This window comes from Pedobacter segetis (genome assembly GCF_016623585.1).
Taxonomy (GTDB): Bacteria; Bacteroidota; Bacteroidia; order Sphingobacteriales; family Sphingobacteriaceae; genus Pseudopedobacter; species Pseudopedobacter segetis.
The window spans coordinates 57,672-114,493 of record NZ_JAEHFY010000014.1 but is presented as its reverse complement, the minus strand read 5'-3'; the positions used below and the strand labels follow the sequence as shown (position 1 = coordinate 114,493).

At 35.1% G+C, this 56,822-nt stretch carries 59 protein-coding genes, 3 tRNA genes and 2 pseudogenes (2 of these 64 cut by a window edge); 34 read left to right on the top strand and 30 right to left on the bottom strand.

Annotated elements, in window-relative coordinates:
• The 7 genes from I5M32_RS11235 to I5M32_RS11205 all read left to right on the top strand — a co-directional run.
• Positions 1–55, top strand: the final stretch of a protein-coding gene (locus I5M32_RS11235) for a hypothetical protein (RefSeq protein WP_200586329.1). 176 nt of this gene lie to the left of the window's left edge; the window shows 55 of its 231 coding nt (coding positions 177–231); its start codon lies beyond the left edge, outside the window; its stop codon occupies positions 53–55.
• Positions 56–58: 3 nt separating this feature from the next.
• Positions 59–1,633 carry a GDSL-type esterase/lipase family protein gene (locus tag I5M32_RS11230; RefSeq protein ID WP_200586328.1) on the top strand — a complete coding sequence of 525 codons (1,575 nt, stop codon included), beginning with the start codon at positions 59–61 and terminating at the stop codon, positions 1,631–1,633.
• Between the two features lie 81 nt (positions 1,634–1,714).
• Entirely contained in the window at positions 1,715–1,990 is a 276-nt protein-coding gene (locus I5M32_RS11225) for a hypothetical protein (RefSeq protein ID WP_200586327.1), read from the top strand.
• Positions 1,987–2,799, top strand: coding sequence for a hypothetical protein (locus tag I5M32_RS11220; RefSeq protein ID WP_200586326.1), 813 nt, complete (start codon positions 1,987–1,989; stop codon positions 2,797–2,799). Before I5M32_RS11225 ends, I5M32_RS11220 begins: the two co-directional genes overlap by 4 nt.
• A gap of 47 nt (positions 2,800–2,846) precedes the next feature.
• Positions 2,847–2,984, top strand: a complete 138-nt coding sequence (locus tag I5M32_RS11215; RefSeq protein WP_200586325.1) for a hypothetical protein — start codon at positions 2,847–2,849, stop codon at positions 2,982–2,984.
• Positions 2,985–3,135: 151 nt separating this feature from the next.
• A complete protein-coding gene (locus tag I5M32_RS11210; RefSeq protein ID WP_200586324.1) occupies positions 3,136–3,774 on the top strand; it encodes a hypothetical protein in 639 nt (212 codons plus the stop codon).
• A 103-nt stretch (positions 3,775–3,877) separates the two neighbouring features.
• On the top strand, positions 3,878–4,366 hold the full coding sequence (locus I5M32_RS11205) for a hypothetical protein (RefSeq protein ID WP_200586323.1): 489 nt from the start codon (positions 3,878–3,880) through the stop codon (positions 4,364–4,366).
• A 162-nt stretch (positions 4,367–4,528) separates the two neighbouring features.
• Here the strand turns inward: I5M32_RS11205 and I5M32_RS11200 are convergent, their stop codons facing one another.
• The 13 genes from I5M32_RS11200 to I5M32_RS11140 all read right to left on the bottom strand — a co-directional run bounded on the left by I5M32_RS11200 (position 4,529) and on the right by I5M32_RS11140 (position 18,104).
• Entirely contained in the window at positions 4,529–5,713 is a 1,185-nt protein-coding gene (locus tag I5M32_RS11200) for a tyrosine-type recombinase/integrase (protein WP_200586322.1), read from the bottom strand.
• 105 nt (positions 5,714–5,818) lie between these two features.
• Positions 5,819–5,898: transfer RNA gene (locus I5M32_RS11195), tRNA-Leu, on the bottom strand.
• Between the two features lie 21 nt (positions 5,899–5,919).
• Complete coding sequence (locus I5M32_RS11190; RefSeq protein WP_200586321.1) at positions 5,920–6,453, bottom strand: iron-sulfur cluster co-chaperone HscB C-terminal domain-containing protein; 534 nt, start codon at positions 6,451–6,453, stop codon at positions 5,920–5,922.
• A gap of 69 nt (positions 6,454–6,522) precedes the next feature.
• Positions 6,523–7,848, bottom strand: a complete 1,326-nt coding sequence (rseP, locus tag I5M32_RS11185; RefSeq protein WP_200586320.1) for an RIP metalloprotease RseP — start codon at positions 7,846–7,848, stop codon at positions 6,523–6,525.
• Between the two features lie 24 nt (positions 7,849–7,872).
• The gene (locus I5M32_RS11180; protein ID WP_234461939.1) at positions 7,873–9,036 is read right to left on the bottom strand and encodes a 1-deoxy-D-xylulose-5-phosphate reductoisomerase; all 1,164 of its coding nucleotides are present in this window, start codon (positions 9,034–9,036) and stop codon (positions 7,873–7,875) included.
• A gap of 43 nt (positions 9,037–9,079) precedes the next feature.
• A complete protein-coding gene (locus I5M32_RS11175; protein WP_200586319.1) occupies positions 9,080–10,585 on the bottom strand; it encodes a GH3 auxin-responsive promoter family protein in 1,506 nt (501 codons plus the stop codon).
• 4 nt (positions 10,586–10,589) lie between these two features.
• Entirely contained in the window at positions 10,590–11,339 is a 750-nt protein-coding gene (locus I5M32_RS11170) for a hypothetical protein (protein ID WP_200586318.1), read from the bottom strand.
• Positions 11,340–11,384: 45 nt separating this feature from the next.
• Entirely contained in the window at positions 11,385–12,356 is a 972-nt protein-coding gene (locus tag I5M32_RS11165; protein ID WP_200586317.1) for a glycosyltransferase, read from the bottom strand.
• Positions 12,357–12,460: 104 nt separating this feature from the next.
• Positions 12,461–13,414 (bottom strand): glycosyltransferase family 2 protein, encoded by a 954-nt coding sequence (locus tag I5M32_RS11160; protein ID WP_200586316.1) that lies wholly within the window; start codon positions 13,412–13,414, stop codon positions 12,461–12,463.
• A 113-nt stretch (positions 13,415–13,527) separates the two neighbouring features.
• Positions 13,528–14,085 carry a DUF4199 domain-containing protein gene (locus I5M32_RS11155; RefSeq protein ID WP_200586315.1) on the bottom strand — a complete coding sequence of 186 codons (558 nt, stop codon included), beginning with the start codon at positions 14,083–14,085 and terminating at the stop codon, positions 13,528–13,530.
• A gap of 23 nt (positions 14,086–14,108) precedes the next feature.
• Positions 14,109–14,777 carry a hypothetical protein gene (locus I5M32_RS11150; RefSeq protein WP_200586314.1) on the bottom strand — a complete coding sequence of 223 codons (669 nt, stop codon included), beginning with the start codon at positions 14,775–14,777 and terminating at the stop codon, positions 14,109–14,111.
• Between the two features lie 19 nt (positions 14,778–14,796).
• Complete coding sequence (locus I5M32_RS11145) at positions 14,797–16,056, bottom strand: dihydroorotase (protein WP_200586313.1); 1,260 nt, start codon at positions 16,054–16,056, stop codon at positions 14,797–14,799.
• Positions 16,053–18,104 carry a BatA domain-containing protein gene (locus I5M32_RS11140; protein ID WP_200586312.1) on the bottom strand — a complete coding sequence of 684 codons (2,052 nt, stop codon included), beginning with the start codon at positions 18,102–18,104 and terminating at the stop codon, positions 16,053–16,055. Before I5M32_RS11140 ends, I5M32_RS11145 begins: the two co-directional genes overlap by 4 nt.
• 222 nt (positions 18,105–18,326) lie before the next feature.
• Between I5M32_RS11140 and I5M32_RS11135 the strand changes: the two genes are divergently transcribed.
• Entirely contained in the window at positions 18,327–18,518 is a 192-nt protein-coding gene (locus I5M32_RS11135; RefSeq protein ID WP_017259446.1) for a cold-shock protein, read from the top strand.
• 104 nt (positions 18,519–18,622) lie between these two features.
• Here I5M32_RS11135 and I5M32_RS11130 read toward each other — a convergent pair whose 3' ends face one another.
• Positions 18,623–18,916 carry a hypothetical protein gene (locus I5M32_RS11130; protein WP_200586311.1) on the bottom strand — a complete coding sequence of 98 codons (294 nt, stop codon included), beginning with the start codon at positions 18,914–18,916 and terminating at the stop codon, positions 18,623–18,625.
• Positions 18,917–19,039: 123 nt separating this feature from the next.
• Here I5M32_RS11130 and I5M32_RS11125 point away from each other — a divergent pair, with 123 nt between their 5' ends.
• The 4 genes from I5M32_RS11125 to bioD all read left to right on the top strand — a co-directional run bounded on the left by I5M32_RS11125 (position 19,040) and on the right by bioD (position 22,969).
• Entirely contained in the window at positions 19,040–19,504 is a 465-nt protein-coding gene (locus tag I5M32_RS11125) for a hypothetical protein (protein WP_200586310.1), read from the top strand.
• Between the two features lie 268 nt (positions 19,505–19,772).
• A complete protein-coding gene (gene asnS, locus I5M32_RS11120) occupies positions 19,773–21,221 on the top strand; it encodes an asparagine--tRNA ligase (protein ID WP_200586309.1) in 1,449 nt (482 codons plus the stop codon).
• 15 nt (positions 21,222–21,236) lie between these two features.
• A complete protein-coding gene (locus I5M32_RS11115; protein WP_234461938.1) occupies positions 21,237–22,352 on the top strand; it encodes an aminotransferase class I/II-fold pyridoxal phosphate-dependent enzyme in 1,116 nt (371 codons plus the stop codon).
• The gene (gene bioD / locus I5M32_RS11110; RefSeq protein WP_200586308.1) at positions 22,352–22,969 is read left to right on the top strand and encodes a dethiobiotin synthase; all 618 of its coding nucleotides are present in this window, start codon (positions 22,352–22,354) and stop codon (positions 22,967–22,969) included. The genes I5M32_RS11115 and bioD overlap by 1 nt, the downstream gene beginning before the upstream one ends.
• On the opposite strand, the gene I5M32_RS11105 is transcribed toward bioD, so the two are convergent.
• Positions 22,959–23,735, bottom strand: coding sequence for a M90 family metallopeptidase (locus tag I5M32_RS11105; RefSeq protein WP_200586307.1), 777 nt, complete (start codon positions 23,733–23,735; stop codon positions 22,959–22,961). The genes bioD and I5M32_RS11105 overlap by 11 nt on opposite strands.
• A gap of 131 nt (positions 23,736–23,866) precedes the next feature.
• On the opposite strand from I5M32_RS11105, the gene I5M32_RS11100 reads away from it, so the two are divergent.
• The 3 genes from I5M32_RS11100 (at position 23,867) to lat (ending at position 26,555) form a co-directional block, all read left to right on the top strand.
• Positions 23,867–24,361 carry a rhodanese-like domain-containing protein gene (locus I5M32_RS11100; RefSeq protein ID WP_200586306.1) on the top strand — a complete coding sequence of 165 codons (495 nt, stop codon included), beginning with the start codon at positions 23,867–23,869 and terminating at the stop codon, positions 24,359–24,361.
• Between the two features lie 61 nt (positions 24,362–24,422).
• Positions 24,423–25,112 carry a tRNA (5-methylaminomethyl-2-thiouridine)(34)-methyltransferase MnmD gene (mnmD, locus tag I5M32_RS11095; RefSeq protein WP_200586305.1) on the top strand — a complete coding sequence of 230 codons (690 nt, stop codon included), beginning with the start codon at positions 24,423–24,425 and terminating at the stop codon, positions 25,110–25,112.
• A gap of 111 nt (positions 25,113–25,223) precedes the next feature.
• Entirely contained in the window at positions 25,224–26,555 is a 1,332-nt protein-coding gene (gene lat / locus I5M32_RS11090; protein WP_200586304.1) for an L-lysine 6-transaminase, read from the top strand.
• Between the two features lie 130 nt (positions 26,556–26,685).
• Here the strand turns inward: lat and I5M32_RS11085 are convergent, their stop codons facing one another.
• The 3 genes from I5M32_RS11085 to I5M32_RS11075 all read right to left on the bottom strand — a co-directional run bounded on the left by I5M32_RS11085 (position 26,686) and on the right by I5M32_RS11075 (position 31,636).
• Positions 26,686–27,654, bottom strand: a complete 969-nt coding sequence (locus I5M32_RS11085) for a PorP/SprF family type IX secretion system membrane protein (RefSeq protein WP_200586303.1) — start codon at positions 27,652–27,654, stop codon at positions 26,686–26,688.
• A 2-nt stretch (positions 27,655–27,656) separates the two neighbouring features.
• On the bottom strand, positions 27,657–31,157 hold the full coding sequence (locus I5M32_RS11080; protein ID WP_200586302.1) for a PKD domain-containing protein: 3,501 nt from the start codon (positions 31,155–31,157) through the stop codon (positions 27,657–27,659).
• A gap of 122 nt (positions 31,158–31,279) precedes the next feature.
• Entirely contained in the window at positions 31,280–31,636 is a 357-nt protein-coding gene (locus I5M32_RS11075) for a GIY-YIG nuclease family protein (protein ID WP_200586301.1), read from the bottom strand.
• A gap of 129 nt (positions 31,637–31,765) precedes the next feature.
• Between I5M32_RS11075 and I5M32_RS11070 the strand changes: the two genes are divergently transcribed.
• From I5M32_RS11070 to I5M32_RS11030, 9 genes are all read left to right on the top strand, one after another.
• Entirely contained in the window at positions 31,766–32,542 is a 777-nt protein-coding gene (locus I5M32_RS11070) for an XRE family transcriptional regulator (RefSeq protein ID WP_200586300.1), read from the top strand.
• 60 nt (positions 32,543–32,602) lie between these two features.
• Complete coding sequence (locus I5M32_RS11065; RefSeq protein ID WP_200586299.1) at positions 32,603–32,974, top strand: hypothetical protein; 372 nt, start codon at positions 32,603–32,605, stop codon at positions 32,972–32,974.
• A 294-nt stretch (positions 32,975–33,268) separates the two neighbouring features.
• A complete protein-coding gene (locus tag I5M32_RS11060; protein WP_200586298.1) occupies positions 33,269–34,129 on the top strand; it encodes a beta/alpha barrel domain-containing protein in 861 nt (286 codons plus the stop codon).
• A gap of 47 nt (positions 34,130–34,176) precedes the next feature.
• The gene (locus tag I5M32_RS11055) at positions 34,177–34,980 is read left to right on the top strand and encodes a class I SAM-dependent methyltransferase (protein WP_200586297.1); all 804 of its coding nucleotides are present in this window, start codon (positions 34,177–34,179) and stop codon (positions 34,978–34,980) included.
• A gap of 267 nt (positions 34,981–35,247) precedes the next feature.
• Complete coding sequence (locus tag I5M32_RS11050; protein ID WP_200586296.1) at positions 35,248–35,937, top strand: SH3 domain-containing protein; 690 nt, start codon at positions 35,248–35,250, stop codon at positions 35,935–35,937.
• 62 nt (positions 35,938–35,999) lie between these two features.
• The gene (locus I5M32_RS11045) at positions 36,000–36,761 is read left to right on the top strand and encodes a DUF6602 domain-containing protein (protein ID WP_200586295.1); all 762 of its coding nucleotides are present in this window, start codon (positions 36,000–36,002) and stop codon (positions 36,759–36,761) included.
• 239 nt (positions 36,762–37,000) lie between these two features.
• Positions 37,001–37,489: a hypothetical protein gene (locus tag I5M32_RS11040; RefSeq protein WP_200586294.1), complete on the top strand. Its 489-nt coding sequence runs from the start codon at positions 37,001–37,003 to the stop codon at positions 37,487–37,489.
• A 202-nt stretch (positions 37,490–37,691) separates the two neighbouring features.
• Complete coding sequence (locus I5M32_RS11035; protein WP_200586293.1) at positions 37,692–38,153, top strand: PIN domain-containing protein; 462 nt, start codon at positions 37,692–37,694, stop codon at positions 38,151–38,153.
• A complete protein-coding gene (locus tag I5M32_RS11030; protein ID WP_200586292.1) occupies positions 38,143–38,310 on the top strand; it encodes a hypothetical protein in 168 nt (55 codons plus the stop codon). The genes I5M32_RS11035 and I5M32_RS11030 overlap by 11 nt, the downstream gene beginning before the upstream one ends.
• 131 nt (positions 38,311–38,441) lie before the next feature.
• On the opposite strand, the gene I5M32_RS11025 is transcribed toward I5M32_RS11030, so the two are convergent.
• Both I5M32_RS11025 and I5M32_RS11020 read right to left on the bottom strand, forming a co-directional pair.
• A complete protein-coding gene (locus tag I5M32_RS11025; protein WP_200586291.1) occupies positions 38,442–39,332 on the bottom strand; it encodes a flavin reductase family protein in 891 nt (296 codons plus the stop codon).
• Between the two features lie 3 nt (positions 39,333–39,335).
• A complete protein-coding gene (locus I5M32_RS11020) occupies positions 39,336–40,331 on the bottom strand; it encodes a fumarylacetoacetate hydrolase family protein (protein WP_200586290.1) in 996 nt (331 codons plus the stop codon).
• Between the two features lie 131 nt (positions 40,332–40,462).
• Between I5M32_RS11020 and I5M32_RS11015 the strand changes: the two genes are divergently transcribed.
• The gene (locus I5M32_RS11015; protein WP_200586289.1) at positions 40,463–41,059 is read left to right on the top strand and encodes a hypothetical protein; all 597 of its coding nucleotides are present in this window, start codon (positions 40,463–40,465) and stop codon (positions 41,057–41,059) included.
• 137 nt (positions 41,060–41,196) lie between these two features.
• Here the strand turns inward: I5M32_RS11015 and I5M32_RS11010 are convergent, their stop codons facing one another.
• The 4 genes from I5M32_RS11010 to recR all read right to left on the bottom strand — a co-directional run bounded on the left by I5M32_RS11010 (position 41,197) and on the right by recR (position 44,502).
• The gene (locus tag I5M32_RS11010; protein ID WP_317193126.1) at positions 41,197–42,033 is read right to left on the bottom strand and encodes an alpha/beta hydrolase; all 837 of its coding nucleotides are present in this window, start codon (positions 42,031–42,033) and stop codon (positions 41,197–41,199) included.
• A gap of 254 nt (positions 42,034–42,287) precedes the next feature.
• Positions 42,288–43,103, bottom strand: coding sequence for an SDR family oxidoreductase (locus I5M32_RS11005; RefSeq protein ID WP_200586288.1), 816 nt, complete (start codon positions 43,101–43,103; stop codon positions 42,288–42,290).
• A gap of 1 nt (position 43,104) precedes the next feature.
• On the bottom strand, positions 43,105–43,881 hold the full coding sequence (locus I5M32_RS11000; protein ID WP_200586287.1) for a glycosyltransferase family 2 protein: 777 nt from the start codon (positions 43,879–43,881) through the stop codon (positions 43,105–43,107).
• Between the two features lie 3 nt (positions 43,882–43,884).
• Positions 43,885–44,502, bottom strand: coding sequence for a recombination mediator RecR (recR, locus tag I5M32_RS10995; RefSeq protein ID WP_200586286.1), 618 nt, complete (start codon positions 44,500–44,502; stop codon positions 43,885–43,887).
• Positions 44,503–44,576: 74 nt separating this feature from the next.
• Here recR and I5M32_RS10990 point away from each other — a divergent pair, with 74 nt between their 5' ends.
• On the top strand, positions 44,577–46,079 hold the full coding sequence (locus tag I5M32_RS10990) for a sodium:solute symporter (protein ID WP_200586285.1): 1,503 nt from the start codon (positions 44,577–44,579) through the stop codon (positions 46,077–46,079).
• An 18-nt stretch (positions 46,080–46,097) separates the two neighbouring features.
• Positions 46,098–46,805 carry an LOG family protein gene (locus tag I5M32_RS10985; RefSeq protein WP_200586284.1) on the top strand — a complete coding sequence of 236 codons (708 nt, stop codon included), beginning with the start codon at positions 46,098–46,100 and terminating at the stop codon, positions 46,803–46,805.
• A gap of 151 nt (positions 46,806–46,956) precedes the next feature.
• Here I5M32_RS10985 and I5M32_RS10980 read toward each other — a convergent pair whose 3' ends face one another.
• A complete protein-coding gene (locus tag I5M32_RS10980) occupies positions 46,957–47,550 on the bottom strand; it encodes a DUF502 domain-containing protein (protein ID WP_200586283.1) in 594 nt (197 codons plus the stop codon).
• Between the two features lie 5 nt (positions 47,551–47,555).
• A complete protein-coding gene (locus I5M32_RS10975) occupies positions 47,556–50,009 on the bottom strand; it encodes a bifunctional UDP-N-acetylmuramoyl-tripeptide:D-alanyl-D-alanine ligase/alanine racemase (protein ID WP_200586282.1) in 2,454 nt (817 codons plus the stop codon).
• A 51-nt stretch (positions 50,010–50,060) separates the two neighbouring features.
• On the opposite strand from I5M32_RS10975, the gene I5M32_RS10970 reads away from it, so the two are divergent.
• The 3 genes from I5M32_RS10970 (at position 50,061) to I5M32_RS10960 (ending at position 50,848) form a co-directional block, all read left to right on the top strand.
• The gene (locus tag I5M32_RS10970) at positions 50,061–50,540 is read left to right on the top strand and encodes a regulatory protein RecX (RefSeq protein ID WP_200586281.1); all 480 of its coding nucleotides are present in this window, start codon (positions 50,061–50,063) and stop codon (positions 50,538–50,540) included.
• Positions 50,541–50,635: 95 nt separating this feature from the next.
• Positions 50,636–50,711: transfer RNA gene (locus I5M32_RS10965), tRNA-Gly, on the top strand.
• 52 nt (positions 50,712–50,763) lie between these two features.
• Positions 50,764–50,848 (top strand) — tRNA-Leu (locus I5M32_RS10960).
• Positions 50,849–51,114: 266 nt separating this feature from the next.
• On the opposite strand, the gene I5M32_RS10955 is transcribed toward I5M32_RS10960, so the two are convergent.
• Complete coding sequence (locus tag I5M32_RS10955) at positions 51,115–52,008, bottom strand: LysR family transcriptional regulator (RefSeq protein ID WP_200586280.1); 894 nt, start codon at positions 52,006–52,008, stop codon at positions 51,115–51,117.
• A 137-nt stretch (positions 52,009–52,145) separates the two neighbouring features.
• Here I5M32_RS10955 and I5M32_RS10950 point away from each other — a divergent pair, with 137 nt between their 5' ends.
• Positions 52,146–52,589: an EthD family reductase gene (locus tag I5M32_RS10950; RefSeq protein ID WP_200586279.1), complete on the top strand. Its 444-nt coding sequence runs from the start codon at positions 52,146–52,148 to the stop codon at positions 52,587–52,589.
• Here the strand turns inward: I5M32_RS10950 and I5M32_RS16725 are convergent.
• A pseudogene (locus tag I5M32_RS16725) lies at positions 52,565–52,764 on the bottom strand (hypothetical protein); the annotation flags it as partial. The gene I5M32_RS10950 and the pseudogene I5M32_RS16725 sit on opposite strands and share 25 nt — an antisense overlap.
• Before the next feature lie 319 nt (positions 52,765–53,083).
• Here I5M32_RS16725 and I5M32_RS10945 point away from each other — a divergent pair.
• Both I5M32_RS10945 and I5M32_RS17020 read left to right on the top strand, forming a co-directional pair.
• Complete coding sequence (locus I5M32_RS10945; RefSeq protein ID WP_200586278.1) at positions 53,084–53,428, top strand: YciI family protein; 345 nt, start codon at positions 53,084–53,086, stop codon at positions 53,426–53,428.
• Between the two features lie 205 nt (positions 53,429–53,633).
• Positions 53,634–53,747: pseudogene (locus I5M32_RS17020) on the top strand (DUF2281 domain-containing protein); the annotation flags it as partial.
• Positions 53,748–53,829: 82 nt separating this feature from the next.
• Here I5M32_RS17020 and I5M32_RS10935 read toward each other — a convergent pair.
• Both I5M32_RS10935 and I5M32_RS10930 read right to left on the bottom strand, forming a co-directional pair.
• Entirely contained in the window at positions 53,830–54,444 is a 615-nt protein-coding gene (locus tag I5M32_RS10935) for a response regulator (protein WP_200586277.1), read from the bottom strand.
• Entirely contained in the window at positions 54,444–56,408 is a 1,965-nt protein-coding gene (locus tag I5M32_RS10930; RefSeq protein WP_200586276.1) for a tetratricopeptide repeat-containing sensor histidine kinase, read from the bottom strand. Before I5M32_RS10930 ends, I5M32_RS10935 begins: the two co-directional genes overlap by 1 nt.
• A gap of 165 nt (positions 56,409–56,573) precedes the next feature.
• Between I5M32_RS10930 and I5M32_RS10925 the strand changes: the two genes are divergently transcribed.
• Positions 56,574–56,822: the 5' end (the start) of a hypothetical protein gene (locus I5M32_RS10925; protein ID WP_200586275.1), read on the top strand. Its footprint extends 285 nt past the window's final position; the window shows 249 of its 534 coding nt (coding positions 1–249); its start codon is at positions 56,574–56,576; its stop codon lies off the right edge, out of view.

Sequence of the window (56,822 nt, the reverse complement as noted above, 5' to 3'; positions counted from 1 at the left end):
TATAGAAGCCGTTTTGCCTGATCCTACATTTTCTGATAACACTTTTGATATTTAAGCCATGAAAAGAGTAAATGACACCCTTTACGATATAATAGACAGCCACACAGGCGAAAACTTTAATTACTCCAAAGTAACCACTTACGCAGACGGTAGCCCAATGAATGACGCTAAATGTGATGGTGTGATTTACCGAAAATTAGGTAATGAGTATTTTAAAAAAAATATAGGTAGTTTAAATGCAGTCAAATCGAATGCAGGTGGTCTTATAAAATCCGACGATAAACCTTCGGTTTTTAAAGATGCTTGTTCTATAAAACGCACAGAATCAGGATTCCCTTACAATGGTTTGGTTTTAACTTTCAGACAGCCTGACGGAGTTTTGTTGCAATTTAACTCACCATTTAACAAGCAAACGACAGGTTTAGCTTATAGGATTGCTAACGGAAATTCTGATGATCCGGATACTGTTTTTTCTGAATGGATATATCTGCACGATGATTTTTTAAATACGGAGTCATATAAAAGAATAAATACAATTATCGCTTTTGGGGATTCCATTACGTACGGTTACGGTTTAGCTACCCCCGAAAAAGATTCATGGCCGGCGCAATTAGCGCAGCAGCTTCAATTAGGTTTATTTAATAAAGCCGTTTCCGGCAGCGGATGCATGGTTGCTTTTAAGCAATTTAAAAATACTTTTATTTACCCACCTTATGATAACCTTACGTTTTTACAAATAGGATTTAATGACGTTAGATATTCTGGAAGTGCTCCGTTAACGTTATATAACTCTGAATTAATTGTCAATAAACTAATGGGCTGTATTAGCTCTATGCTTGCTTGGTCGTTTTTAAAATACGGAATGGATGCAGCTAATTCAAGTGGGAATGATTATTCAGGGTTAATATCAAGGTCGATAACAGGAACTTGGCAGCCGTTTAATCCGACCGATTACACAGAACTATCATTTTCTGCAAAGATGCCAGACGCGGTTAGAAACGGTTTTCCAAATGGACAGCCTATCTATTCAAACTCTCCGACTTCTGAAATTTATTTTAATATTACACCTTATGAAGAAGTAGCGGTGCTCAACTATTTCTTAACTAATAGCCCGGAAAAGGAAGGGAATTTTAGTGTTTTTGTCAATAATGTTTTGTACAAAACTATAGATACATATGTAACTGATGCTATTAAAGCGGATAATGATCCTGACTTGAATTATAGTATCGTTCCGTGTTCTTTGTTAATAAAACTTCCTAAACAAACAGGTAATGAAATAAAAATAGTTCTGAATTCCGGTTCTATTAGATTAGATTATTTTGGAGTTTTAAAATCTTCTTTAGAAACAAATATGCCTTTTTTTGTAGGTTCAATTCCATATATGCCCGATTTTTTTTATATAAGCGACCAAACGAATAAGCTAATACAAAATTACGCATCATTAAGAATTTTAAATCTATGTCAAGAATTTAAAGATTTAAACCTACCTGTATTTTTCGTCAATGTAAATAATTCGTACGACGCAAATGATTCTTCTCAAGTTTTAGGAGACAATATCCACCCAACCGCAAAAGGAGCTAGAAACATAAAGAAACTCTACGAGGAATATGTTAAGAAGTATTTCAAAACATAAAGTAGTATATATGCTAAAACTCTTAATCTCAATATCCGCCGGAACATTTGGCTTTGTGGCCAAAACAGAAATTTATAATTAATGCCCCAATCCACACGCCCAACATACGCCCAAATCCTTAAAGAACCACGTACTTATTTAATGTACGTGGCTATCACGTTGTGTGTAACGGTTACGGTTTATACTTTAAAATACGCACAAAAAGTTGCGGATAAAGCCCAGCAGTCAGAAAAGGACTGCCAAACAGAAAAAACCGCTTTAATAAATACTTTACTTATCAAAAACCACATTATAGATGCCATTAAACAAACCGCTCCGTTAGCAGATAGCGCCGGGGTTAAATCAGCAAAAAAATGAAAACTTTAAAATTTATCCCCTACATCGCAATTCCGCTACTCCTTTTTTTTACAGGCAAAAACTTGTTAAAAATTAGGGAGCAAAACCAAATTATTACGGGTTTACAATCAGAAAAATACGCCAACCAAAAAGCGGTTTTAAAAGAAGCAACCATCATTAATAAAAAAATTAATAAAGAGGGCATCCAAACCGTAACCATTAAAGCACTTTCAAATATTTTACCCGTTGCTGAAGTTTTAAAAAACGCCACCTTTGACAGCATCGCAAAAGCAAACAACATCAAACCAAAACAGGTAATTGGTTATAGCTCGGTAAACTTTGTATCTAAAGCAGATTTTCTGCAAGTAAAAAAAGAACGTGATAGCCTTAAAAGACAGGTTTTAACCTATAAAAACAAGTGGATTTCTATTGTTTATACCCCAAAAAAAGATACCGCAGATACTAGCGGAGGTTTTTTTAATTATAAATACACCGGAGAGCTTAACGGTTTGCAGTATTGGGAGCGTTACAAAATTTTAGGTTTAAAATTGGGGCGTAAATCCGCCTATATAAACACTGCTTTAATTGACAGTAACGCAACTATTAACAGCATAAGAACTTTTGATATACCTTACCAAAAACGCAAATTTTCGGTATCGGTACAGTTAAGGTCTATTTACAATTACAACCAACAAAAATTTCTTTTTGGGCCTGGGCTTAGTTTCGATTTTAAAGAGAATTTAAACCTTTTGGCTTACTCCTATTATAACCCGGCGTTTTCCCGTTGGGAATATGTTTTCGGGATCAATAAAAATTTAATCACTTTTTAATTATGCCTACAACAGAAAAAAAATCACTTAACTAAATATATAAATCAATGGCAACAACAAAATCAAATTTAAAAGCAGACTTAAAAAGTTTGGGACTTCGCTTACCGCATGGATACGATGTGGTAAAAAGAACGAAAAAAAAGAGAGTAGTTAAAAAAAGAAAACCTATTAAGCGCAAGAAATAGGCTTTAAAACAGATTTAAAAGCTTTTTTATAATATGTATCTTAAATGTTACATATTTTTTTTAAACATATCTTTGTGAATTGTTTTTTATTGCGATATTTGGATTAGCAAAACAAAACACAACATTATTAATTAACTTAAAAAAGCAAATCATGAAAACTCATTTTAACAAATTTCAATCAATTAAAGAAAAATTCTGCATCGTTAATTATAACCAAGACAACTACTCAATAGGTGGTGGTTTAGATGATTCTAAATTCGCTTCTCGAAGACATGAAGATGCTAAAGATGATTGCGGCAAATTAACATTAGGAGAGGCAACACAATTGTTTAAAAAAGCATCTGGCCTAGAGGTTGATCGTGTTAAAGAGATTATAGAATTTCAATTCTCTAACTTAGAATGGCATCATGCTGGTAAGTTGCCAAAACAATATGGCGGTGGCATGAAGAAAACATATTTTATCAATGCCTCTCAAATGTGCGAATTGGCTGAAAATTGGGCTAAAATAGTTGAGGCTTTTGAAGCTTCAAAAATTGCCGAGCAAAAGGTAAACGATGAAAAAAAATCATTAGCAGAAAGAAAGAAACAATTTTTAAAAGAGAATGCTACTTGGGTAAGTAGAGTTTCAGTATCAGGTAAGCCTCTATTTTTTCACGAAGAATTTTCAGAAATGAACGGTAAATTTGGTTGGTTTGAATCAAATCCTTACAGATATAAATTACCGATTTATTATAGTGGATGGGCTTTTGAAAGTGAAGAAAAAAGACAGGAATATTTTAAAATAGGTTAAAATCAAAAAGCCCGAAATTAATCGGGCTTTTTTTAGCAAAACAGCAATATTATTACTGTAAAATTGTAAACAAATCACAATTATAAAGCAAATATAAAAAATTATGGCAAACAGAAAATTTTGGACACCGCAAAAAATAGCAATCCTAAAAAAAAAATATCCTTTAGGAAATTTAAAAGATTTAGCTTTAGAGCTAGATTGCACAATTACCGCTTTAAAAAAACAAGCATCAAATCACAAAATATCTAAATCTATTGTAAAAAAAACAGATTGGACTGATTTAGAAATTGAATATTTAAAAAACAATTTCGGTAAAACCTCAAATAAAGAATTATCCGATTATTATAAAAAAAACAATCAAGCCATTAGAACAATGGCGCAAAAATTAGGTTTAAAAAAACAAAAGTGGGCGTGGAAAATTGGAGAAGAAAAATATGTTGCTTTAAATTATGGAAAACTACCTATTGAAGAAATGATTACTCATTTATCTAAAACAAAATGGGCAATTATTAATAAATATAGAGAGTTGAATGGGCTTAGAAAATCGGGAGATAAAACTATAATTTCAGATTTTACAACAACCCTAAAATAGTTTTTCACTTTGTGGCAACCCCTTGTTTTGTGGCAACATTGTGGCAACACAAAACAGGGTTTAAATATATTTAGAAGCTGATTTTTTACGATTTGCCACAAAACAACAATGCCACAAAGTTTTTTTAATTATTTTTTTACTATAAAAGTGCTTACGATTTTGCTAAATAGAGTTGAAATTTTGCATTAGTTTCTCTTTTCTTTTTTCGCTCATTTTAACGTAAATCATGGTAGTTTCTAATTTGGTGTGCGCTAACAAATCTTTAAGGCTGGCAACATCCCCACCAAGCTCAATAAACAAAGTTGCAAAAGTATCACGGGAAACATGGAATGTTAAATTCTTTTTAATCCCTGCTATTTCGGCAATCTCTTTTAAAGTCCGGTTTACTTCCTGATCTGATATTTTTTTAAATACAAAACCCCAGCTTTCGTTTCCAAGTAACTCCAAAGCAAAGTCGGGTAAAGCAATTTTTACAGCTTTACCAAATTTTTTCCCTTTGATGGTTTCTACTGTTAAAATTCCATCGCTGATATTTTCGTATTTTAAATTTGCGTTGTCCGAAATTCGTAAACCGGTAAAACAGCTAAATAAAAATTTACGTAAAACCTCCTGTTGCATTTCTCCGAGATTTTGCGCTAAATATATTTTTTTAAGTTCTTTAAGCTCCGTAATTTCTAACGATAGCCTATTTGCTGGCTGATATGCTTTTATTTTAAACTTTTCGTACGGATTATCGAAATTTAACCCCTCGCTTTGTGCCGCTTTTAAAAAGGTGTTAATTCCAACGTGTACCGATTGTATAGAATTATGTTTATTTAAGCCGGATTTCTTTTTAAGCCATAAATCAAACTGATCTATCAAGCGTGGCGAAAGTTCTGCAAATAAAACATCCGTTTTAACGAATGCTTCAAAATGGCTCAATCTATTTTTTTTGTTTTTATAGGTTTGATCCTTAATTACTCCTGATATTCTTAAATCTTCCAAATAAGCTTTCGCCCAGCCTATAAAGCAATCCCGACTAGCATAATTTAAAAAATCCCGTTTAAACTGATGGTGTGTTACTTTTTGGTTCGATAACCTGTATTGCCTTAGTAGTTCGTTTGCCTTTCCTTTTTCGGTGTTTATGATAAGGTTTAAATCTCTTATCTCGGCATCGTTTACACCGTTGTAGCGGTATTGCTCCGCCTTTGCATCAAATAAATTTTCTTGAAAATAAATCTCCAGCGGAATTTTCGAGGTTTTGCGCTCGATGGTAACCCCGAGGTAAAGCCCTGCCAATTTATCTTTTTTTTGATAGCTATAAGGCCGTACGTGATAAGTGATTTTTTGTATTCCGGTTGATTTCATTGGGAAACATTAGGTTAAAAAAACAATATCAAAAGCATTTAAGAAACATTTAGAAAACAGAAAACCGCCCTTAGAAGCACTAAGGACGGTTTTTTAAAAAAAATGTACCCAGCGCCGGAATCGAACCGGCACAGTTTCCTATCGGTGTTTGAGACCGACGCGTCTACCAGTTCCGCCAGCTGGGCATTTTGCTGCAAACATTTGTTTTACAAGCGGGCTGCAAATTTATTGATTGATTCCCGTATTCGCAACAAATATTTCTTCCTGTACCAAATATCTTTGATCTCTTTTAATATTTGGTTCCGTTTTTCTCCTTTATGCTGCTCAAAATCAGTAGTTAAAACCGATAATTCTTGGTTTAAATTATTTTCAAAATCATCAACAGTTTCTTTTACTTTGATCAAATTCTCTGTGTTTGAGTCGAATTCCAACTCCATTATGGCTTCGTTAACATCCATCATCTCCATTAAAAAACTTTGCGGAAGCTGATACTTCTCCCCTTCCTCTAAAACCCCCTCTTGCTCTAAAATATAGGCAAGTAGTTGATCATGATTAGAAAGTGTCTGAAATGCTTCGTTATTGAGCGTAGAGAGGTTTAAAATTTCCTCCTGCTTCTCCTTAGTTTCATTAATGTAAAAATCTGGGTGATAGGTTTTACTCAGCTCATAAAACTTCTTCTTTACCAAAGCCTTATCAGGGTTAAAAGTTAAAGGTATATCGTAAAATTTGAAATAATCCATTTGAGAGGTTTTTGGTTTGAGGTAAAAGGAATTGCGAGTCCTTAAACCTTTTACCTAACAGCTTTTACCTTATTTAGTGAACACTTTAAAAATATCGTTCCCTAATACAAATACCATTAAAGTAGCAAGGATCACAAAACCCACCATTTGGGCTCTTTCCATAAATTTATCGCTCAATGGTTTTCCTTTTATCATCTCGATAATTAGGAAAACGGCATGCCCACCATCCAATGCGGGGATAGGCAGTAAATTCATTAAAGCAAGTGCCATTGAAAGCAAACCTGTAATGCTCCAAAATTTAATCCAATCCCATGTACCTCCGTATAGTTTTCGGGCTATCTCTACCGGGCCAGAAAAAGCTTTGGTTGCCTTAACCTCTCCCCTAACAACCTTGCCCAAACCCTTAGCGTTATCGGTTAAAGAGCTCCAAGCTTTTGAAGCACCTTCTGGTAAGGCGGTTAAAAAAGTAAAATCCTTAGTTTTGGTTTTTAAATATTCTGTATCGAAATAAAAGCCCAAAGTGCCTTCAGAAGATGTCTTTATAGGTGTTGTTAAGCTATCATTTCCGCGTACATAGGTAATTTGTAAAGTTTTATTTTTGTTTTTATTTAAGATATCCCTCAATTCGTCACTAAAGATGGCACTTTCGCCGTTTGCGGTAATAATGATATCACCCTTTTTTAAACCCGCCTTTTCTGCTGCGCTCCCAGGGCTAATTTCCCCGATTTTGGACTTTAACCTTGGGGCAACAAATTCATCGATACCATAATCTGAAACTGCATTTAAAATATTTGCAGGGATGGCAATATCTTGTGTTTTACCGTCTCTTAAAACGGTTAATCTAGAGTTACCCAACAACACATCAGAACTGCGTATCTCATCAAAACGCAATACTTTTTTACCGTTTATCTCTGTGATCTTATCTCCTGGCTTTAAGCCAATCTGCTGCCCTACTATCCCGGGGGCAATCCCGTACTGCAATTCTTGGTTGGGCAAATAGGTTTCGCCGTATTTAAAGGTTAGCATCCAAAAAATAAAAATCCCTAATATCACGTTTACGGTAACACCACCCAACATCACTATTAAACGTTGCCAGGCGGGCTTGGCCCTAAATTCCCAAGGTTGTACGGGGGCCTCTAATGCTTCGGTATCCATAGATTCATCTATCATCCCCGCAATTTTAACATAACCGCCTAACGGCAACCAGCCTATGCCATATTCGCAATCTTTATATTTTATGCTAAAAAGCTTAAAGCCCCAGGCATCAAAAAACAGATAAAACTTTTCTACTTTAATTCCAAATGCCCTTGCCGTTAAGAAATGACCTAGTTCATGCAGCACAATTAAAATTGAAAGCCCTAGAATAAGCTGGGCAACCATCACTAATACATCCATTTATATGTTTTTTTATTTTTTTTGTTAAATATTTGTTACTAATTCTTTCGCAAAAATGCGGGTTTGTTTATCAGATTCAAAATAATCTTCTAAAGATGGGTTCTTAATAAAATCTAGCTTTGCCATACAGGTTTCTATTACTTCGCTCATTTGCAAAAAACCGATTTGCTCTTTCAAAAATTCTGCCACCACCACTTCATTTGCCGCATTGACAATACATGGCATATTTCCGGCTTTTTTTAGGGCTTCAAAAGCCAAAGCAAGATTTCTGAATGTCTTAGTGTCAGCCTGTTCAAAAGTTAATGATGGATAATCTAAAAAATCGAATCTTTTAAAATCATTTTTTAATCTGTTTGGATAGGCTAAAGCGTACTGTATGGGCAATTTCATATCTGGCAAACCCATTTGTGCCTTCATAGAACCATCTTGAAACTGAACGATGGAATGTACGATAGATTGTGGGTGTACGATGACATCTATTTGTTCGACATCTAGATTGAAAAGCCATTTCGCCTCTATCACTTCTAAACCCTTGTTCATCAAAGATGCAGAATCTATGGTGATCTTTGCGCCCATTACCCAATTAGGATGTTTAAGCGCTTGATGTTTTGTGACCTCGGAAAGGAACTCGATATTTTTGCCTCTAAACGGCCCGCCAGAAGCGGTAAGATATATTTTTTCTATTGCGTCTAACTCGCCGATAAGGCATTGGAAAATAGCCGAATGCTCTGAATCTACCGGTAAAATACTGATATTGTGTTGTTTTGCTAAATTGGTAATTAACTCACCGGCAACAACCAATGTTTCTTTGTTTGCCAAAGCGATATGTTTGCCTGCCTTAATGGCAGCGATTGTAGGTTTTAAACCTGCAAAACCAACCAAAGCAGTTAATACAATTTCTAGTTCTGGTAATAAAACCACTTCGCAAAGTGCCTCTGCGCCAGCTTTAACCTCTATAGTAGTGTTTTCTAACGCTTTTTTTAATTCTTGATATTTACGCTCATCTCCAATTACAACTACGCTTGGATTAAATATCAAAGCTTGTTGTACAAGTAATTCTACGTTTGATTGTGCCGTTAAAACCTTGGCGCAAAATAACGTGGGATTGGCGGCTATAACTTCTAAGGCTTGTGTTCCGATGCTTCCTGTTGATCCCAGGATGGCAATGTTTTTTATATGTTGAGGCAAATCTTTAATTTAAGTTAAATTATAAAGTCTAAAGTTGAAAGACTTATATTATTGTAATATATGGTTCTAGTTTATCTGCTAGGTTTCTATCATTAGCTAAGCGAGGGACTTTATTTTGCCCACCCAATTTACCTTCTTTTCTCATTATGCTGATAAATGACGCAGGCCTTAATGGCTTAATGATTAAAGGCTGCAATACTTTGCCGTTTATCAAATCTTTGTAATATATATTTTTTTGCTGTAAAACCGCATCTACTTTTAAAGCAAATTGTTGTAGATCTTTCGGCGTTTCTACAAACTCTACAAACCATTCATGAAATGGCAATTCCCCTTTCGGGGGATTTACTTGTGGGGCAACGGTAAATTCGGTAATCTCTAATTTTTCTTGTTTCGCTACCGACAACAAAGCTAATTCAACCTCTTCTCCAATTACATGCTCACCAAATGCTGATATATAATGCTTTATGCGGCCAGTTACCAATAATTTATAAGGATTTTTTGAAACAAACTTAATGGTGTCTCCTAAAGAATATGCCCACAACCCAGCGGAAGTACTTAAAATAATTGCATAATTTTTATTGAGTTCAATTTCTCCTAAACTTAACCTAGTTGGCTTTTCATTAAAGAATTCATCTGTGGGTATAAACTCATAAAAAATACCGGCATCGGCCAAAAGCAATAATGATTTATCTTTTTGGCTATCTTGGAACGCTATAAAACCCTCCGAAGCAGGATAGGTTTCTATGCTATCAACCTTAAAACCTAAACTTTCTTCTAACCTTGACCGGTAAGGTTCATAATTAACGCCACCATAAACAAAAAGCTTAAAATTTGGGAAAACATCTTTAATTTTTGATTTACCGGTTTTAATTAAAAGCTTATCAAAATACATTTGGCACCAAGGTGGGATCCCCGAAATCAGGCGCATATCTTCGTTTACCGTTTCTTCTACAATGGCATCCACTTTGTTTTCCCAATCTTCTATGCAATTAACCCCATAACTTGGCAACCTGTTTTTTTGAAGATACTTAGGTACATGGTTGGCCACTATGCCCGATAACCTACCGAATTGAATACCAGCTTTTTTATCCATTCTAGGGCTTCCTTGCAAAAATATGATTTTGCCATTTACAAAATCTGTCTTGCCAGTTTCATAAATGTAAGATAAAAGCGCATTTCTAGCTGCCTTTATATGCTGAGGCATTGATTCTTTTGAGATAGGGATGTATTTTACGCCAGAGGTAGTACCAGATGTTTTAGCGAAATATTGAGGTTTACCTGGCCATAAAACATTTTTTTCTCCCTCAATAACCCGCTCTATGTAAGGCTTTAAATCTTCATAGTCGTAAATTGGTACATTTTTCTTAAAATCTTGATAAGATAGAATGGAAGAAAACCGATGATCTTTACCAAATGAAGTGTTTTTTGCTTGTTTGATAAGTTGGGTAAGTGTTTTTTGTTGATAGGCTACCGCATTAAACTTCCACCTATCCATTTTTTTGACGGTATAAGCTGCAAATAATTTACTTAAAAACGCCTTTAATCCCATGTTACTATCCTACTTTTTGCTCTTCGGGATGTTCATTGATGTAATCATTTACTAAACGCCTATAGGTTACCACCAATATCACATTTGTAAAAGGATAGGTAACTATGATCCCTATCCCTAATGCCAAAAAGCCTAATGCTATAAAAGCAACAACCAAAGCCAAAACCACCATTATTTTTATCAAATTATCTTGTGATAATGCCCTACTTTGTCTTAAAGACTCAAAACCAGTAGAGTCATCATCTACGATAAAACAAGGAAAAAACATAAAGCGCATGGCCGCTAGTAACAATAGTATAAAAGCAAAAACAGCTAAAGATTCTAAGTATATAGGTTTGCCCTTTAATGTCTCTACAAAATCTGCAAAAGATCCAACTTTTAAAAGTTGGGTATAAACCAAGGTAAAAGTGGCCACAATTACTCCAATTAATAAGGTAATACTTACAAAGCTGAAAATATTTTTCCACGATGGAATAACCGCTTTTACAGAAAAATCCTCTTCCTCCTCATCTATCAATCTAAAAATAAGTTTATAGAAACCTAGGTTGGCCATGCTGTTTACGATCAAAAAAGAAAAAAACCCTATGGTACTTAAAATTACATTTTCTGATGCAACCATGCCCATATAAATAAGCTGTACCAAGGCAATGGTAATAAACGCTACCAAAGAATAGCCAATTATGATTAAAAAATTCTTTTTGGTTAGGTCCCAAGAGGTTTCTAAAATATCCAATACAGAAAAAGATTGTTCCATGTTTATCATCCGAAAGCTAAGAGCAAAATGCCCAAGAGCTAAATTTTATTTGTTTTTTAAAATTAATTTCATCCAAAAATCTTGCATAAAGCCAAAACCATAAGCCGTTAATTGTATGATGGCTGCAAAGATGCTTAAAAATGCAACTTTAAAAGATTTATTTTTAAACCAAGCATCAATAAATATAGATAATAAATAAATCAACAAAAATATGTTACAAAACGCAGCGATTTCCAAATTTAATAGATTTGCCGCCAAAGTAAATATTATGCCCAGGGTAAATATTGCTGGGAAAAAATGAACCGCCTTTAATGTATTAGGGAAAAAAGTGGTGATATTTATCCTTGCTCTTCCAAAGAAATGTAGCTGTTTCCAAAATTGTTTAAAGCTTGTACGCCTTTTGTGAAATACTTTTGCACTTGGTATCAAACCAATTTTAAACCCTGCTTGCTGGATACGAATAGAATACTCAATATCTTCGCCTAATCTGGTAATAATAAATCCTCCAACTTTTTCCCAAACGTTTCGGGAAACCCCCATATTAAAACTGCGGGGATGAAACTGGCCACCTGCATTCTTAGACCTCCCTCTTATACCGCCTGTTGTAAAAACCGAAGTCATGGCGTAACTGATTGCTTTTTGTATAGGTGTAAAAGAAGGGTGTGCTTCATCAGGGCCTCCAAAAGCGTCTAAATAATTATTGTAAAGATAATTTTTGACGTTTTCTAGATAATCTGAAGGAATTAAACAATCAGAATCAAAAATGATGAAATAATCGCCTTTGGCTTTTTCAAAACCATAGTTACGGGCAAAGCCTTGTCCTTCGTTTTTCTTTAAATGATAATGGATGTCTAAATTGTTTTGAAATGATCTTACGATTTCTTCAGCATCTTCTGTAGAACCGTCCTCAATAACCAAAACCTCAAAAGCTGTATAATTTTGCTTTATTAAAGTTTGCAAAAGTTCTTTTATCTCTTGCGGGCGATTGTATAAAGGAATGATAATGGAGAAGAACATTTTTTATTGAAGATTTGCTAATCTGAAAATCAGAATAAAGAAAATTACCTAGTTATTTTAATTAGATTTATTCAAAATTTGAACAGTTAATTAAAAAAGGTTCTCTATATCTCTTTTTCTATTTGATAACTATTTCTGCTAGAAGAACTTCTTGCAACTAATTCTGCCACAAAACCCGTTAAAAATAGTTGGCTGCCTAAAATTACCGCAACTAAAGCAATATAAAACAAGGGTTGATCGGTTACTTCTCTTTCTAATTTAATGTGGGCTGCAATATGGTATAACTTTTCACCTATGATCCAAAGGGCCATTATGGTGCCGATCAAAAAACTTAAGACCCCCATTGTACCAAAAAAGTGCATCGGTCTTTTACCAAACTTCCCGACAAAAAATATAGATAATAGATCAAGAAAACCGTTTATAAAGCGGCTAAAACCAAATTTTGTTGTACCATATTTTCTGGCCCTATGCTCTACTATCTGTTCTTCAATTTTATTAAAACCTGCCCATTTAGCCAAAACAGGTATATAGCGGTGCATTTCGCCATAAACTTCTATGTTTTTAATAACATCGCTCCTGTATGCTTTTAGGCCACAATTAAAATCATGAAGGTTATTAATTCCCGACATTCTCCTGGTGGCGGCATTGAAGAATTTTGTGGGGATGGTTTTGCTTAACGGATCATAACGCTTCTTTTTCCAACCAGAAATCAGGTCTAAATTTTCTTCTTTTACCCTCCTGTACAATTCTGGGATTTCATCTGGCGAGTCCTGCAAGTCGGCATCCATGGTAATGATAACCTCACCGGATGTTGCCGCAAAACCCACATTTAATGCTGCGGATTTACCATAATTGCGTCTAAATTTTATCCCTTTAACCGCTGGGTGTGTTTGGTGCAGCTCTTCGATTTTAGCCCAAGTACCGTCGTTGCTCCCATCATCAACTAAAATGATTTCATAAGAAAAATTGTGCTGCTGCATTACTTTCCTAATCCATTCGGTTAGTTCTGGTAAAGATTCTGCTTCATTATATGCAGGTACAACTATAGAGATATTCATTTTTATATGCTCAAAGCTGAAGGCAAAAAGCCAAAAGCTATCTTAAAATAAAAAACGCTCGATGATAGACATCAAACGTTTTTTTAATTTTTCAAATATAATTTATTTTTTTTCTATTCCACTTCATCTACAGGGGCAAACATTGGGGGATTCTTTTTAAAAATGGCCGCAAAAATCAACGACATCACAAAACCTATGATGATCGCAATTGCGATATTTTTAAGAAAATCTAATGCAGTTGGCTGGTATTGTGCCTTTAAGCTTTCAGTTGCTTTTTCAATGGCTTTATCCATCTCATCACCGCTCATCCCCATTTTTTCAAATGTAGAAGTTAGTCCATCAGCTACGTAGCCTTTAACTTTGTCATAAGCACCTGTTTCTATAAATTTATAAAAAATGAAATTAAAAACACTGGTGATCACGTTTGCGATCAAAGACATAATAAATATGCCTCTTAAAGCTTGGTTAAAATTCCAGTAGCCTCCCGTTTTTTTTCTTAGGTCTATGGTTAATGCTATGTAAATGCCTAAAGTAATTAAGCCAATTAGAATGCCATACCAAGTTGCGCCGAGCATTGCAGGTGCCGCATAATAGGTTAAAAGTTGGATCGCAAGCCCAATAATAGCTATTATTATCCCATTGTTAACCGCGTTTTTGTTTAAAGTTTCCATATTGAATAAGGTTTGATTGATATTTATTGATTAAAACTTAAAATTAACGATAATATAGCTGCATCAAAAGCAGGGTCTTCACTTAAATCTTTGAATTTTTTCTGGTCGGTATCTGATGGTTCGGTTTCATAAAAGAAAGCCATCATTGGATAAAAAATCTCTCTTATCTCTGATTCTTCATCTAAGCTTTTAGAAACCCTAGCAATTTCTTCCATACTGCTTTCCATTAGCATTTGATTGGCTATTACATCTTCATATATGCGATGTTCGTCCTGAAACTCGTCTTCATCTACCAAAAGGAACTCTTTTAAATAATCATCTAATGAGGGGTCTATTTCTTCGTCTTTACATTCATTCAAATAAAGCAATAAATTCAATAATTCTGTTCCTCTATCTAAGGTTTCTTCTTCTATTTTTTCCCATTCTGGTGAGTCTAAATAGTCTTCGTCTAGTTTTTTGGTATCTTCTGCAAAGAAATTGATCAATAATAAGTCGAAGGTTATTTCCCTAACCGCATCCAGTTTTGGCGAATGGTCAAAAACTTTATCCATCAGCATTAGCTTGGTCATAAAATCTTCATCACCATTAAAAATCTGGTTCAGTTTACTCAATTCTTGTTGTGCAGGCACATTTTCTAAAGCAGAGAAAGTATTCAGCAAACTTTCTAAAGCATTTTTTACTTTGTTATCCATAATTTATTGTGATAGATGTTTAATTAGATACTATAATTTGATCATTATTACAAGTTAACCAAATTTTTCCTTTTAAATGTTTATTTAAAAACGGCGTATTTGCCGATTTAGAAAAATTTGTGTCTTGGTTATAAAGCCACTCTTCTTCGTTAAATAAAACAAGATTGGCCTTTTGTTCTTCTTCAATTTTTGGGATTTGCAATCCTAAAATTTCACGAGGTTTGATACTCAATTTTTCAACAACCTCTTCAACGGTAAACCCTGCTTTTAACATTATAGGCAATACCGTTTGCAAACCCAATATACCGTATTTTGCAATCTCGAACTCTACTTCTTTAAATTCAATTTCTTGGGGTGTATGTTGGGAAACCACCGCATCAATTACCCCTTCTTTTAATCCCTTTATCAAAGCTTTTACATCCTTTAAGGTTCTTAAAGGGGGTTTAACCTTGTAATTACTGTCAAAATCTTTTACAGCTTCATCTGTTAAAACCAAATGATGTACGGCAACATCACAGGTTACTTTAATGCCCTTTTTCTTGGCCGCTTTAATCAGTTCTACAGAATGAGCAGTAGAAATGGTAGAAAAATGCACTTTAGATTCTGTATATTCTGTTAAATATAGATCGCGAACAACCATTAACTCTTCTGCTAAACTGGGGATGCCCTTCATGCCCAAAAGTGTACTCATAGCCCCTTCGTTCATTTTGGCTTTTCCTGCAATAGAACCATCTTCAGGGTAAGATAAAACCAAGGCATCAAAACCTTTGGCATAAAGCAATGCCCTTTCCATCAAACCAGCATCTTGTATAGGTTTATCGCCATCGGTAAAAGCGATGGCCCCAGAATTTTTCATGTCAAAAAGCTCGGCCAAGTCTTTTCCTTCACGCTTTTGAGATAGGCATCCATATGGATAAATATCAACCAAATTACCATTGGCCTTATTGATCAAGAATTCTACCTGAGACTTAGAATCTGTTGTAGGTAAATTGTGTGGCATAATCGCCAAACCTGTAAAACCTCCTGCAATGGCGGTTTTGCTGCCGGTTTCAAAATCTTCTTTGGTCTCTAAGCCTGGCTCACCAAAACTAACATTCATATCAAAGAAGCCTGGTGAGAGGTACTTTCCGCTCCCGTTTATTGTTTCGCCGCTAAAAACTAAATTTCCCCCAATTTTTTTTATCGTACCATTTTCAATCAAAACATCAACAACTTTCTGGTTGTGGCGAGAGTTTGGATCAATAACTTTGCAAGATTTAATTAAAATCGATTCAATCATTTTAAATTACGGTGTTTAATGTTGTTGTTTTTGAAAAACCTGATCAGTAAAACTTCCATCAATAAAAACAAGATGGTTAAAATTATGCAAAGTTTCCATAAACTGGTACCAAAATTAGCTACTTCTATTTGTTTACTCAATGCTTGATCATTGCTTTTAAGTATATTTTCATCCTTCAAACTAAAAATATCGCTCAAATCTGCCCTGTTATAAAATTTAAGATCAGATTCTTTTCTATCCTCATTCAATGCAAATTGGGCTAATAAGCTATCTTTCAGATAAACATCGTAAATGCCTTGTTTATTAAGTTGATCAGCAAAATAAAGCAACGTTTCCGAGGGTTTCTTTATCATTTCTGGGATAACCTCTAGATCCTTGTTTTTTATTAAGATATTTTCATTTTCGGGTATATTTAAACTGGGGATCTCTACTTCTTGATTTTTCCCGATGGTGTAAAACAACTTTTGCCCTTTTGCCGATAGCAATGCCATTTTAAAAAGTATCGGTAAAAAAAGGGCGTGTTGAGAAAGGTTAGATGCTTCTTTTTCTATGGGGATAAAAGAAATATAAACTTTGCCTTTTCCGGTTTTAAAAACATCCAATAACGGAACATTCCCTTCCCCTTCCATTAAAACCTCTTTGGTGGTTTTAACCAGAGAAGAACTGCTAAAATATTTAGAAGCAAAGGGCAAATCGATATTTTTTGGTGTTTTTTCAAAAATATCGGTAAATACAGGGCTGCTTAAATCTAACTTTTTTGACTGTATCTTTCGATCGATGAGCGCAGTTGGATAATCTGTTGCTAACGAACGAAAAAATGTTTGGTAGCTTGGTAAATCGGCATCTAAAGGAATAAAAACGCTCAGACTTGCTCCGTTATCTACAAATTGCTTTAGTTGCTGGGTTAAACCCGATGATATTGTTTTAAGGTTTTCTAAAATCACAAATTGCTGGTTAGCAAGGCCGCTATAATTTATTTGCGATAGGTCAACTTCGTTAAAATCAAAAAAAGCATCTGTTTGATAAGCGATTTTGATGTTTTGCAAAGGCTGTTTATCAAAAATGGCCAAAACGGGCAGCTTGCTTTTTACCTCGAAAGTGAAGTTTAAATTATCATCAAAAACGATTGGGTAGTCTTTTACAGAAAGTTTAGCATTTTGCCAACCAGCACTAGGATTAGAGAACTCTAAAGTATCTGTTTTTGAAGCATTTGGTTTGATGCTCAAACTTGCGATCGCCTTTTGCAAACCGTTGATGGTAAGTTTTATGGGAATATTTTCTACTTCTTTATCAGAATGGTTGGTAACCTTATAAACTAAATTTTCTTTTTGCTTAGGCTGATGGAACGGAGAAAGAAAATAAACAGTATCAACCGATAGGTTAGGCAGGTCATTAGCCAGCAATGGTATAAGATAAAAATTGATAGCAGTATCTTTTCTTAAAATTTCTTGGTTTTGTTTTTGAAAATCAGAAATGAGATAGGCTACTTTTTTTACCTGTTGTTGCGAGGCTAAAAAATTTTGCTGCCTATCTATAACCGCTTGGTAATTTCTGAAAACCGGGGAAGTCTTAATATCGTTCAGTTCATCCAACAACTCTTCTTTATTGATCAATCTTTGCTGTTTGCCGCTAAAATCATTGGTAAGTAACTGAAATTTATCATTCAAAGAATAAGCATTTACCAGTTCTATGGCATTTCTTTTGGCTTCGTCTAATAAAGTCCCGTTTTTGTTCACGGCTTCCATAGAGTAAGAGTTATCTATATAGATGCTTACAACAGAATTTTTATAGATGCTCTTAGTGTTACTGTTTTTTAAAAAAGGTTGTGCAAACGCTAATACCAAGAAAATGATAGCCAACACACGGCTCAGTAAAATTAACCTTTCTTTTAATTTTTGTGTAGATGATGTTTGTAGTTGGGCATCTTTTAAAAACCTAACATTTGTAAAATATACTTTCTTAAACTTTCTAAAATTGAAGAGATGTATGATAACCGGAATGGCAATCAAAAGCAAGGCAAAAAGAAACTCAGGAAAGAGAAACCCCATTAAGGCTCAAATATAAAAATTTGAAATCATTTATCGAGGAGCATATCAGGATAAATGCCAAAGCTTGGCCAAAATTTTATTTTTAGGATATAATTTGAAAATAAAATAAGTTTGCCAACTTTCAATAAAGCCGCATAATAGTACTGATTATCAAAAAATTAAAAAATTAGTTAATATTAAAATATTAATACATACATTTGTATAAATTAATAACAATACATAATGAACAATGGAACAGTAAAGTTCTTTAATTCTACCAAAGGTTTTGGTTTTATTAAAGAAGACGGAACAAACAAAGAATACTTTGTACACGTTTCGGGTCTGGTTGACGAAATCAGAGAAAATGATGAAGTTACTTTTGACCTACAAGACGGAAAAAAAGGATTAAATGCAGTGAATGTTAAACTTGCTTAATTGCGGGTCTCTTAATATAGATCACATTTAAAATCATCAAAGCCATTACCCAAAAAGTAATGGCTTTTTTGTTAAAAGCAGAAACATAAAGCCTTTACAACAAATTACTTTGAATTATTTAAACTTTCTTGCTCCCTTAAACCAGCAATATTGTTCTTGCCCTCAAATTTATTTTTAACCTCTTCAAAGTTTTCTAAAACGGCAGCAATAGAATCTAATATATCAGAAGCATTTTGATGCATTTCTCCTAGTTTGTTCTCCAATTTAACATTGTTAAGTTCCATGTTGTCAACTTCAATCTTACCTATTTTCTGAATCACTGCAGTTTGGCTATGCTTAAGGTCGTCTAATTCACGACTTATTTTTCCCATCAGATCAAATTTCTTTAAATTGTCCATCTTATTATATTATTGGTTTAACATAAATAATTCAAAACTGTGCCAGTTTGCTAAACAGTACAATAAACATGTTATTTTATTAAAAAGGCACAAAAATTGTCATCAGAAATCATAAAAGCAATCATGAAAAGAAAATTATTTACCGGAATAGTTTTATTGTTAGCTGTGGCAGCCTGCAATCAAAACCAAAAAAAACCAACTGCAGAATATCCAACCGTAGAACCCATGCAAGGCAGTGTGGATAGCGATGTAAAAGAATTGAAACTTACCGCAGCAGGGCAATGTTATACCGCAACATTAAAAAAAGATTCTGCTTTTCTATCGTTAAAGAAGGTAAACGATAAAGTAACGGGCAAGTTATGGTATAAGTTTGCAGAAAAAGACAACACAAAAGGCGATTTACAAGGAACCATGGATAAGGATACATTAAAATTAAACTATACCTACTCATCAGAAGGTAAAGACGGTTCTAAAATGCCAGTTAATTTACTGTATAAAAATGGGAGCCTTTATGAGGTGTACAATGGTAAGCCTGTTGAGGAAAATAATGGTTTTATTTATATAGTATCAGATTGTAAAGAATTTTAACTTCTCTAAATAGGCGGGTAATGATCATTACCTGCCTTCATAATCATATTTTTTTCCCTTTTTAAAGGTAATCTTACCGCAATAGCGATAAAGAACTATCAGAATTATAATTTGGATTACAGATTTCATAAATCTTTAATTTAATATAAATCCGCTTTTTTATTTACATACCCTCCCTTTTAAAAAAATAAATCTGTTAGTCTTTCTTAATTTTAGAGAATGACAGAAAGGTTTGTATTTTTACACCTCGCAATACAAAATAAATTACATGATCAAGAGAGAAAAGATTTCGGCCATATTAAAATCTACCGAGTTTAACAGGGAAACCACCGTAATGGGTTGGGTTAAAACTTTCAGAAACAACCAATTTGTTGCTTTAAACGATGGTTCATCAATGTCTAATCTCCAAATTGTAGTAGATTTCGCAAATACGCCAGAAAACATTTTGAAAAAAATTACCACAGGTGCGGCAATAAAGGTTAAAGGGATTTTGGTAGAATCTTTAGGGAAAGGACAAAAATGCGAAGTTAAGGCATCAAATATAGAGATTTTGGGAGAGAGCGATGCCGAGAAATTCCCTTTGCAGCCCAAGAAACATAGCTTAGAATTTTTAAGGGAAATTGCTCATTTACGTTTTCGCACTAATACGTTTAATGCCATTTTCAAAGTTAGAAACGCACTTTCTTTTGCCATACATCAGTTTTTTAACGATAAAGGCTTTGTTTATTTACATACACCGATCATCACCGCTTCTGATGCGGAAGGTGCGGGCGAGATGTTTAGGGTAACCACTTTACCTTTTGAAAACACACCCAAAACCGAGGATGGGAACATAGATTTTAAGGAAGATTTTTTTGGTCGTTCTGCCAACTTAACTGTTTCTGGTCAGTTAGAAGGCGAGCTTGGTGCCATGGCTTTAGGAGAAATATATACTTTTGGCCCAACTTTTAGGGCAGAAAATTCTAACACCACCCGTCACCTCGCAGAGTTTTGGATGATAGAGCCAGAAGTGGCTTTCGCCGATTTGGAGGATAACATGAACTTGGCCGAAGAACTTTTAAAATACACCATCAAATATGCCATTGATCACTGTGCCGATGAGCTGGAATTTTTAAGTTCTCGTTTAGCAGAAGAAGAAAAAAACAAACCTCAAAACCAAAGAAGCGAGTTTACATTGATGGAAAAACTGAATTTCTGTTTAGAAAACAGTTTTGAGCGTTTAACCTATACCGAAGCGATAGAGATTTTAAAACGATCTAAACCCAACCAAAAAAAACAGTTTAAATATTTGATAGATGATTGGGGCGCAGACCTACAATCTGAACATGAGCGCTATTTGGTAGAAAAACACTTTAAAAAACCGGTTATTTTAACCGATTACCCGGCAAACATCAAATCATTTTATATGAGGATGAACGAACCCGATGAACAGGGAAGAAAAACCGTTAGGGCTATGGATATCCTTTTCCCTGGCATTGGCGAAATGGTTGGTGGATCGCAAAGGGAAGAACGTTTGGATAAATTACAAACCAGAATGGAAGAAATGCACATCCCTAAAGAAGAACTTTATTGGTATTTAGATACACGTAGGTTTGGAACAGCGCCACACGCCGGTTTTGGTTTAGGTTTTGAAAGATTGGTGCTTTTTGTAACCGGTATGACAAACATCCGCGATGTAATCCCTTTCCCAAGATTTCCAAAAAACGCCGAATTTTAAATCAAATTTTAAAAATTGCATAGCTTTTTAACAGATAAATTAGATAAAAGGACCAAGGATAATTCATTGCGGATTTTGAAAAGCAGCGATAGAAAACTGATGGATTTTTCTTCTAACGATTATTTGGGGTATGCAAGAAGTGAAGATTTAAAAATGAAAATTGCGGCCGAGCTGAAAAACCAACCTCATTATTTGTTGGGCGCCACAGGTTCTAGGCTACTTTCTGGCAATTTGGCTTACGCCGAGGATTTAGAGAAAGAAATAGCAAAAATCCATCGGGCTGATGCGGGTTTGATCTTTAACTCTGGTTATGATGCCAATTTGGGTTTGCTTTCTTCGGTTGCCCAAAAGGGCGATACCTTAATTTGCGATGAGCTTTTACACGCCAGTTTAATAGATGGCGCAAGACTGAGCAATGCCAACCGTTTTATATTTAAGCATAACGATTTAAACTCTTTAACCCAGAAGTTGAAAAACGCCAAAGGGAATATTTTTATCGTAACAGAGAGCGTATATTCTATGGACGGCGATATTGCCCCATTAAAAGAAATATCGGCTTTAGCCAAAAAATATAATGCCCATTTAATTGTTGATGAAGCCCACGCTTTAGGTGTTATTGGTGATGATGGTTTGGGATTGGTGCAAAAACTAGGATTAGAAAAAGATGTTCTCGCCCGTGTTTTTACTTTCGGAAAAGCTTTAGGTTGCCATGGTGCAATTGTTTTGGGAAGTAAAAATTTGCGCTCTTACTTAATCAATTTTGCAAGGTCTTTTATTTATACCACTGCCCTACCGTTCCATAGTTTGGTTGCCATAAAAATGGCATATCAAAACATAAAAGGTAAAGTCGATATCCAAAAATTAAAAGTGAATATATTTCTTTTCAATTCTATTAAAACTGATATTTCTCATCAATTTATAGAAAGTGAAACGGCTATCCAATCTTTAATAATTAGTGGAAATGATGCTTGTAAATTATTATCAAACAAATTGTTACGAAATAATTTTGATGTGAAGGCAATTTTAAGTCCAACTGTACCTGAAGGAAAAGAACGCTTGCGGATTTGCCTACATGCTTACAACACAATACAAGAAATTGAAGCTTTGGTTCAAAAAATAAAAGAAAATTAATGAGTAAAATCTATTTTATAACCGGTATTGGGACAGAAATTGGTAAAACCATGGTATCTGCCTGCTTAGTAGAAAAATTAAAAGCAGATTATTGGAAACCCATTCAATCTGGAGATTTAGATAATTCAGATACCGATAAAGTCAGAAATCTAATCAGTAACGATAGATCTTTTTTTCATCAAGAAACCTATCGTCTAACTCAGCCTTTTTCTCCGCATCATAGCGCAAATTTAGATCATGTTAAAATCGATCTAAACAATTTTAAAATCCCAGAAACCGATAATAATCTGATTATTGAAGGTGCTGGCGGCTTAATGGTTCCTTTAAATGATAAAGATTTGATCATCGATTTGATCAAAAAATTAGATGTAGAGGTAATTTTAGTTTCTAAAAACTACTTGGGAAGCATTAACCATACTTTACTTTCTATAGAAGCTTTAAAAAGTAGGAACATCAAAATCAAAGGCGTCGTTTTTAACGGAGATAAAAACCCATCAACAGAAAACATTATCATTAAAACAACCGGAATTGAAGTGGTTGCGAATATACCGCAATTAGAAAAAATAAATAAGCTTGGCATTAAGGAATTAGTGAACAACGTAAAATTTAATCTTTAGCGGGATCTTGTAAAAACATTTTGCTCAAAATATTATACAGTTCTGGATGGTTTTTCTCAAAAGCACCTGATTTTTCAAAAAAATACTCAGAAACTACGGCTAAAAATTCGGCCTCATTTGTTAAAGCATAACTATCAATATCAGATTTCCCTTTTTCAATTTTCCTCATTTCTTGGTGCATCATCTTTAACCAAGGGATACTATAATCATGTGCCATCAAAATCTCGGGGATGCCATCTGTAGAACCATCGCTTTTATCCAACAAATGAACAAATTCATGTATTGCGGTATTGTGCTTCCCGTTATTTTTAGAAAAGCCTTGCACCAAAGCTGCCCTAGAAAGTAGCATTTGTCCGTTCATATAGCCTGTGCCAACCATCCCTAAAATACCTCTATCCTCGCCTTCATATTGGTATTGCCCATTAAAAGTATCAGGATATAAAATTACGTTTCTTAAATTCTTATACCTCCATCCGGCAAAGCTAAAAACCGGTATTACGGCACTTGAAGCAATTAGCACACGGTCTAAATCTGTAATTTCTGTACCTACTCCTTCTATATCGGTATGCTCTAAAAACTCATTTAGAGCATTTTTAAATTTTGTTTTTTCTTCAATGCCTAAATTCTGATAAAATATTACGTGTTCTTGAAGCAGCTTATCAAAATCAAAAGAATTTAACTTGGGATGCTTACCAGAATTTAATTTATTTTTAATGAAAAAATAAAGGATGAGCAAAACAAATATAGCGCAGATAATCAGAAGCATAACCAAATTTTTAAGTCTAAATTAGCACAAAAAACAAGATTTAAACCATCCATAACAAATAATAAATCAATTTTAGATTTGCCTTTTATAATTATTTACAACATTTTTAAAGCTTAATGCGTTTAAAAAATATGTTTAAAAAACTTTGGACTCTAATTGTTTTAATTTCTCCTTTCGCTTCCTTTGCACAAATAAAAGACCCAGAATTTAAAGATATGCTGGATAATCTTTATGATCATAGCGCCCCGCTTATCTCTGTAGATTCTTTAAAACACCTTAAAAATGTGTATTTATTAGACGCTAGGGAAAAAGAAGAATTTGAAGTGAGCCATATCAAAAATGCCAGAAACGTAGGCTATATTTGGTTTGATATGCGTAAAGTTTATGATATACCAAAGGATGCTAATATTGTGGTTTACTGTTCGGTTGGTTACAGAAGCGAGAAAATTGCCAGTAAACTGATAAAAGATGGTTATAAAAATGTCCATAACCTTTACGGGAGCATTTTTGAATGGGTAAACGAAGGAAACCCGGTATATAAATCTAACGGAGTGCAAACATCAGAAATACATACCTATAACAAAAAGTGGTCTAAATGGGTAACCCAGGGCACAAAAGTTTATTAAACATTCAAGAAAACAAGAAATCTGTTTTTGTGTTCTGTAACTTAATCATCCTCTATTCTTAATGTCAGAAATTACAGGTTTATCAATTGTTTTAACCGCCGATGGTTCTAAAACCATTTATCATCCTATGATAAAAGAAAATTATCATAGCAGAAATGGGGCATTACAAGAAAGTAACCATGTTTTTCTAAACTCTGGCCTTCGCTATTACTTAGCAGATAAAATAGTAGATCAAGTTTCTGTTTTAGAAGTTGGTTTTGGTACGGGCCTAAATTACTTGCTCACTCATGATTTTTGTACAGGAAAGCAGATAAACTTGAACTATGTTGGTTTAGAGGCTTTCCCCTTGAGTTTTGATCTGATAGATCAAACAGATTACAAAGAATTGGTATCCACAAATACATGGGCAGGGTTTAAAAACAATTACGAAGTTTCAAAACAGAAAAGCATTCCCTTAAACGAGTTTTGTTGTTTACAGATAGTTTGTGAGGATGCCAAGGGTTTTAAAACCAATCAACTTTTTGATGTTATCTATTTTGATGCTTTTGCATCTAATAACCAGCCAGAACTGTGGACAAAAGACTTTATTACGCAAATTGTATCTTTCTTAAAACCTAATGGTGTTTTTGTAACTTATGCCATTACTGGCGATTTAAAACGGATTATGAAAGGGCTAGGAATGAAGGTAGAAAAAGCACCTGGCGCAGCCGGAAAAAGGGAGATGTTAAGAGCAATAAAGTTTTTATTTTAGCAAAATCTAAAATAATAAGGCTTTAAACAGTTTAAACCCATATTCGCTAAAAACCACCCCTGTTGCATATCCAAGGGCTATTTGGTACATTTGAGTAAACCCAATTACACTATGTACAAACTATCTGTATCTCCACAAGAAGTAAAAAAAACATTATCAAAACATATTTTAGCCGATGGTTACGACCTTACTTTTGATCTAGAAAAAAGCCAAGGCGTAAGGATTTACGATTCTAAATATAACCGTACACTTCTAGATTTTTTTACCTGCTTTGCTTCTGTTCCTATTGGTTATAACCATCCCAAAATGATAGAGGATGAAGGTTTTAAAAAAAACCTTTTTTTGGCCGCTATGGCAAATCCTTCCAATTCTGATATTTATACCACCCAATATGCCCAATTTGTAGCCACTTTCTCAAAAATCGGTATCCCAGATTATCTTCCCCATGCTTTTTTTATCGCTGGTGGCGGCTTGGCCATAGAAAATGCACTAAAGGCTGCTATGGATTGGAAAGTACAGAAGAATTTTGCAAAAGGCCATCGTAAAGAAATAGGCAAAAAGGTGTTACATTTTGAGCAAGCTTTTCATGGAAGAACGGGTTATACCATGAGTTTAACTAATACAATGCCCAATAAAACAAAATGGTTTGCCCAATTTGATTGGCCAAGGGTTTCTTTTCCTAAAATTCAATTCCCGCTTAACAAAGAAAGTTTAGCCGATGTCATCAAAAGAGAAGAATTATCCATCGCACAAATTAAAATGGCTTTCGCCGAGCATAAAGACGAGATATGCGCTATCATATTAGAACCCATACAATCTGAAGGGGGCGATAACCACGTGAGGCAAGAATTTTTAGAGCAACTAAGGGTTTTATGTGATGAAAATGATGCTTTGTTAATTTATGATGAAGTACAAACAGGAGTTGGATTAACGGGAAAATTCTGGTGCCATCAAAATTTTGGCAAAAAAGCCCGACCAGATATTATCGCCTTTGGCAAAAAAATGCAGGTTTGCGGAATTTTGGCAGGGCAAAGATTAGATGAAGTAGAAGATAATGTATTCAAAATATCATCAAGATTAAACTCTACTTGGGGAGGTAATTTGGTAGATATGGTGCGTTCTAGCAAGATAATGGAAATTATTGAAGAGGATGATCTGTGCAAAAATGCGGCAAAGGTAGGCCTATACCTGCAAGATAGATTGATCAAGATTTCAGAAAAAGACGATAGAATTAGTAATGTTAGAGGTCAGGGATTATTAACCGCTTTTGATTTCCAATCTAAAGAAATGAGGGATAAATTTATCAGCAAAGGGATTGAACATCATGTGATGTTCTTAGGTTGCGGCAATCAAACTATTCGTTTCCGCCCAGCACTCATTATGGAAAAGCAACACATTGATGAAGGTTTAGAAGTGATGGAAAGAATTTTAGGTAATTTTTAATGATAAATTTTAATAGTTCATTAGTAAATGCTGAATGTTTTATTTTAGTTCATTTAGAATGCTATCATTTTGTCTAAATCCATTAGACTAATGAGCTAATGATACGCAGTGAACCAATGAACTTTTAATATTAAAACTTAAATCCCAGCACAAACTCGTGTGTCCCAGAATTGATGTTTTGCAAAGTAGAAATGGTTTTATCAAATGAGTAACCAGCGTTCATTGTTTTGCTGATGGTAAAACCTGCTAAAACAGCGTAAGCATCTTTGGTTCTGTAAGACCCTCCTAACCAAAAATTATTCCTGAATGCCACTTTAAGATTAAAATCGAAAGCTTTTGGGGTGGGGTTTACATATTTCAACATTACCGATGATGTAATTGCAATATCCTCACTTGCCCAAATGGTATAACCAGCGGTTAAAAAATAATGAGGGATCTGTGCTCCTTTATCAAAGTTGTCTGCAAAAGATAGCTTCTCTTTTACAACCTGTTGTATTGATCCCCCAAAATAAAACTGACTTCCATAAAAATAAAACCCAACGTTCAAATCTGGCGACCAATTAATAATCTGCCCTTGAGTTACCACAGGATCGTTAGGGTCTTCAAATTGTAAAACATCTGTGTTTAATCCAATCCTGCTTACACCTCCCCCAACTCCGAAAGAAAGATTGGCAATATCGCCCAGCATAATATGATAGGCGTAAGTTAAATTTAAGGTAGTTCTGTTAATTGGGCCCGTTTTATCGTTAAGGGCAGTAAAACCGATACCATGATGGTTTTCTGAAGATTCATAAGCGTCTTTTTCAGAACGTGTAAAGGGTTCATCCACACCATAATCCGCCGATCCTGCAGTAAGAATACTACCATCAATATTTAATGGGGTATGAATAGTTATATAACTGGTTTTTGGTGCATCTGCAATACCAACCCATTGATTTCTAAATCCCGCCTTTACAGTAACAGCTTTAAACATACCCGTAACCGCAGGATTGATGATATCCATATTTTGTAAATATTGGGTATAATGCGGCCTTTGCTGAGCATAGCAAATAGAACTTAAAAATGATAAAACAATAAATATGCGGTAGCTTATCTTCATCGTTATCTTAATAAAGTTATCGATCCCGTATATCTATTTCTTCCATTGTTTGGCTCAATAATATAATAATAGACCCCAACCGGCATATCCGTGTTATTGAATTTGCCATCCCAAGGCGTGTTATATTGTTTGGCACTAAAAACTATTTGCCCATATCTATTAAAAATCTTTATAGAAGCGTTAACAAAAGTCTCTAAATACTTAATTACCCAAGTATCATTAATGCCATCTCCGTTTGGAGAGAAAACATTAGGTATATAGGGATCTATATGAACAGTTACCGTAACTTGATCTGCGACTACACAACCTTCTTTAGAGGTAACCGTTAATGTATATTTTGTGGTTTCTTTAGGTGATGCAATGGGATTAACAATGCTATCATTACTTAAACCAACTGATGGTATCCACTTATATTTTAACCCGTTACCTGTTGCCTTAGCATCTATCTGTTTTTCTCCGGATAATAAAATATCCAGATCTTGGCCAGCATCAACCACCGGAATATCACTAACAGTAATAATTTTAGAAACCTGATCTTGGCAGCCTTTATTTGATGTGAAAGTATAAGTGATCAGATGGTTGCCCACGCCCGCAACAGCAGGGTCAAAAAAGCCGCCCACAACCCCTTCTCCTTCTAATTTAGCCGTCCCGGCAATGCCCGTTGTTTCTTTTGCCGCTGATAATAAAAACTTTGGGGCATTTAAACACACAGGCGGAATATCATCAAAAACCACTAAAGGACTACCGTGTACAGTGATGGTTAAAGGAGCGCTCTCTTGGTAACAAGAATTTCCAGAATAAGCCTTAAAAACTACTTGATAATTTTTATCAACCGAGGAAGCTGGGTACTGATGGTTATAGATCTTACCAGAAACAGGATGATTATCGGTAAAAACAATCTGGTTGCCCGTTGTACTGTATTGATAAATAATTTCTAGTTTAACAATGTTCCCAAATACTATTGAAGAATTATTTTTAAAGCTCACGGGTGTATTGCTACATAAATTATCCTTATTTAAAACATCAAAAGCCACCTTCGGATTGGAGCCACTTACGGTAATGCTCTTAGTTAAAGTAGTTGTACAGCCTTCGGCAGAAACTGCCTGTAATTTAACATTATATATACCGGTACTTAAATATCTATGTTGAGTTTTCTGCTTTACTTTTTCTACCACATCGTTAGATCCATCGCCATAATCCCAAAGCCAAGAAACCACATTTCCTTTAGTGATTATCCCTTCAAAACTAACTAAATCATTAATACAAGAGCCTGGGTCCAAAAAATCTATCTCTGCTAAATCACTTATTTTAATTATTTTATTGATAAATGATTTACAGCCGGTTATAGAAACTACCGTGAGCTTAACATTATAGTTGCCGCTTTTTGTAAAGGTATGGTTTGGGCTTTGTAAATTACTTCCCGTACCATCTCCAAAATCCCAGGTCCAACTGCTAAAGCCATCGGTACTTTGAGTTAAATCGGCAAATTTAATACTACTGTTTACACACAAGGGGTTTTGGGTTTCAAATGCCGGTGTTAACGGATCAATTACCGAAATACTTTTTTCAAAAACGTTAGAAGCGCAATCAATTTTACTTTGTAAGCTTAATTTAACCTTATAATTGCCTATTTTATTAAAGCTATGGCTAGGGTCTTTTAAAGTAGAGGTTGTTCCATCGCCAAAATCCCATAACCATTTTGTTACTGGTTCCCCAACGTTTTTTTCTACGTAATTAAACTGAAGCGGAAAGGTGACACAAACTTTATCTTTAGAACTAAATTCTGCTACCGGTAAATCGCTGACCTCTAAATTGAAATTGACGATCTCTTCATCGGTTGTAGAGCAAACATTTGTATTTGTTGGCAAACTGGCGGTTATTTTAATCAGTTTATTGCCGCTGGTAGTAAAAGTTTTTTTAGCGGGCAACTTAAACTCGTAAAGAATTTTATTGTTTTGCGTAACCTTGTTATAGGTTGGGTTGTTCTGTATAAAAGGAGCCGAAGTATCATCCAAATTCCAAACAAGCTTTGTAGGGATATAAGGCAGCAAAAGCCTGAAATCAAACGCTTCGTTAACGCAAGCAATCTTTACTATTTGGTTGGTACTGCTCTTTAAGGCATTAACGGTTGTGGTAGATGCTAAACTTGTCCCTGCAGAATAGGCATAAGATTCTACGGGGCCAAAGCCATAAGCGGTTGCGTTAAAACCTGTATCGGCCGAAAGGCTAAAATTATTTCCGCCTAAAGCGTTAAGGTAAATTTGAGCATAAGAATAGTCTGCAAATTTTGGGACTGGACTAAAACTCCCACTAAAATCTAAATTGTTGATTTTAAAACTCGAAACTTTTGCGGTTGGGATGATCACATTGATATATTGCTCTGAGATAGCCAGTTTTGTTGAAGAATATAAAGTTATTTTATCAATGCTGTATTCTAACGGATTAAGGATTACCATATCCGGGTCGCCAACCTCATCGGTATTATTAACCGAGTTTCTACTATCAGAGCATTGTTGCGATAGGGCAAACTGTGCAACGGAAATACGCTTGTTGGCCTTGATCAAAGAAACAGAATCAATAGCGGGCGAAGAATAAAAGTCGCCAGCATTAAGGTTTATGGTCAACCCATCAATATTTACAACCGTACCGTCTTCTGTAGCTATGACCCTGTAAATACTCCCTGTATTTCTATTGTAGAAAGGGATTAACGGATAAGTATATCCCCAACTATCTATCGGATAAAGCTGTTGAAATAAGGGATCTAAGCTAACATTACCCTGCAAAGGATTACAAGTGCTGGTTCCTATCGCAACCGCAGAACTTCCAGAAAATGCAGCAATTCTTTTACATCCCGAAGTAACAGAATCTACCTCTATAACCGTACCCGTAACGTCTTTAACATTTTGGTATTGATAAACATCGCCTATGTTTTGTAGCGTGATGGAAAACTTGCTTTGTTTTACCCCATCTATTACTGGGGTAACGTTAAAAGTTGTATTGGCATCAACCGCAACCACGTTTAATTGAGAATACGCAGAAGCGTTTGCCGGTATTTTTTGATCATAAGACATGGCAAAATGCTTCTGGCCTAAAGCTTGGTAAGGTAAAACCAATGTGGCCGCAGATCTGGCACCAGCAAAAACATGGGCATACACAACAATATCTGGTTGTCCTTGATCGGTTTCTATTTTTATCCCTTTATTGGGCGATATTCCGGTGCCGGTGCCAATAAAAGAAACGGATCTGGGCACCAAAACCTCGGTTACTTTATTGGCCGCCACGGTAAACCTTTGGGTAAAAGATCCACAGCTTACCACACCACTACTATTGTTTTTAGAGGTTACAAAAACAGACATGGTAGCCAATGAATTATTAGCCGGTACGTGATCAGCAAAACAAACCCAAAACAGATTACCTTCATTGGATATGTTTTGAGCTTTAACTATGCTTTTAAGAGAAATGAAACCAACAGTAATTAAAATTACTTTTAATAAAAGCTTCATTAAAGAGATGCGTTAAGTTCGTTTTAGTTTAGCCTTGCAAATTAAAACAAAAATAAACTTAACAAAAATTAATAAACATTTATTTTAAGAAAACATGGGCATTTATCGGTTCTTAAAATAAACTAAGAGGCAAAACTCAATAAAGGTTGCGCAAAAGCCACCCTTTTGTTAATTCCATCATATTTCAAAGCGTTGGTCAAATCTATCCAGTCAGAATTTACAGACCTTACTATTTTCTCTTTTTGTGCCCTTGTAAACCTATTGATGATTTTAAACCTTATTTCGGCGGCTGTTTCTGTGCTTAACTCTTCAAAATATACCAAATTGGTTAGCTGTTTGCCTGCATCAAAAAATAAATTAGGCATCAGCCTATAAAAATCCATGGTTTTGATAATGTTACTGCTTAAACCTACGTGTAAATTATTCCTATTCCTATCGGTTACAATAAATACAAATCTTTTGGTTTCTACTTTTTTCATCTTTATATGTGCTTAAACGGCTTAAATCAAACGTTTTAAAAATTGATTTTATTAATCAAATAATTATTACTAATTTTATTGGCATAAAAATACTAATAATTTTAGTAAAAGCAAATTTATTTTTTTGAAATGGGAAAAATATCGGATAACATTAAATACCTGAGAAAGAAAAATGGTTTAACGCAGCAACAATTTGCCGATGCCATGGAGATAAAAAGATCATTGGTTGGTGCCTATGAAGAAGACCGGGCAGAACCTAAATACGATCTTCTTAAAAAGTTCTCTACTTATTTTGAATTGAGCATAGATGAACTGATTAATGAGGTAATTAACGATAAATGGATAGCCAAACCCAAAAACAGCAATAATAATGTGCGTGTTTTAAGCATCACGGTTGATAAAGATGATAATGAAAACATTGAATTGGTACCGGTTAAAGCTAGTGCAGGCTATATGAACGGCTACGGCGACCCGGAATTTGTGGGTGCATTGCCCAAGTTTTCTTTACCGATTTTCAAAAATGGCACATTTAGGGCTTTTGAGATCAAAGGCGATTCTATGTTGCCCCTCCCCTCTGGCTCTATCATCATTTCTGAATACGTAGAAAACTGGAATGATCTTAAAGTTGGCGAAACTGCAGTTGTGGTAAGCAAAAATGATGGGGTTGTATATAAAAGAATGGGTTCTAAATTAAAAGCAGATAAAGGCTTAAAACTAGTTTCTGACAATGCCATCTATGAACCTTATTTTGTTGCCGCAGATGATATTGTAGAGATTTGGAAAGCTAAAGCATACATATCTACAGAATTGCCACAACCAACACCAGAGCCAACTATGGAAAGTTTGACTACCATGATGGCACAAATGCAAAAATCGATCAGTCAGTTGCAACCCGATAAAAAATAATTTTACCGATTAAACCTTTTTAAGATCTTTAAATCTCAACGATTATAAATCTTATAAAAAATGAAAAAACTAATTTTAAGTATCGCGTTTTTTGTGGCAATTGCCGGTACAACTTTCGCTCAAAAGAAAACAGCAGAAGAAAGAGCTACAAGATCAACAGAGATGATGGAAAAAAACCTTTCTCTTTCTGCCGATCAAAAAACTAAAATCTACGATGCCGCCTTGGAGAAAAACAAAGCTATGGACGCATTGAGGGAAGCTGCCGGCGAAGGAAACAAACCAGATGCCGATAAAATGAAAGAGATCAACAAAAAATTTGCTGATGTAGTAAAAGCAACTTTAACCGATGATCAAAAAGCTAAAATGGCCGAAATGAAAGCAAATGGCGGTGGAAATGGCCCTAAAAAGCCAAAAGAAGGCGATGGTAATTAAAAAATGATTAACCTTTTTTTAAGCCTCACATCATCTGTGGGGCTTTTTTATTTATATTCCTTCCAATCAATCAATGTTGTAACGATTTTCAGAGTATAACACGCTCTTAATGCGTCATGTAGAGGGTGCGATATAAGTTGCCACTGAGCCCTTTAAGCCCATTGTGTATCAGAAAACCTATTTGTGAGATGTCTCCCTTAATTGATATGATAGGAACAAGAAAAAAACTTTAAAAAATAAAATCAATTTTATAATCCAAATACCTTTTGTAATTTACAGAAAAAGAAAAAACCAATGCCTAACAAGATCAAATTGATAGAATGCCCAAGGGATGCAATGCAGGGCATCATCGGTTTTGTGCCAACAAACCTTAAAGCTAAATACATTAATCTATTGTTAAAAGTTGGGTTCGATACTATTGATTTTGGGAGTTTTGTATCGGCGAAAGCCATACCCCAGATGAAAGATACTGCCGAATTGGTAAAAAAACTCGATTTAAGCGGTACCAAAACAAAACTATTGGCAATTGTGGCCAACCAAAAAGGAGCTATGGATGCCTGCGCATTTGAAGAAATCAGCTATCTAGGCTTTCCATTTTCTGTTTCAGAGATTTTCCAAAAACGAAATACCAATGCCACCAGAGAAGAAGCTTTGATAAAAGTAAGGGAAATAAAAAATCTGTGCGATCAATACCATAAAAAATTAATGGTGTACGTTTCCATGGGTTTCGGCAACCCTTATGGGGAAGCCTATGATCTTTCAGTTTTAGATTATTGGTCGGCGAAATTGGTAGAAAGCGGCATCAAGATCTTAGCATTATCAGATACCATTGGCGTTTCTAATAAAGAAAACATTGCCCAAATTTACCCCCGTTTAACTCAAAATCATACCCAAGTAGAATGGGGTTTACACCTCCATAGCACTCCTGCAGAAAGTGAAGAAAAAATAATAGCTGCATTTGAAAGCGGTTGCACCCGATTTGATACGGCAATTAAAGGGTATGGCGGTTGCCCTATGGCAAAAGACGAGCTAACCGGAAACATCGCCACAGAAAAAGTGCTTGCTTACCTTAATGCAAATCATATCGATAATGGTATTGATGAAAACTTATTTTCTGATGCCATTGAATTTTCTGACCAAATTTTTACTTCATAGTTATTTTTATCTCTATATTTCTGCCATAAACGAAATTTTTTAAAAAAATGGAAACATTGGCATCTTATATAGAAAATTATAAAAACACCGAGGCGCATAACGATCATATATGGGAACACTTTAAGGATAAGGTTAATGCTACCGGATTTTTAAAAAAGCATAGGGATTATGTGGAGGAAAAGCAAGCTGGTTTTGGCGACCGTTCTTTCCATTATATGTGGTTCCTGATTTTGCAACAGCTTGAGGAAAAGAAAAGGAAAATAGATTGTTTAGAGATCGGGGTTTTTAAAGGCCAAACCATTTCCCTGTGGGCTTTGATAGCTAAAAAATTAGGTTTCGAGATTGATATAACCGCCATCTCGCCGCTTGAGGGCAATTATCCCAATAATTCGCTCTTCCGCAATTATTACATCAGAAAACTGCTTTCTTATGTGGTTCCATCTATCAGAAGAGATTTTAAGGATGGGAATATCCACATACAAGAAGATTTTGTGGGCCATATTGATAAAATGTTCAAGCATTCTGGTTTAGATTTGAAGGAAGTGAACCTGATAAAAGGCTACTCAAACGATCTAGATGTGGTTGCCCAGGTTAAAGATAAAACGTTTGACCTTGTTTACATAGATGGCGACCATAGCTATAAGGTTTGCAAAGAAGACATGGACAATTTTATGCCCCTGATCAAACCAGGAGGTTTCTTGATCATGGATGATGCCGCCAACTTGATCCCCGGAACTAAATTCTTTAAAGGCATAATGGAAGTTTCTAGGGCTACCGAAGAAATTGACCCACTACAATACAAAAACGTGTTGAATGTTGGGCATAACAGGGTTTTTAAGAAGGTTGGGTAAGAGGATGGTTGCAGATATATATTAGTTGGGCGCAAGTGTAAAAGACCGAACTATTTGACAAAAGAAATTTTAAATATAAAATTTGAACAATCTACTAATGAATCGTAAAAAACCGAATTGCTATGAAGCTTTTGAATTTATTAAAACTGAAATAGGAAACACAACTGAACCAAAAAAAATAATTACAACTAAACATTCATCTACTATTTATATGATGCATAATTTCTTTTTTTATTATTTACCATTCTAATAAGTTTCAACACAAAAGTGTTAGCACAATGTAGTATCGAGGAAATCAAAGACGACCCAGAAAAGATTATAATTATAACTAAGTCGGAAGGAATTTATCGGAATGAAGATTTAGAAAATGGTCTGCAAGCCGTATTTGCGAATGGAATGCTTGTCGTTAACGCATCTGATAGACAACAAGCTAAATTCAGTTTAATAATTTCATATGCGAAAACTTCTTATAAACCGAATATTATTCCAAGACGTGTTAATTTACAATTTTCCAATGGTGGCTCCTTAACTTATAGTGCGGAAACTTATGACAGTCCTGTAATTAGTGGCATGAGAACTGAAAGATGCTTTTTTAATGTTAGTTTAAGTGATATGAACATTATTAAAAATAGTGCTGTTTCTTCTTTAACAATTACAGATAATAGAACAAATCTGACGCTAACTATTGAACCATATTCGAAAATATTTCAAGAGCAAATTGGCTGTATTATAAAACGATATGAGATTATTTCTACACCTAATTACGCAATAGGTAGTCGCCAATTGGTATATACTAATTCAGCTTTATACGCTAAACCTGATATGGTCTCTTCTGAGCAAATTGGTTCTGCAAAAGATGGATTTGTAATTATACTTGAAAAGGTAAATAATAACTATTATAAAGTAAAAGCTGGGAATTTGGTAGGTTATATGTTCCGTGGAATGTTTAAAAACTAATTTAATTGTTGGTTATTTTTATCCTAAAAAACGGTTTCAAAATGATAAATGAATTTTTTAGATTGAAAACAGAAGAATTACTAAATGAAATTTTACAGGTAAAAATATTCATCAAAAAACATAATCCAACTATTGGAATATTGACTGAAGAAATTTTGAGAAAATTCTTATCTACATATTTGCCAAAAGGGGTTGCTGTTAAACAAGGTTTTATTATCGATGAAACTGGAAATATGTCAAAACAAATTGATATTATTATTTACGACAACCAATTCTTTGCTCCTCTTTATAGAGTTAATGATATAGTTATTGTTCCTAATATAGCAGTACTGGATATTGTGGAAGTAAAAACAACTGTAAATAGTAAATCTGCTTTTCACGACATCATAAGATACTTCTACTCAGTATCTAAGGTGTTAGATTATCGGACGAAAAAACGATTGTTTATTTACAATTCTGCCACTACGTTCAAACTTAACGAATATTTTCATAATTTTAATCACACTGGCGAATATCAAATGTTCGACAATGACACTTTTTATCACTTGCCAGATACGATAACAGGGATACGTTCTTCTTACCATTTGGGGAAAAATTACATAAATTTTGAAAGTGACATGATGGGTTATACTTCATATAATTATCTCGACGATACAAATAAAGACATCAGTTCATTAGAAATATTTTTCAAAAGCATTTACGAAAGAGTTTTTGAGTATAATCTATCCAAAACCAATAAGGAGTTTAGAAACAACACAAGTTTTGAAATCAAAAATGAAAAGAATCTAAAAAATATTTCTGTAATTGAACTCTTCAATATGTGACCTAATGTACTTAGTTAGAAAACTAGCTCTTTTTAAATACCAACCAAAATGAAAATCAAATAGAACTAAGAAAACACCAGCGCCCAACAGCAAATTTGTACAAAAATGGCCGACGGTGGTTTACGTTAATTAATCAGTTATTTACTAAATTTAGTGCGGGCTGAAAATGGCTCTGCAAGCAATGCCATTTCTGCACAAATTTTCAAAACGTTAGGTAAAACCAAAACAAATCGAACTAAATGAAAAATTCTTTAATATTAATTCTTTCTTTCCTTTCAATAGGACTCTTTGCTCAAGACAAAACTGTTTCACTTACTGACTTTAAGATAAATGGGATGAACTTTGTGGCAAAGAAGAATGACATAATTAAGGTTTTCGGAAATCCAAAAAGGATATTTGAACCTAAATATGAATGTGGTTTTTTATCAGAAGATGAACAAGGAAAAAAGTTTTATTCTTTGGTTTATAGCTTTTTCGTATTTACAGGTAACCCGATAGAAAACTATCAACTTGAAAAGGTCAATTTCTCCAGTAAAGCGAATTTTAAGATTACTTATAAAGGAAAATCCATATCATCAAGAACCACGAAAAAAGACATTCAGTCTATTTTTGAAATTAAAGTTATCCGCGACAAAATATCATTTTCTGAACCAAAAGGAGAATCTAAACTAATTTTTAAATTTAAAAATGGGTTGCTTTCTAATCTAGAATATTGGACACCATGTTAAACTTGGCTTCACATAACCACAGGTTTAAAAATTGCGGGCGAAGTGCTCTCATTTCCTTCAATTCTTTTTATTTATTTTTGTGCGGTGCGACATCGGTTCTGCAAGTAATTTCGCAATTTCTCAAACCTGCCAACCGTTAGCGGTAAGTTTCTCCGAACAGAATTACGAAATTGAACGAAGAAAAAATTCATAAATTTGCCTTATGGAACAACGCTTTTATTTTGATACTTCTGTATTTGGTGGCGTATTCGACACAGAGTTTGAGGAAGAAACACTTTTGCTTTTTGAACGCGTGAAATTGGGATTAGTAAAATGTGTCTACTCCAATCTGACAGAAGCCGAGCTCGAAACTGCTCCTGGAAGAGTAAGGAGTTTTTTCAACGAATTAAAGCCAGAAAATACCGAAAAAGTTTTTGTTAGCCCAGAAGCTTTTCAACTTGCTCAAACCTATGTTGAGGAGAAAGTTGTCGGAGAAACCAGTTTCGACGATTGTTTGCATATTGCAACAGCAACACTCAACAAAGTTGACATTCTGGTAAGCTGGAATTTTAAGCACATTGTAAACGTTTATAGGATAAGAGGGTATAATTCCATAAATTTACGTTTAGGGCATGTGAATTTGAATATACATTCACCAAAAGAAATAGTAGGAAATGAAATCTAAAATTAAGATAGAAAAGGAATTTGACACAGTCAAAACCTTCAGAGAAATAAAGGACAAAATATCCAATGAAATCAAAGGAATGAACTTTGAGCAATTCAGTGCTTATTTGGAAGCAAAAGCCTCTAAAAATAAAACCTACCGCCAACAGCAAGTTTAAGCTATGCCCGGGCGAAGTGCTTTATGCGCCTTTTCTGCAAATCAATTATGTTTGTGCTCGGGCGGAAATCAGTGCTGTAATTCGGGCACAGCTTAAACTTGCAAAACGTCGTTACTTTTAAGTCCAATAACTTAATCTACTAACAAAACTTTCCAAGCTTCCTCTACCCTATTTAGATCCAAAAGTTCTGCGGCTTTTAAATGGATTTGTAGCATACGGGTGTGGGCATCGCCAATGGTACTGTCTAAAATATCCTTGATTTCTGGGTTTAAACTGTATTTATGGATTTCATCTTCAGTAGGTAATTGCTCTACGTTGCCCAACTGGCCTAAGTGGTTTCCGGTTAACACCTTAGAATTCTTGATGTTTTCTGGCAAAGCATCAATACCGATCCCTAACTTAGAAAGTGGCTTGGCAACTTCAAACAAACTGTCTTTGGTAAGCCTACTATACCAATTGCCACCCAAACGAGCAACTTGATCGATCTTAAAAATATCTATTTTGTTGTTTTCATCCAAAATGTTTTTGTGGATGTGAATGGTTAGCACTTCTGCAATGATCAAATTACCGGCCCCGCCTTCTTGTCCCAAGGCAATTACCTCATTTACCTTGCATTCTAACTGAACGGGAGCTTCTTTAACCCTTGGTGGTTTTATTTTGTTAGAAGCTATTGGTGTAAAACCTGCTTTAATAAATTCGTTAATGCCCTTTGGGTATTCTGTACTGGCCAAAGATGTTTGCTGCACCATATCATAATTTACGATATTGATTGCTACCTCTGGCACTTCCAAAACATTTTCCAAGGTGTTTTTAGCGCTACCGTCCCTCCCCCTGTTTACGGTAGAAAAAACACAGATTGGCGGGTTGCTGCTCATCAGGTTAAAAAAACTAAAAGGACTTAAATTCACGTTTCCTTTTATATCAATGGTAGAGGCAAAACAAATGGGCCGCGGTGCTATGGCGGTACTTAATAATTGATAGGCCTCTTGATTGCTTAAATCTGATATATCTAATGATAGCATTGTTTATTTTTTTAAAGCTAAAATGGAAAAATCCGTTGTTTGGGCAGTAATGATATTACTCAAAACGCCCAGGCCTTGTATGCGTAGTTCTACTTTATCGTTAGGTTGCAACCATTGTTCTTTGGCGGTTGGGTTTTCTAATTTTGCGGTCCCGTTTAATTCTAAGAAGCATCCGGTACCAACCGTACCAGAACCTATCACATCGCCCGGCAAAATATCGCAACCATAAGAAATACGTTCTATTATTTCTGCAAAAGTCCAATCCATAGTCTCAAAATTCCCTCGAGATACCATTTCATCGTTAACCCAACATTGCATATCTAATTGATAACAATTTCCGGTATGCCCTGTTTTGGTTTTTATTTTAAAGGCCTCCAACTCATCTTTAGTTACCAGCCAAGGGCCAATTGAGGTAGCAAAATCTTTTCCTTTTGCCGGGCCAAGGTTAAGTTTCATTTCCTCTAGCTGCAAAGTCCTTGCGCTAAAATCGTTCATGATCATATAACCCGCTATATAATCATCGGCTTCGGCTGCTTTGATATTTCTTCCTTTTTTATTGATAACGATGGCGATCTCTAATTCAAAATCAAGCTTTTGGAAATGATCGGGCATACACAAAATCTCTCCGGGGCCATTGATGGCATGATGGTTACCAAAATAGAACACGGGAAATTGATCAAACTCTGGCAACATTTCTGCGCCTCTATTCCTGCGGGCGGTTGCAACGTGTTGCCTAAAAGCATAAGCATCCCTTAAAGAAGTTGGGTGCGGGACCGGCGCAATCAATTCGTAAAATATCTCTTCTTTAATTTGGCTGCTATTGTTCTTTAAACCTTCAAAAGCCCTATGGACAGCTTCCACCAATGGCTCACCACCAGAAAGGAAAGCGGCCATATTGTTTGGGATAATAGGATTTAAGGAATTGAGGTTATAAATATGCCCTTCAAAAAATACCCCTAGGTGTTCTAGGCCTTCTGTTTTATAAGATACTATTTTCATGCGATGGTTTATTGAAATTTAAGTTTTATTAAGGTATGGTTTTAAAAATAAAACTTTGGTATCAAAAAAAAATAAAAATTATGTAACTAAAGTTTAACAGTTGAGTATAAGTGAAAATAAAGATTGAAAATATGAAAACTAAACTTTTACAAGGCTTACTTATTGGGTTGGTTTTATTTGTTGCTTCTTGTCAAAAAGATGGTGTAGCACCAGATATTAAGGTTATTAACAAAATAGAGATTAACGGCGAAAAGTTGCCATTAAACGCAGCGGGATTTGTTGATTATAGTTTAAAATCTTTTTATGGTACAGCGCCAACACATAAAAACGTTGATTTATATACTATAAACGGTTCATTTACAACAAACAAAACGGGTAATCTATTAGATATAAATGGTAAAACCGCAGTTTATGTAGAGTTAAACTCTCCAAACTTAGATTATTTAGAACCTGGCACATATACTTATATTAACAGTAGTGAAGATAATGGTTTAAGCAATGCCGATTTAAACGTTAAATATGCCGGAAAGTATTTTATCTCTAACGGATATGTGATCAATAGTACAGAAAGCCCTTCTTTGTTAACTTATAGTGAAAACATAGGCGTTTCTTCTGGTACGGTTAAAGTAAGCGGTACGAAACCCAATTTTTTAATCTCTTATGATTTGGTTTTACAAAACGGACAAACCTTAAAGGGAAATTACGCAGGGATTTTTCAAAATTTATAATTTAGTTGTTAGTTTAATTGGTTTTAGTAAATCCGCTTCTTTTTAGGAGCGGATTTTTTTTTAATGAAAAATCTCATCTGTTTTATGCCTTTTAAATCAACTTAATACCTAAACTTCAACCTTTCGCTTCCAACTTTTTATTTCTCTCCTCTGGTAAACTTGTTTATCCTATCGTAGAGTTTGTTACACCCAAAGATCATTTGGGTAATCATACCGATATGTTTTTTGCCCTTGATAACCTCTAAAGAAACTTGCTTGTTGGCAGCTTTCATTTTTTCTTCAAAAATTGGCGTTTGTTGTTTAATTGCAGGAAAGGTTTTTTCGCCAACAAACATCATATAAGGGTTATGTATGCCATCGATCTTGTACATGGGCGAAGCATCTTTCCAAGCCTTTTCATCTGTACTAAATACTTTTAGAAATCCAGGGACGTATTTATCGCCCGTATTGATTTGGGTCTTTAGATATTGATCAATATCCAAACCAAAGGGATCATCCAAAACAACTCCTTTAATAGGATTCTTTATTCCTGCTTTAGCAAAATACTTAGGATCTTGATTGATTAAAGCCGCCAAATGCCCACCAGCAGAATGCCCCATCAAAAAAATCTTATCGGGGTTGCCGCCATATTGTTTGATATTCTCTTTTACCCATTTTACAGCATTTGCACAATCATAACCCATTTCTTGGTACTGTGCATCTGGTGCTAAAGGATAATTGATAGCCACAAAAACTTTTCCTTTTCTGGCAAAGTTTCTGCCTAAAAACCAATAAGTATCTTTTTTACCGGTATCCCAGGAACCGCCATGTATAAACACGATCACATCGTGTAATTTATCTTTATTGTTTGGGCGATAAATGTCTAACAAGTTTTTTCCCCCACCATCGGCGTAAGCCAGATCTTTAATTTTTTTAGAACAGATGCAAGAAGAAAGCATAAATGGAAAAAGCAATAAAGGAAGTATTTTTTTCACGAAATTTTTTTGAAGATTTTAAAGAATCGAGATATAAGAGCCGATAATTAAGAAGCCCCTAATGCACCAAAAATTGAAATATGTTAATTAAAATTTAATGTTTCTGAACAATCAATTAACGTACCATCTAATTTTTTGGTTTTTAGAAGATCGTTTTAAGTGGATGATCCATTATCCGAAGCGTATGGCTAACAGTGTTTATTTACGTTAAATAAGCCTAATGAACCATTTTAACTAATGAGCTAACAACCAAATCAACTAATCAAAGGGTCTTTCTCTTTTTTAAAATGATCATAAACCAATTTATCCAAAAGCTTAGGGAAAAGTTTCTGCATAAAAACGGTCAATTTACCTTGCCCCGTCATGATCAAATTCCTTTTTCTATGCACCACACCATCAACAATGTTTTTTGCAACTTCATTGGCGGTCATCATTTTACCTTCTTCCATAGAAGATTCTCCTTGTGGCTTTGCCTCACTATTTAACGCAACGTTTCTAATGTTAGAGGCTGTAAAACCCGGACAAGCCACCATAATATGAATATCGTTTTTCAGGTTTTCATTACGCAATGATTCTAAAAAACCGTTCATAGCAAATTTTGAGGCAGAATAACCGGTACGGCCCGGCAAACCTTTATAGCCAGCAATGGATGAAACACCAACAATGGATCCAGAATTGTTTAAAATATGGTCAAAAGCATATTTGGTGCAATAAACCGTTCCCCAAAAATTGATGTCCATTATTTTTCTGAGCACCTCAATATCCAAATCTTTAAACAAAGCCCGCATAGAAATACCCGCATTGTTTACCAAAACATCAATTTTACCCATTGAGGTAATGGTTTGGTTGATCAGATCTTTACAATCTTGCTCATTGCTCACATCCGTTTGGATAGCTAAGGTCTTTACTTCATATTTTTTATGGATATCATCTGCGATTTCGCAAAGTTTAACGTATTGCCTGGCGGCCAAAATCAAATTTGCCCCTCTTTTGGCAAATTCATAAGCGCAAGCCTCTCCTATTCCGCTAGATGCGCCAGTAATGATCACTACTTTATCCTTTAAATCCATTTTAAAAATTAAGAAGGTGCTTCTTTGCAAAAATAAACATTGCCCCGTAAAAACTTTTGATATATCTAAAACTTAATTTTCGGGTACTTTGCCCCTTAAAATGAATGATATAGGTTTCGGGGAAATAATAATTCTTAAACCCTGCCAGTTTTAGGCGGTATGATAGATCTACATCTTCGCCGTACATAAAAAAAGACTCGTCAAAATAACCTGTTTTTTCTAATGATTGTTTTCTTAAAAGCATAAAAGCGCCAGCTAAAACGTGTATTTCTGCGGTTTCATACTCGTTTATCCAACCCATGTAATATCTGTTAAAAATTTTGGATCGAGGAAATAAATAGCATAAGCCCGTAAATTTACAAAGAGATACCCATAGCGTTGGCAAACCTCTTTTAGATTCTGACAGGTATTTACCCTGTGCATTGATCATCCTTACGCCTAAACCACCAGCGTTTGGTGTTTTATCCATAAACTTGATCGTTTTTTGTAAGGTATCGGCACTGGTAATTGTGTCGGGGTTGATAGCTAAAATATATTGGCCCTTGGCCTGGCTAATCGCTTGATTATTGGCCACAGAAAAACCAACATTGTTTTTATTGATGATGAGCTTTACGGTTGGGTATCTGTTTCTAACCATTTCTACCGTTGCATCCTTAGAAGCGTTATCCACCACAAAAATCTCATGATTGATATTTATGGCCGCATAGATCAAAGAATCTAAGGCCTGCTGCAAAAGATCGCGTACATTATAGCTAACAATGATGATAGACAGTTTCAAGGGCTATTTAGATAACGAGTTTTCGTAAGGCACACGGGTAGTGATGGATCTTCCCAAAGTCAGCTCATCAGCATATTCTATCTCTCCTCCAAATGCAATTCCCCTTGCTAAGGTGCTTACTTTTAAGTTGGGCTTATTTAATTTTTTGTTAAGGTAAAAAATGGTGGTATCACCTTCCATGGTGGCGCTTAAGGCGAAGATTATTTCAGAAACATCATTTTCTTGGCTGCGCCTCACTAAATGTTCAATGGTTAAATCTGCTGGGCCAACACCGTCCATCGGCGATATTAAGCCATTTAAAACGTGATATAAGCCATTGAATTGGTTGGTGTTTTCAATAGCCATAACATCCCTACTATCTTCTACCACGCAAATTAAACTATGGTCTCTTTTATTTGATGCGCAAATCTCACAAATATCCTGATCAGAAATATGGTTGCAATTTTTACAAAATTTGATGTTATTTTTAAGGTGGATCAAGGTGTTCCCAAAACGCTCTACGGTACTATGATCTTGATTGAGCAAATGTAAAACCAAGCGCAATGCGGTTTTTTGGCCAATCCCGGGCAAACTCCCAAATTCATTAACGGCATTCTCTAAAAGTTTAGAGGAAAAATTCATTTTGCTAAATTAAAAATTTAATGCTAATTAGCATCTTACAATAAAGTATAAACCTATTTAAAAATCAATAAAGCATGTCGCCAAATGTATTATTAGCCTTCATTATTGGTTATTTCATTGTTTTAATTTCCATCTCGTTTTTTACCTCCAAAAAATCATCAGATAACTCTACCTTTTTTATTGCCAATAGAAATTCTAAATGGTATTTGGTGGCTTTTGGGATGATCGGGACCGCCTTAAGTGGTGTAACTTTTATTTCTGTCCCGGGGCAAGTGGGTTCTTTGGCGGGGCATCAGTTCGAGTATTTTCAGTTTGTTTTGGGAAATGCCTTGGGCTTTATTGTGGTAGCCACGGTATTGCTGCCGCTTTATTACCGTATGAATTTAACCTCTATTTATGGTTATATAGAAAAGCGTTTAGGAAAAGTAAGCTATAAAACCGCGGCAGGTATTTTTTTGATGAGCCGTACAATTGGCTCGGCATTTAGGCTTTATTTGGTAGTTATCGTTTTACAAAAGTTTATTTTCGATAGTTACGGCATCCCTTTTTTTGCCACCGTTTTAATATCGCTTTCGCTGATTTGGCTTTATACATTTAGGGGCGGTTTAAAAACCATCATCATTACAGATACTTTACAAACTATTTTCTTGGTTTTGTCTGTTTTATTAACCATCTATTTTATTTGCGATAGTTTAAACTTAGGTGTAATAGATGCTTTTGAAACTGTAAAAAATAGCGGTTACTCCAAAATATTTTTTGTTGATGATTTTATGAGCAGCCATTTCTATGTGGGTAAACAATTGATAGGCGGAATGTTTGTTACCATAGCCATGATTGGTTTAGACCAAGATTTGATGCAGAAGAACCTGAGCTGTAAAAACATCGGCGAAGCCCAAAAAAACATGTTTACCTTTACAGGGATATTTGTGATCATCAATCTTTTCTTTTTGAGCGTTGGTGCATTGCTTTATGTTTATGCCAACAAAAACGGAATCCCTATCCCTGTTGATGCAACGGGTACACCAAGAACAGATTTTCTTTTCCCAGAGATTGCGCTTAATCATTTGTCTATCATACCTGCGATCGTTTTTATGCTGGGTTTAACGGCAGCTACATTTGCCACCACAGATTCTGCCCTAACGGCATTAACCACTTCCTTTTGTGTAGATTTTTTGGGCTTTAACAAAAAAGCAGACATCAATTCTAAAAAAAGCATCAACCAAAGGCATTGGGTACATGTAATGTTTTCTTTCTTGATGTTTTTTACCGTGATCCTTTTTAACCAAGTAAACAACAAAGCAGTTGTTGGCGCTATTTTTACCGTTGCATCATACACTTATGGCCCATTGTTGGGGCTTTATGCCTTTGGGTTATTGATGCAGAATAGAGGTGTTAAAGATAAATTGGTGCCGTTTATCTGTATTTTATCTCCAGCTATTTGCTATTTTCTAAACTTAAATTCGGTAAAATTAATGGGTGGTTATGTTTTTGATAATGAACTGATCTTAATTAACGGATTGATAACTTTCTTAGGATTGTTGTTAATCTCGAACAAACAGACTAAAATTGCGTATTAGCAATTACAAAATATAGATATGACAGGTGAAGAGAAAATAAGAAGTGCGTTTGAGAACAGAACGTGGCAAGAGATAAAAGTAACGGATTCTTGGCAGATCTTTAAGATCATGGCCGAGTTTGTTGATGGTTTTGAGAAATTGGCTAAAATTGGGCCTTGCGTCTCTATATTTGGATCTGCAAGAACCAAGCATGACAATAAATATTACGAAATGGCCGTAGAAATTGGTCGTTTGTTAACAGAAAGAGGCTATGGCGTAATAACCGGAGGCGGGCCGGGTATTATGGAGGCAGGTAACAAAGGTGCTTACGAAGCAGGAGGAAAATCGGTAGGTTTAAATATCGAATTACCCTTTGAGCAGTTCCACAACCGCTATATTGATAGGGATAAAATTTTGGAGTTTGATTACTTCTTTATCCGTAAGGTAATGTTTATGAAGTACTCGCAAGGTTATATTGGTTTGCCCGGTGGTTTTGGTACCATGGATGAGCTTTTTGAGGCTTTAACCTTGATCCAAACGGGTAAAATTGCCCGTTTCCCTATTGTTTTGGTGGGTATAAGTTATTGGAGCGGATTAATAGATTGGATTAAAAACCATATGCTAGAAACAGAGCATAACATTAACCCAGAAGATTTAAACCTGTTTAGATTAGTAGATACCGCAGAAGAAGCAGCAGAACATATTTTTAGGTTTTATGATAAGTACGTTCTAAAGCCCAACTTTTAAAACCAATCTCCGTTATGTCAAATTTATTTCAGCAATTCATTAAATAACCTTGTGGGATGCTGATAAGCCAAAAGGCAGATCAGCATCCCTATTTAGAGGTCTTTGAGAGTCTAAATTTTCGACTTTAAAATCTCAGCTTTTTACTCAATACTTAATGAATCCCGCTTACACCGCCAGAAACGATAAATTTCATGGCCTGAGCCGATGATATTTTAAGCGGTGTAACTTTATCTGCGTTTACAATGATCACTTGCCCCGCAAAAGAATAAGACCAGGGGAAATAAACCGCAACGTTACCTTTTAAACCAAATGAGGCCATATCTTTTTGGGTCAAAAAACCAATCCGTTTAAACCCATGGCTATCCTCTACCAAAACAGGTTCGCTCAATTTTTTTTCATCGCCAACAAAGGCTTCGGTCAAATCTTTAACAGAAGAATAAATGAACTTAAAGAGCGGCAATCGGTTTATCCACCTGCTGATCCAATTATAAATTGGTTCGGTAATAAAGTAGGTAGCGATAACGCCTGTTAATAAAATTGCCAAAATAACTGTCAATATCCCTAAACCGGGTATGTATAAGGGCATCCCGTTATAAGGGTTCACAAATATTTTATCACTTAAGTTTAGCGCATTATCTAAAGAAGAAAATGCCCAAAATATCAAGAAAAAAGCAGCTCCTAAAGGTAAAACAACTAATAATCCTTTAATAAAATATCTAAATATTACATTAAAAATCCTTCTCATCTTATTTATTCATAATAATAAACCCTTTTTACTCTTTGCGAAATATTGGTAATTACTTCATACGGGATAGTACCCAATTTTTGAGCCATTTCATAAACAGATAGATCTTCGCCAAAAACCAAAACCTCATCTTCTATGTTCACTTCAAAATCGCTTAGGTCTAGCATTGTCATGTCCATACAGATGTTGCCAATGGTTTTTATCCTTTGGTTGTTGATCAACATTTCGCCGTTCCCATTGCCCAATGACCTTGGAAAACCATCGGCGTACCCAATTTTTACGGTAGCTATCATACCGTCTTTTTGCATCACGCCGTTCCTGCCATAACCTACAGAATCGCCCTTTTTTAAACTTTTTATCTGTGAAATGGTGGTCTTTAGATTGGCAACGTTTGCTAGATAGTTTCTTTCTTCTATAATTCCTTCTATACCGTACAAACCAATGCCCAAACGTACCATGTCAAATTGGGCATTTGGCCATTTACTGATCGCAGATGTGTTACAAATATGCTTTAAGAAAGTGTAACCTAATTCAGTTTCAAAATTAGTGGTTATTTTCTCAAATTCAGCAATTTGCTGTTGCGTATAATCATGGTGTAAATCGCTTTCGCTTGCCGCCAAATGAGAGAACATACTCTTAACCTTGATCGTTGGGTGTTGTTTTAAAAACGATAATAGTTCCTCTGTTTCGTCTTCCATAAAACCTAAACGATGCATCCCGGTATCAAGCTTAATATGTATCCATTGTTCTTTTATCTTCTTTTTAGACACCAAATCGGCGAAAGCCTTCAAAATTCTTAAACTATACACCTCTGGCTCTAAATTATAATTGATCATGGCCTCGAAATTAGAAATCTCTGGCCCCAAAACCATGATCGGGATGGTAATACCAGCTTCCCTTAACTCTATACCCTCATCGGCGTAGGCCACTGACAAATAATCTACACCGTTGTGCTGCAACAGATTAGCAATTTCCTCGCTTCCACTACCATAGGCAAAAGCCTTTACCATGGCCATTAATTTAACGCCGGGCTTCAACTTCCTTTTATAATGGTTTAGGTTATTTACGATCGCGTTTAGGTTAATCTCCAAAACTGTTTCATGTACTTTTAAGCTCAGTTTTTTACTGATACGCTCAAACTCGAAATGCCTTGCCCCTTTAATCAATATAGTTTCGTTGGTAATGCTTTCCCAATCAAAATTCTTTAAAAAATCATCGGTATCATCATAAAAAAGATTGCCTTCCTCAAAATATGATCGATGTTTTTTGAGTGAAGGGCCAATTCCGATGAACTTTTTAACACCTTTATTCTTGATCAATTGGGCTATATTTTGGTACAGTTCCTTTTCGGCTATGCCAGATTGCGAAATATCCGAAAGGATCAAAGTTTTTGTAGGATGCTGGTTTTGCTGATTCAAAAAATCTATGGCAATATCTAAAGAAGAAAAATCAGAATTATAAGAATCGTCTATAATATCTGTTTGATTGATGCCTTTCTTTAGCTCTAAACGCATTTTCACTGGCAATAAACTCATCATTCTTTTTTCTATGATGTTTTGCCCATAACCTAAATAAAGCATTGTTGCCCAACAAGTAATGGCATTTTCTACAGAAGCATGGTCTGTAAACGGGATTTTAATGGCTATTTCATTTTGATGAAACACGGCCTTGATCAGCGTTTTACCTTCTTTCTTATGGAGGCTTAAAACTTGTAAATCTGCTTTTTCGGTCAAGCTCCAGGTAAAGATATTTTTCAGGTTTTGGCTTTCGCCGATATAACCTTTATTAAGGATAACTACCTCTGCATTTTTGAAGAACTTCAGTTTTTCTTGAAGTTTTTCTGTTCTGTTCTTAAAACCTTCATCGTGGGCCGCACCTATATTAGTTAAAACACCAATGTTTGGCTTTATCATTTGCGCCAAAGCATCCATCTCACCAACGGTAGAGATGCCCGCTTCAAAAATACCAAGATCATAAAAATGGTTCATCTGCCAAACAGAAAGTGCCACTCCCATTTGGGAGTTATAACTTTTAGGACTTCTTATAATTTCTTTTTCTGTAACCAATAATTGGTAAAGCCATTCTTTTACCATGGTTTTGCCATTACTCCCCGTAATCCCAATAACCGGATAATTAAAATTTTCTCTATGTGAAGTAGCGAGCTTTTGCATAGCCCTTAAAGCATTTTTAACCCATATAAAATTGGCATCGGGGCATTTATCTGTTGGGAAATTAGTAGCGGTAATAATGAAAGATCTTACACCAGCGGCGTATAAACCGTTTATATATTGATGTGCATCTCGCTTTCCTTCTAAAGCAAAGAAAACGGAACTTTTAGCATCTGTGATCTTTCTGCTATCCGTTAACAAATGCTTAATGTTCTGATTGGGGCGATGGAGCAAAGTACGTTCCCCAACAATTTCGGCTATATTTTGAATGTTATAAGATAATTCTTTCATCTGTTGGGCAAAGTTGATGAATATTCGTGAATATCACTAATTTTATGCCCAATGCAGCAAAAAACAACCATCCCCTTAGGTTTTAAAAGTGCTTTACAAAAAGCAGAAGCATATTGTGCCTACCAAGAGCGCAGCCAATATGAAGTAAGGGGGAAATTGATCAGTATGGGCATTTATGGTGATGAGCTAGAGCTGATCATTTTAAAACTGCTAGAAACTAACTTTTTAAACGAGGAACGTTTTGCAAATACCTATGCGAGAGGAAAAATGAGGATCAATAGTTGGGGCAAGAACAAAATAAAGCAAGGTCTAAAACTTAAGCAGGTATCGCTACCATTGATAAAAAAAGCATTGCAAAATTTAGATGGCGAAGAGTATTTAGAAAAACTGATCGGTGTTTTAGAAAAAAAAGCCACCACTATAAAAGAAAATGAACGCTTTAAAAGAAATTATAAGCTATCACAATATGCGATGAGTAGGGGTTTTGAACAAGATTTGATTTTTTTTGTATTGAATGATAGGGAATTATAAATTGGATTGCAATTTTTTTAACTTCAATATTGCAAAGAAATATTTTCTACCTATATTTGCAACCCGCAAGGGAAACAAAGTTCTTTTAAATATAAGCGAAAGTAGCTCAGTTGGTAGAGCACAACCTTGCCAAGGTTGGGGTCGCGAGTTCGAATCTCGTCTTTCGCTCCAAGTATTCCCTTCCTACCAGGAGGGGATTTTTTTTAGATGCTTATCACAAGCTGCTCAGATGGTGGAACTGGTAGACACGCAGGACTTAAAATCCTGTTCCCGTTAAGGGAGTGCGGGTTCGATTCCCGCTCTGAGTACAAAAACCTCTATATGCCCCGTAGAGGTTTTTTTATGTTCTTTTTTATAGTCCTGGTCATATCCAAACAAATAGAACTGAAAACCAGATTATCCGTAAGAGGATTCCCAGATTAATCGAAGAAGATTATGGATGGTCAAACCTTAAATCACATTACAAACAAAATAGCTAACATAAAAGCAAAGCCTTCTTACAAAACGAAGAAAATTCTCTCGAAATTATTCCCAACGCACTTAAAGGGACAAGTCAGGACACTAATATCCGTTCTCAATAAGAGAAATCTGAAAATTGTCCTTTGATTTCTGTAAGAAGTTCGCAGAATTTTTTTACCGCTTTCTTTTCGTAGGCTTCTTTTAGAGAAATAATCATTATGTCTCGCTTCATGTTCTTTCCTTCAATGGGAATACCTGTTACTTTGGGGTCGTTTACACTAGTATTACTCAAAATTGTATGCCAATGGCCGGTCTTAACGATTTCAAATATTGTATGAATGTCATTTATTTCCATACAAATATTAGGCTCTAGTTTTTTTTGATTGAATGAATCCACAAAAAATTGAGTAGTAGAATAACCACTAAAAGGTAAAGCCAATGGAAGCTTAGACACTTCTTTCAGGGAAATACTACTTTTATTGGCCAATGATGATTTTTTAGCTGTTACCAAAACCATTGTTGAAGATAGAAGTGGCTGATATTTCAGATGAAAGTGTTTAATCTTTTCTTGAAATGCCAACACAAAGTCAAAATGATGCGCATTGAGTTTTTCTAAAAGATCCTTGGTGGTACCAAAAACTAATTGAATTTTGATATTGGGATATTGCACAGCAAACTTTACCAATGCTTTAACAATAAAGATTCGCATGGAATAAATAATGCCAATGGTAATTCTCCCTGTATTAATATTGTTTAGATCCTTCAAGAGCATTAATCCTTCGTTCGCCTTATTTAAACTCTGCAAAGCGTACTCACCGAACATTTTACCTGCCTCTGTAAGGATTATGCGTTTGCCAATTCGGTTAAACAATGGTAAGTTCAATTCATTTTCAAGTTGCTTAATTTGCTGCGATAATGTACTTTGGCTAATATTCAAAATTTTAGCAGCTTCGGTAAAATTTAATAATTCCTTTGCCTTAAGAAAGTATTTAATCTGTCTAAGTTCCATAGTTCTAAATTGGTTTTATCGATTGATTCTATCGAAAAATAGCGTTTTGTAAATATAGAAATTACCCTGAGATTTGTGGTATAAGATATTAAACTAAAAATTTTATCATCTAAAATCCATTTCTAAAAAAAACAATCATGAAATTAAAACTCATTTTACCGATCTTACTTCTGATTACATGCCTGGCATTTAGTCAAAAAAAGCAATCAGGCAAAACTAAAAGGAATAGTCATCAAGGTGTAGAAAAAAGATTAATTAAAGTGTCCATTATGTACCCGTTTGCAGAAGGCAAGACTTTTGATATGAGGTATTATGAAACTAAGCACATGCCTATGGTAGCAGGTTTTTTAGGATCAAATCTGGTAAAATACACCGTTGAAAAAGGATTTGCCACCGGTATTCCGAACACGCAATTGCCATTTATGGCTATTGGCTCCTTCTATGTAAAAAGCCTAGGTGACTATCAAGCAGCTATCGAACCAAATAGAGATGCCATTAGAGCAGATTTTCCTAATTATACTGATGTTACCCCTGTCATCTTGGTTAGTGATATTGTTTACGACCCTGAGTTCAATAAATAAAACATTGCTGGTTGGTTAGATTTAACAGTTTGATATTTGATTGCTGGTTTTTTAGGAAAGAAACTATACGTAGAAAGCCCCGCTACTTTGTTGACAATGAAATTGGTAAATGACCGATGCCTGGATGTTCGATCTGGTAGGTATTTTTCAATTCATCGTTCACTGTTTCAAGAACAAGAAACGCTGGGAGGTGGAATTGTTCTTAAAGTGGATGGCTTAGGATAAAATCGTTCTGGGGCACCACCATCAACACTGCTAAGATACAAATCTATTGTGTAATCATTGTCTATTGCCTAGTGGCGATAATCGGGAGCAAACTCAGATTGGGGCGCAATATATACGAAACACTACGGATTTTGAGTATATCGCTATTCGACAAAACTCATGTAAGAAATATACTCACGGTTTAATATTAAAAAGATATCAAAGAACTAAAAAGCAAATAACTGAAAATCAATGGGTTTTAAATACCCGCTAATGAAATAAAATTAACAATGAAAAAACTTATCGTACTATTTAGAGAGCCCGATGGTAGGGCAATAGAACATTCTGAAAGTGAAATTAAAGCACATCAAGAAAATTGGAAAAATTGGTTCTCGACTTGGGGACAAAAGGGAAAATTAGAGGGAGGCAGTGGCCTGACATTAAATGGGAAAATCATAAAAGGCGATGGAAACATAGTAGTAAACGAAATCTACAAGAATGGCGATGAAATTGTTGGTGGTTATTTATTATTAAATGCTACCAACCTTGATGAAGCGGTAGAAATAATGAAGACTTGCCCAATTTATGAGTTTGGGGGTTATGCAGAAATTAGGGAATTGCAAAATCAGGATTAGCAACGAAACAAAAAATCTAAAAACTAAAATATAGCTACCAATATCTTAAATTTTATTATAAAATTATCCAAGTCTTATGAATAATGACGCAATATATTCTAAAATGCAACAACTTCAAATCAGATGATTTGAAAAAAGAATTGATCAAATATCTTGAATTTCTACTTGCTCAACAAAATAGTATTTCACAAAAGAGAAAACCAGTTTTGGGTCCGCAAAAGGAACCTTTAATATAACAGCTGATTTTGATGAACCTTTGGAAGATTTCAGAGATTATGGATGGTCAAACCTTAAATCACATTACAAACAAAATAGCTAACACAAAAGCAAAGCCTTCTTACAAAACGAAGAAAATTCTCTCGAAATTATTCCCAACGCAAAAAAAAACAATTTAGGAAATTCTATATAAAGTGATGTTTCGCTGCCAGTTTTATCAAGCTTGCCGTATTGTTTACTCTAAACTTGTTCAACAGGCTTTTACGATGGGTGTTCACTGTAGGAATACTGATAAAAAGTTTGGCCGCCATTTCTGTATTTGTCAGCCCGTCGGCTATCAATAATAAAATTTCCTTTTCACGGCGGGTGATGATGGGCAATTCATTATCGGTTTTATGTAATGAAAGTGCTACATCAAAACTGAGATAAGATTTACCGGCCATTACTGCTTTAGCCGCTTCAAGTAATTCTTCCTTTGTAGCATTCTTTAATATATAACCCGATGCGCCATTCTCTAGTATGTTCCTGATAATGGGTTGTTGGTTGAAAGTGCTTAGCCCCAACACAAGTACGGAAGGATATTGCTGCCTTACCTGTTTGCAAAGTTCAATGCCACTAACATCGGGCAGGTTTATATCCATTAAAATAATATCAGGTAACTGCTGTTTTAAAAATGCAAGGCAGGAAGTGCCATTAGTGGCATGCCCCATCCACTCGATATCATTTTCATTTTGTAATAATGAACGAATACCTTCTATTACCATATAATGGTCATCCACTACAAATACTTTTATTTTCATTAAATATTTATTTCTATTAACACAGAAGTGCCTTTGCCTATTTCTGAATGGACATCAATTTTTCCTTTTAAAAAATCAACCCGGTTTTGAATATTGTTCCATCCCATTCCCCGTCCGGCCTGGCCATGCGGGCGGGCTTTGGAGACGGTAAGTAGATTTTTATCAAACCCTTTCCCATCATCTTCTATTGTTATAGTTAATAATTTTTCCTGTTCGAGTGCATGCAGCTGCACCAATACATTCTGCGCATGAGCATGTTTAATGGCGTTGTTTACCAGTTCCTGCACAATGCGATAAACCGTAACAGCTATGGTTTGATTTATTGTAGTATGTGTGCCAATAAATTGATAATCTGCATAAATGGCGCTACTTCGGTTAACTTCATTACATAACTCCTCCAGCGCAACTTTAAGCCCATATCGCAATAGCATTTCGGGCATCATATTGTGCGCCACCCGGCGCATTTCCTGTATAGAACTGTCTAGCATGTCAATGCTGCGTTCAAAAGCCTGTGCATTGTCAGGTGTCATAATTAAGTTTTCTTTCATATTGCTTAATGAAAATTTTATACCGCTAAGCATGCCCCCCAATCCGTCATGCAGGTCCTTGGCCAAGCGGGTACGTTCCTGTTCTTCGCCTTTTAGTACCGCCTCGGTGGCGGTAAGTTGTCTTTCTGTTTCTAGTTCGTCAATTTTAAACTGTTGCAATTTTTGTGTGTGACGGTGGTTGCGGTAGGTTAATAATGAAATGATCAGCAATGCAGTAGCGCCAGCAATAAGACAATAATTAAGTACCGACTTTTGTTTAAGCTGCACCTGCTGAAGCTTTATTTGCGATTCCTTTTTTGAAGTTTCATATTCCTTTTCATACCGTGTGGTTATTTCAGATAAATTATCGTTATTGATGCTGTCATTTAGCTGATCTTCTTTGCTATCGAATTCTTTTGCTGAGATTAAATCCTGGTTTCCATAAGCTATATCAGAAAGTATCTTGTATATTTTTACCCGTTGCTCCCTGTTTTCATTTTGTGCGGCAAGCGCCAGGGAGGAGTCTGCATATTGCAGGGCGGCAGCATAATTTTTCATTTGCAAAAAGTACATTGCCAGGCCTTTTAAAGCAATTGTTGCCGTTTCATTTAATGCCAATTCCCTTGCAATTTTTAAAGCCTGTGAATACCCGTTTTTTGCTACTTCATACCTTCCTTGCTGGTAATCAATATCTGCAATATTAAGCCAGGCCGCAGACTCACCATATTGGTCGCCTATCTTTTTACTTATTTCAAAAGCTTCTTTATAACAGGCTAATGCGGTATCCATTAAATGCAAAGAAGCATAGTTTGTCCCCAGGTTTGTTAAACCGTATTCCAACTTTAAAGAATCCTTATTAGCCCTGCTCATCGCTACGCCTATTTTTCCATAGGTAATTCCTTTATGATATTGGTGTAATCTCCGGTATATATCTTGCAAATTATTATAGGCAATGGATAGCATCCGGTTGTCTTTTTGTTTTTCGAGGTAAGGAAGTACCTGAAAATAATAATAAAGAGTGGAATCATTTTTACCTAAAAAAGTATATGAATTGGCTACGTTAAAAGATGCCTTTACGATAGCAAGAGAGTCTTTCATTTTTTTAGCCATCTGCAAAGCCCTTAAATTAACAGCAAGAGAAGAATAAAATAAGCCCTGTATGTTTAAAACCGAACTGTAATAAGAAGCATATTTTAGCTCTCCGGCTTTATATCCTATTTTTTTACTCAGCGCCAAAGCTTGCCGGTAATATTGTTTCGCTTTCTCTGGATCCGAATTTTCGAACTGCTCCCCCACTCTCAAAAACAATATCACTTTACCCGTATCTTCTTTGGCTGCATATAATACCCGGGCCAGGCTGTCTTTTTTTGAAGGCGATTGTGCTGTACCACACACGGTAATTAAAAATCCGGTAAGGAATAATAATAACTTCTTCATGAACGAGACTTTAAACCGTTTTATCCATTACAAAATAAATAATAAAGCTATTTCTTTTCTCTCATTCTTTTTAATGATTTTTTGAGATAAAGAATAAAATCATCTTTTTTAATGATTGCGGGCCTGTTTGCATACATCTATTTTTACAACACGAAAATTTTATAAATGAAAAAACGATTTATCCTGGCTATTGGCATTTGCTCTTCCGGGTTGTTAAACGCACAAACCAGGCCTTTAGCCACCCCGATGGTAAAACAAACGCAAACTGCAAAGGCAAATACGAATAGCAGTTATAAAAAGCCGGTTACCGCAGCTCCCCTAATTAATAGGGCATTGCCTGTTACGGTAAATGAAAATTTGGTTTTTTATAAATGGAAAGCCGCCCGTTGGTTTGAAAGCGCTATGTGGAAGGGT

Coding starts and splice junctions, on each gene's coding strand:
- I5M32_RS11065 (WP_200586299.1), top strand. CDS start 32,603: ATGAAAAAACTAATTTTAAGTATCGCGTTTTTTGTGGCAATTGCCGGT.
- I5M32_RS10950 (WP_200586279.1), top strand. CDS start 52,146: ATGAAATTAAAACTCATTTTACCGATCTTACTTCTGATTACATGCCTG.
- I5M32_RS10935 (WP_200586277.1), bottom strand. CDS start 54,444: ATGAAAATAAAAGTATTTGTAGTGGATGACCATTATATGGTAATAGAA.
- I5M32_RS11210 (WP_200586324.1), top strand. CDS start 3,136: ATGAAAACTCATTTTAACAAATTTCAATCAATTAAAGAAAAATTCTGC.
- I5M32_RS11200 (WP_200586322.1), bottom strand. CDS start 5,713: ATGAAATCAACCGGAATACAAAAAATCACTTATCACGTACGGCCTTAT.
- I5M32_RS10975 (WP_200586282.1), bottom strand. CDS start 50,009: ATGAAAGAATTATCTTATAACATTCAAAATATAGCCGAAATTGTTGGG.
- I5M32_RS10980 (WP_200586283.1), bottom strand. CDS start 47,550: ATGAGAAGGATTTTTAATGTAATATTTAGATATTTTATTAAAGGATTA.
- I5M32_RS11230 (WP_200586328.1), top strand. CDS start 59: ATGAAAAGAGTAAATGACACCCTTTACGATATAATAGACAGCCACACA.
- rseP (WP_200586320.1), bottom strand. CDS start 7,848: ATGGATGTATTAGTGATGGTTGCCCAGCTTATTCTAGGGCTTTCAATT.
- I5M32_RS11100 (WP_200586306.1), top strand. CDS start 23,867: ATGTTTAAAAAACTTTGGACTCTAATTGTTTTAATTTCTCCTTTCGCT.
- I5M32_RS11080 (WP_200586302.1), bottom strand. CDS start 31,157: ATGAAGCTTTTATTAAAAGTAATTTTAATTACTGTTGGTTTCATTTCT.
- I5M32_RS11015 (WP_200586289.1), top strand. CDS start 40,463: ATGAAAACTAAACTTTTACAAGGCTTACTTATTGGGTTGGTTTTATTT.
- asnS (WP_200586309.1), top strand. CDS start 19,773: ATGATCAAGAGAGAAAAGATTTCGGCCATATTAAAATCTACCGAGTTT.
- I5M32_RS10985 (WP_200586284.1), top strand. CDS start 46,098: ATGACAGGTGAAGAGAAAATAAGAAGTGCGTTTGAGAACAGAACGTGG.
- I5M32_RS10970 (WP_200586281.1), top strand. CDS start 50,061: ATGCAGCAAAAAACAACCATCCCCTTAGGTTTTAAAAGTGCTTTACAA.
- I5M32_RS11220 (WP_200586326.1), top strand. CDS start 1,987: ATGAAAACTTTAAAATTTATCCCCTACATCGCAATTCCGCTACTCCTT.
- I5M32_RS11025 (WP_200586291.1), bottom strand. CDS start 39,332: ATGCTATCATTAGATATATCAGATTTAAGCAATCAAGAGGCCTATCAA.
- I5M32_RS11075 (WP_200586301.1), bottom strand. CDS start 31,636: ATGAAAAAAGTAGAAACCAAAAGATTTGTATTTATTGTAACCGATAGG.
- I5M32_RS11175 (WP_200586319.1), bottom strand. CDS start 10,585: ATGGGATTAAAGGCGTTTTTAAGTAAATTATTTGCAGCTTATACCGTC.
- I5M32_RS11130 (WP_200586311.1), bottom strand. CDS start 18,916: ATGGACAATTTAAAGAAATTTGATCTGATGGGAAAAATAAGTCGTGAA.
- I5M32_RS11020 (WP_200586290.1), bottom strand. CDS start 40,331: ATGAAAATAGTATCTTATAAAACAGAAGGCCTAGAACACCTAGGGGTA.
- I5M32_RS11030 (WP_200586292.1), top strand. CDS start 38,143: ATGAAATCTAAAATTAAGATAGAAAAGGAATTTGACACAGTCAAAACC.
- I5M32_RS11215 (WP_200586325.1), top strand. CDS start 2,847: ATGGCAACAACAAAATCAAATTTAAAAGCAGACTTAAAAAGTTTGGGA.
- mnmD (WP_200586305.1), top strand. CDS start 24,423: ATGTCAGAAATTACAGGTTTATCAATTGTTTTAACCGCCGATGGTTCT.
- I5M32_RS11070 (WP_200586300.1), top strand. CDS start 31,766: ATGGGAAAAATATCGGATAACATTAAATACCTGAGAAAGAAAAATGGT.
- I5M32_RS10945 (WP_200586278.1), top strand. CDS start 53,084: ATGAAAAAACTTATCGTACTATTTAGAGAGCCCGATGGTAGGGCAATA.
- I5M32_RS11035 (WP_200586293.1), top strand. CDS start 37,692: ATGGAACAACGCTTTTATTTTGATACTTCTGTATTTGGTGGCGTATTC.
- I5M32_RS11040 (WP_200586294.1), top strand. CDS start 37,001: ATGAAAAATTCTTTAATATTAATTCTTTCTTTCCTTTCAATAGGACTC.
- I5M32_RS10930 (WP_200586276.1), bottom strand. CDS start 56,408: ATGAAGAAGTTATTATTATTCCTTACCGGATTTTTAATTACCGTGTGT.
- I5M32_RS11205 (WP_200586323.1), top strand. CDS start 3,878: ATGGCAAACAGAAAATTTTGGACACCGCAAAAAATAGCAATCCTAAAA.
- I5M32_RS11135 (WP_017259446.1), top strand. CDS start 18,327: ATGAACAATGGAACAGTAAAGTTCTTTAATTCTACCAAAGGTTTTGGT.
- I5M32_RS11140 (WP_200586312.1), bottom strand. CDS start 18,104: ATGGGGTTTCTCTTTCCTGAGTTTCTTTTTGCCTTGCTTTTGATTGCC.
- I5M32_RS11190 (WP_200586321.1), bottom strand. CDS start 6,453: ATGGATTATTTCAAATTTTACGATATACCTTTAACTTTTAACCCTGAT.
- I5M32_RS11005 (WP_200586288.1), bottom strand. CDS start 43,103: ATGGATTTAAAGGATAAAGTAGTGATCATTACTGGCGCATCTAGCGGA.
- I5M32_RS11160 (WP_200586316.1), bottom strand. CDS start 13,414: ATGAATATCTCTATAGTTGTACCTGCATATAATGAAGCAGAATCTTTA.
- I5M32_RS11165 (WP_200586317.1), bottom strand. CDS start 12,356: ATGTTCTTCTCCATTATCATTCCTTTATACAATCGCCCGCAAGAGATA.
- I5M32_RS10955 (WP_200586280.1), bottom strand. CDS start 52,008: ATGGAACTTAGACAGATTAAATACTTTCTTAAGGCAAAGGAATTATTA.
- I5M32_RS10990 (WP_200586285.1), top strand. CDS start 44,577: ATGTCGCCAAATGTATTATTAGCCTTCATTATTGGTTATTTCATTGTT.
- I5M32_RS11060 (WP_200586298.1), top strand. CDS start 33,269: ATGCCTAACAAGATCAAATTGATAGAATGCCCAAGGGATGCAATGCAG.
- I5M32_RS11150 (WP_200586314.1), bottom strand. CDS start 14,777: ATGGATAACAAAGTAAAAAATGCTTTAGAAAGTTTGCTGAATACTTTC.
- I5M32_RS11085 (WP_200586303.1), bottom strand. CDS start 27,654: ATGAAGATAAGCTACCGCATATTTATTGTTTTATCATTTTTAAGTTCT.
- I5M32_RS11055 (WP_200586297.1), top strand. CDS start 34,177: ATGGAAACATTGGCATCTTATATAGAAAATTATAAAAACACCGAGGCG.
- I5M32_RS11225 (WP_200586327.1), top strand. CDS start 1,715: ATGCCCCAATCCACACGCCCAACATACGCCCAAATCCTTAAAGAACCA.
- recR (WP_200586286.1), bottom strand. CDS start 44,502: ATGAATTTTTCCTCTAAACTTTTAGAGAATGCCGTTAATGAATTTGGG.
- bioD (WP_200586308.1), top strand. CDS start 22,352: ATGAGTAAAATCTATTTTATAACCGGTATTGGGACAGAAATTGGTAAA.
- lat (WP_200586304.1), top strand. CDS start 25,224: ATGTACAAACTATCTGTATCTCCACAAGAAGTAAAAAAAACATTATCA.
- I5M32_RS11125 (WP_200586310.1), top strand. CDS start 19,040: ATGAAAAGAAAATTATTTACCGGAATAGTTTTATTGTTAGCTGTGGCA.
- I5M32_RS11155 (WP_200586315.1), bottom strand. CDS start 14,085: ATGGAAACTTTAAACAAAAACGCGGTTAACAATGGGATAATAATAGCT.
- I5M32_RS11145 (WP_200586313.1), bottom strand. CDS start 16,056: ATGATTGAATCGATTTTAATTAAATCTTGCAAAGTTATTGATCCAAAC.
- I5M32_RS11170 (WP_200586318.1), bottom strand. CDS start 11,339: ATGGAACAATCTTTTTCTGTATTGGATATTTTAGAAACCTCTTGGGAC.
- I5M32_RS11105 (WP_200586307.1), bottom strand. CDS start 23,735: ATGCTTCTGATTATCTGCGCTATATTTGTTTTGCTCATCCTTTATTTT.